48 protein-coding genes, 1 tRNA gene and 1 pseudogene (1 of these 50 running past the window's edge) are annotated in these 57,671 nt (G+C 69.3%); 11 read left to right on the forward strand and 39 right to left on the reverse strand.

Translation table 11 applies throughout. The features are described from left to right. Positions 1–312: pseudogene (locus G531_RS26115) on the forward strand (HNH endonuclease); the annotation flags it as partial. A gap of 12 nt (positions 313–324) precedes the next feature. Here G531_RS26115 and uvrB read toward each other — a convergent pair. From uvrB to rpsA, 7 genes are all read right to left on the reverse strand, one after another. Further along, positions 325–2,424: an excinuclease ABC subunit UvrB gene (gene uvrB / locus G531_RS0111085; protein ID WP_026927310.1), complete on the reverse strand. Its 2,100-nt coding sequence runs from the start codon at positions 2,422–2,424 to the stop codon at positions 325–327. Between the two features lie 41 nt (positions 2,425–2,465). Next, entirely contained in the window at positions 2,466–3,131 is a 666-nt protein-coding gene (locus G531_RS26120; protein WP_026927311.1) for a hypothetical protein, read from the reverse strand. After that, positions 3,128–4,210 carry a PrsW family intramembrane metalloprotease gene (locus G531_RS21970; protein ID WP_051215368.1) on the reverse strand — a complete coding sequence of 361 codons (1,083 nt, stop codon included), beginning with the start codon at positions 4,208–4,210 and terminating at the stop codon, positions 3,128–3,130. Before G531_RS21970 ends, G531_RS26120 begins: the two co-directional genes overlap by 4 nt. Positions 4,211–4,304: 94 nt before the next feature. Next, positions 4,305–4,922 carry a dephospho-CoA kinase gene (coaE, locus tag G531_RS0111100; protein ID WP_026927312.1) on the reverse strand — a complete coding sequence of 206 codons (618 nt, stop codon included), beginning with the start codon at positions 4,920–4,922 and terminating at the stop codon, positions 4,305–4,307. 85 nt (positions 4,923–5,007) lie between these two features. Beyond that, entirely contained in the window at positions 5,008–6,069 is a 1,062-nt protein-coding gene (locus tag G531_RS24625; protein WP_026927313.1) for a hypothetical protein, read from the reverse strand. Then, positions 6,066–7,307, reverse strand: coding sequence for a PrsW family intramembrane metalloprotease (locus G531_RS0111110; protein ID WP_026927314.1), 1,242 nt, complete (start codon positions 7,305–7,307; stop codon positions 6,066–6,068). Before G531_RS0111110 ends, G531_RS24625 begins: the two co-directional genes overlap by 4 nt. A gap of 242 nt (positions 7,308–7,549) precedes the next feature. Further along, on the reverse strand, positions 7,550–9,001 hold the full coding sequence (gene rpsA / locus G531_RS0111115; protein ID WP_026927315.1) for a 30S ribosomal protein S1: 1,452 nt from the start codon (positions 8,999–9,001) through the stop codon (positions 7,550–7,552). 340 nt (positions 9,002–9,341) lie between these two features. Here rpsA and G531_RS0111120 point away from each other — a divergent pair, with 340 nt between their 5' ends. Genes G531_RS0111120 through G531_RS0111130 form a run of 3 tightly spaced genes read left to right on the forward strand, consistent with a single transcriptional unit; the run spans position 9,342 to position 12,892 of the window. Further along, positions 9,342–10,628 (forward strand): acetyl-CoA C-acetyltransferase, encoded by a 1,287-nt coding sequence (locus G531_RS0111120; RefSeq protein ID WP_026927316.1) that lies wholly within the window; start codon positions 9,342–9,344, stop codon positions 10,626–10,628. Then, the gene (locus G531_RS0111125) at positions 10,629–12,020 is read left to right on the forward strand and encodes a 3-oxoacyl-ACP reductase (RefSeq protein ID WP_245630494.1); all 1,392 of its coding nucleotides are present in this window, start codon (positions 10,629–10,631) and stop codon (positions 12,018–12,020) included. After that, a complete protein-coding gene (locus G531_RS0111130; protein WP_026927318.1) occupies positions 12,020–12,892 on the forward strand; it encodes a MaoC family dehydratase in 873 nt (290 codons plus the stop codon). Before G531_RS0111125 ends, G531_RS0111130 begins: the two co-directional genes overlap by 1 nt. Positions 12,893–12,926: 34 nt before the next feature. On the opposite strand, the gene G531_RS0111135 is transcribed toward G531_RS0111130, so the two are convergent. The 3 genes from G531_RS0111135 to polA all read right to left on the reverse strand — a co-directional run bounded on the left by G531_RS0111135 (position 12,927) and on the right by polA (position 17,643). Continuing rightward, complete coding sequence (locus G531_RS0111135) at positions 12,927–13,364, reverse strand: nitroreductase family deazaflavin-dependent oxidoreductase (RefSeq protein WP_026927319.1); 438 nt, start codon at positions 13,362–13,364, stop codon at positions 12,927–12,929. Positions 13,365–13,408: 44 nt separating this feature from the next. Then, positions 13,409–14,794 (reverse strand): trypsin-like peptidase domain-containing protein, encoded by a 1,386-nt coding sequence (locus tag G531_RS21980; RefSeq protein WP_051215369.1) that lies wholly within the window; start codon positions 14,792–14,794, stop codon positions 13,409–13,411. A 119-nt stretch (positions 14,795–14,913) separates the two neighbouring features. Beyond that, positions 14,914–17,643 (reverse strand): DNA polymerase I, encoded by a 2,730-nt coding sequence (gene polA, locus G531_RS0111145; protein WP_026927320.1) that lies wholly within the window; start codon positions 17,641–17,643, stop codon positions 14,914–14,916. Between the two features lie 53 nt (positions 17,644–17,696). On the opposite strand from polA, the gene G531_RS0111150 reads away from it, so the two are divergent. Further along, positions 17,697–18,083 (forward strand): DUF6394 family protein, encoded by a 387-nt coding sequence (locus tag G531_RS0111150; RefSeq protein WP_026927321.1) that lies wholly within the window; start codon positions 17,697–17,699, stop codon positions 18,081–18,083. Between the two features lie 7 nt (positions 18,084–18,090). Beyond that, complete coding sequence (locus G531_RS21985) at positions 18,091–19,863, forward strand: NAD-binding protein (protein WP_051215370.1); 1,773 nt, start codon at positions 18,091–18,093, stop codon at positions 19,861–19,863. 2 nt (positions 19,864–19,865) lie between these two features. Here the strand turns inward: G531_RS21985 and G531_RS0111160 are convergent, their stop codons facing one another. Then, positions 19,866–20,519 (reverse strand): ANTAR domain-containing response regulator, encoded by a 654-nt coding sequence (locus G531_RS0111160; protein ID WP_026927322.1) that lies wholly within the window; start codon positions 20,517–20,519, stop codon positions 19,866–19,868. A 117-nt stretch (positions 20,520–20,636) separates the two neighbouring features. On the opposite strand from G531_RS0111160, the gene G531_RS0111165 reads away from it, so the two are divergent. After that, positions 20,637–20,721 (forward strand) — tRNA-Leu (locus tag G531_RS0111165). Between the two features lie 804 nt (positions 20,722–21,525). Here G531_RS0111165 and G531_RS0111170 read toward each other — a convergent pair. Further along, on the reverse strand, positions 21,526–22,083 hold the full coding sequence (locus tag G531_RS0111170) for a dihydrofolate reductase family protein (RefSeq protein ID WP_026927323.1): 558 nt from the start codon (positions 22,081–22,083) through the stop codon (positions 21,526–21,528). Positions 22,084–22,185: 102 nt separating this feature from the next. Here G531_RS0111170 and G531_RS0111175 point away from each other — a divergent pair, with 102 nt between their 5' ends. After that, positions 22,186–22,821, forward strand: a complete 636-nt coding sequence (locus tag G531_RS0111175; RefSeq protein WP_026927324.1) for a TetR/AcrR family transcriptional regulator — start codon at positions 22,186–22,188, stop codon at positions 22,819–22,821. A 22-nt stretch (positions 22,822–22,843) separates the two neighbouring features. Here the strand turns inward: G531_RS0111175 and pyk are convergent, their stop codons facing one another. The 23 genes from pyk to mraZ all read right to left on the reverse strand — a co-directional run bounded on the left by pyk (position 22,844) and on the right by mraZ (position 47,819). Continuing rightward, positions 22,844–24,265: a pyruvate kinase gene (pyk, locus tag G531_RS0111180; RefSeq protein WP_026927325.1), complete on the reverse strand. Its 1,422-nt coding sequence runs from the start codon at positions 24,263–24,265 to the stop codon at positions 22,844–22,846. 68 nt (positions 24,266–24,333) lie between these two features. Next, positions 24,334–25,248, reverse strand: a complete 915-nt coding sequence (locus G531_RS0111185; RefSeq protein ID WP_026927326.1) for an RluA family pseudouridine synthase — start codon at positions 25,246–25,248, stop codon at positions 24,334–24,336. A 2-nt stretch (positions 25,249–25,250) separates the two neighbouring features. Next, positions 25,251–25,850: a signal peptidase II gene (gene lspA / locus G531_RS21990; RefSeq protein WP_081684047.1), complete on the reverse strand. Its 600-nt coding sequence runs from the start codon at positions 25,848–25,850 to the stop codon at positions 25,251–25,253. A 34-nt stretch (positions 25,851–25,884) separates the two neighbouring features. Continuing rightward, positions 25,885–26,325 carry a TraR/DksA family transcriptional regulator gene (locus G531_RS0111195; RefSeq protein ID WP_051215371.1) on the reverse strand — a complete coding sequence of 147 codons (441 nt, stop codon included), beginning with the start codon at positions 26,323–26,325 and terminating at the stop codon, positions 25,885–25,887. A gap of 129 nt (positions 26,326–26,454) precedes the next feature. Continuing rightward, complete coding sequence (locus tag G531_RS21995) at positions 26,455–27,402, reverse strand: DivIVA domain-containing protein (RefSeq protein WP_081684048.1); 948 nt, start codon at positions 27,400–27,402, stop codon at positions 26,455–26,457. A 184-nt stretch (positions 27,403–27,586) separates the two neighbouring features. Further along, positions 27,587–27,892: a YggT family protein gene (locus G531_RS0111205; protein ID WP_026927328.1), complete on the reverse strand. Its 306-nt coding sequence runs from the start codon at positions 27,890–27,892 to the stop codon at positions 27,587–27,589. Positions 27,893–27,898: 6 nt separating this feature from the next. Further along, positions 27,899–28,426, reverse strand: coding sequence for a cell division protein SepF (locus G531_RS0111210; protein WP_026927329.1), 528 nt, complete (start codon positions 28,424–28,426; stop codon positions 27,899–27,901). Between the two features lie 120 nt (positions 28,427–28,546). Continuing rightward, positions 28,547–29,308, reverse strand: coding sequence for a peptidoglycan editing factor PgeF (gene pgeF / locus G531_RS0111215; protein ID WP_051215377.1), 762 nt, complete (start codon positions 29,306–29,308; stop codon positions 28,547–28,549). A gap of 31 nt (positions 29,309–29,339) precedes the next feature. After that, positions 29,340–30,680 (reverse strand): cell division protein FtsZ, encoded by a 1,341-nt coding sequence (gene ftsZ / locus G531_RS0111220; protein WP_026927331.1) that lies wholly within the window; start codon positions 30,678–30,680, stop codon positions 29,340–29,342. A gap of 209 nt (positions 30,681–30,889) precedes the next feature. Then, positions 30,890–32,086 (reverse strand): glutathionylspermidine synthase family protein, encoded by a 1,197-nt coding sequence (locus G531_RS22000; protein WP_051215373.1) that lies wholly within the window; start codon positions 32,084–32,086, stop codon positions 30,890–30,892. After that, positions 32,086–32,619, reverse strand: coding sequence for a hypothetical protein (locus tag G531_RS24630; protein ID WP_026927332.1), 534 nt, complete (start codon positions 32,617–32,619; stop codon positions 32,086–32,088). The genes G531_RS22000 and G531_RS24630 overlap by 1 nt, the downstream gene beginning before the upstream one ends. Positions 32,620–32,754: 135 nt before the next feature. Further along, on the reverse strand, positions 32,755–33,582 hold the full coding sequence (locus G531_RS0111235) for a cell division protein FtsQ/DivIB (protein ID WP_026927333.1): 828 nt from the start codon (positions 33,580–33,582) through the stop codon (positions 32,755–32,757). Next, positions 33,579–34,967 carry a UDP-N-acetylmuramate--L-alanine ligase gene (gene murC / locus G531_RS0111240; protein ID WP_035758588.1) on the reverse strand — a complete coding sequence of 463 codons (1,389 nt, stop codon included), beginning with the start codon at positions 34,965–34,967 and terminating at the stop codon, positions 33,579–33,581. Before murC ends, G531_RS0111235 begins: the two co-directional genes overlap by 4 nt. Continuing rightward, on the reverse strand, positions 34,964–36,067 hold the full coding sequence (gene murG, locus G531_RS0111245; RefSeq protein WP_026927335.1) for an undecaprenyldiphospho-muramoylpentapeptide beta-N-acetylglucosaminyltransferase: 1,104 nt from the start codon (positions 36,065–36,067) through the stop codon (positions 34,964–34,966). The genes murC and murG overlap by 4 nt, the downstream gene beginning before the upstream one ends. Before the next feature lie 42 nt (positions 36,068–36,109). Next, positions 36,110–37,459, reverse strand: a complete 1,350-nt coding sequence (ftsW, locus tag G531_RS22010; RefSeq protein WP_211221830.1) for a putative lipid II flippase FtsW — start codon at positions 37,457–37,459, stop codon at positions 36,110–36,112. Between the two features lie 30 nt (positions 37,460–37,489). Next, positions 37,490–38,953: a UDP-N-acetylmuramoyl-L-alanine--D-glutamate ligase gene (gene murD, locus G531_RS0111255; protein WP_026927336.1), complete on the reverse strand. Its 1,464-nt coding sequence runs from the start codon at positions 38,951–38,953 to the stop codon at positions 37,490–37,492. Next, entirely contained in the window at positions 38,935–40,062 is a 1,128-nt protein-coding gene (gene mraY, locus G531_RS0111260) for a phospho-N-acetylmuramoyl-pentapeptide-transferase (protein WP_026927337.1), read from the reverse strand. The genes murD and mraY overlap by 19 nt, the downstream gene beginning before the upstream one ends. Further along, the gene (locus G531_RS0111265) at positions 40,059–41,597 is read right to left on the reverse strand and encodes a UDP-N-acetylmuramoyl-tripeptide--D-alanyl-D-alanine ligase (protein WP_026927338.1); all 1,539 of its coding nucleotides are present in this window, start codon (positions 41,595–41,597) and stop codon (positions 40,059–40,061) included. Before G531_RS0111265 ends, mraY begins: the two co-directional genes overlap by 4 nt. Next, the gene (locus G531_RS22015) at positions 41,594–43,165 is read right to left on the reverse strand and encodes a UDP-N-acetylmuramoyl-L-alanyl-D-glutamate--2,6-diaminopimelate ligase (RefSeq protein WP_487042733.1); all 1,572 of its coding nucleotides are present in this window, start codon (positions 43,163–43,165) and stop codon (positions 41,594–41,596) included. Before G531_RS22015 ends, G531_RS0111265 begins: the two co-directional genes overlap by 4 nt. 58 nt (positions 43,166–43,223) lie before the next feature. Further along, positions 43,224–45,455, reverse strand: a complete 2,232-nt coding sequence (locus G531_RS0111275; protein ID WP_051215374.1) for a peptidoglycan D,D-transpeptidase FtsI family protein — start codon at positions 45,453–45,455, stop codon at positions 43,224–43,226. Positions 45,456–45,479: 24 nt separating this feature from the next. Next, positions 45,480–46,130, reverse strand: coding sequence for a cell division protein FtsL (gene ftsL / locus G531_RS24635; RefSeq protein WP_051215375.1), 651 nt, complete (start codon positions 46,128–46,130; stop codon positions 45,480–45,482). Next, entirely contained in the window at positions 46,127–47,197 is a 1,071-nt protein-coding gene (gene rsmH, locus G531_RS0111285) for a 16S rRNA (cytosine(1402)-N(4))-methyltransferase RsmH (protein WP_026927340.1), read from the reverse strand. The genes ftsL and rsmH overlap by 4 nt, the downstream gene beginning before the upstream one ends. A gap of 196 nt (positions 47,198–47,393) precedes the next feature. Next, a complete protein-coding gene (mraZ, locus tag G531_RS0111290) occupies positions 47,394–47,819 on the reverse strand; it encodes a division/cell wall cluster transcriptional repressor MraZ (protein ID WP_026927341.1) in 426 nt (141 codons plus the stop codon). A gap of 532 nt (positions 47,820–48,351) precedes the next feature. Between mraZ and G531_RS0111295 the strand changes: the two genes are divergently transcribed. From G531_RS0111295 to G531_RS0111305, 3 genes are read left to right on the forward strand one after another with little or no spacing between them, the layout of a single operon-like run. Then, the gene (locus G531_RS0111295; protein ID WP_211221832.1) at positions 48,352–49,281 is read left to right on the forward strand and encodes an AAA family ATPase; all 930 of its coding nucleotides are present in this window, start codon (positions 48,352–48,354) and stop codon (positions 49,279–49,281) included. A 3-nt stretch (positions 49,282–49,284) separates the two neighbouring features. Next, positions 49,285–50,550: a DUF58 domain-containing protein gene (locus G531_RS22025; protein WP_051215376.1), complete on the forward strand. Its 1,266-nt coding sequence runs from the start codon at positions 49,285–49,287 to the stop codon at positions 50,548–50,550. Beyond that, positions 50,550–52,748, forward strand: a complete 2,199-nt coding sequence (locus G531_RS0111305) for a transglutaminaseTgpA domain-containing protein (protein ID WP_026927343.1) — start codon at positions 50,550–50,552, stop codon at positions 52,746–52,748. Before G531_RS22025 ends, G531_RS0111305 begins: the two co-directional genes overlap by 1 nt. A gap of 152 nt (positions 52,749–52,900) precedes the next feature. Here the strand turns inward: G531_RS0111305 and G531_RS0111310 are convergent, their stop codons facing one another. The 4 genes from G531_RS0111310 to G531_RS0111325 form a co-directional block, all read right to left on the reverse strand. Next, positions 52,901–53,275, reverse strand: coding sequence for a DUF3040 domain-containing protein (locus G531_RS0111310; protein ID WP_026927344.1), 375 nt, complete (start codon positions 53,273–53,275; stop codon positions 52,901–52,903). Positions 53,276–53,494: 219 nt separating this feature from the next. Continuing rightward, positions 53,495–54,838 (reverse strand): DNA polymerase IV, encoded by a 1,344-nt coding sequence (dinB, locus tag G531_RS22030; RefSeq protein WP_245630496.1) that lies wholly within the window; start codon positions 54,836–54,838, stop codon positions 53,495–53,497. 2 nt (positions 54,839–54,840) lie between these two features. Beyond that, a complete protein-coding gene (locus G531_RS22035; RefSeq protein ID WP_051215381.1) occupies positions 54,841–55,575 on the reverse strand; it encodes a class I SAM-dependent methyltransferase in 735 nt (244 codons plus the stop codon). Positions 55,576–55,714: 139 nt separating this feature from the next. After that, a protein-coding gene (locus G531_RS0111325) for a DNA polymerase III subunit alpha (RefSeq protein WP_026927345.1) crosses the window boundary here: on the reverse strand, positions 55,715–57,671 show its 3' portion. Its footprint extends 1,886 nt past the window's final position; the window shows 1,957 of its 3,843 coding nt (coding positions 1,887–3,843); the start codon falls outside the window, past its right edge; the stop codon is at positions 55,715–55,717.

Here is a 57,671-nt window from a genome sequence, read left to right on the forward strand (position 1 = left end):
CGGATCCAGGAGGCGCGCAACCCGTCCTGTGTGTTCCCGTTCTCGGGGATCTCCAGCCGGTACTGCGACCTGGACCACACGATCCCGTTCGATCACCAGGCCCCGGCCGGGGCCGGGCAAACCAGCCTGGCCAACACCGCACCCCTGAGCCGGAAAGCCCATCGCGCCAAAACCCACGCCGGCTGGCGACTCGACCAACCCGAACCCGGCCTCTACCAATGGACCTCACCGGCCGGCTTCCAATACACCGTCACCCCCCACGGCACCATCGCCCACCCGACCCCCGCCCGGGAGCAACAGGCAGCCGCCTGACCAGCGCCGCCGCTACTTGGTGGCTTCGGTCATCTGGCGCAGTTCCCGTTTCAGTTCGGCGATCTCGTCGCGCAGCCGGGCGGCTACCTCGAACTGCAATTCGGTGGCGGCCTGCCGCATCTGCGCGGTCAGGTCCTCGATCAGGGTGGCCAGTTCGTTGGCCGGCAGGGTGGCCAGGTCTGCGGTGTGCGTCCCGACTTCGGCGCCGGCGTGATGCGGCACCGGTTCGGTGGAGCGCTTGTTGAACCGGGACTTCGCCATCAGCGCCGCGGTGTCGGCCTCCTCGGCGGCCAACATGTCGTTGAGGTCGGAGATCCGCTTGCGCAGGGGTTGCGGGTCGATCCCGTGCTCCTTGTTGTACGCCACCTGGATGTCGCGGCGCCGGTTCGTCTCGTCGATCGCCGCCGCCATCGACGGGGTGATCTTGTCGGCGTACATGTGGACCTGACCGGCCACGTTACGGGCCGCCCGGCCGATCGTCTGGATCAGGGACCGATCCGAACGCAGGAAACCCTCCTTGTCGGCGTCGAGGATCGCCACCAGGGAGACCTCGGGCAGGTCGAGGCCCTCGCGCAGCAGGTTGATGCCGACGAGCACGTCGTACTCCCCCATCCGCAACTCCCGCAGCAGCTCGATCCGCTTGAGGGTGTCCACCTCGGAGTGCAGGTAGCGCGTGCGGACACCGTTCTCCACCAGGTAGTCGGTGAGGTCCTCGGCCATCTTCTTGGTCAGTGTGGTCACCAGAACGCGTTCGTTGCGCTCGACCCGGGTCCGGATCTCGCCGATCAGGTCGTCGATCTGGCCCTTGGTCGGCTTGATCACGATCTCGGGATCGACCAGGCCGGTCGGGCGGATGATCTGCTGCACCACCCCGTTCGTCCGCGCCATCTCGTAGTTGCCCGGGGTCGCGGACAGATAGACCGTCTGCCCGATCCGCTCGGTGAACTCCTCGAACTTCAGCGGCCGGTTGTCCATCGCGCTGGGCAGCCGGAAACCGTGCTCGACCAGGGTCCGTTTGCGGGACATGTCCCCCTCGAACATGCCACCGATCTGCGGCACCGTGACATGCGACTCGTCGACCACGAGCACGAAGTCCTCGGGGAAGTAGTCCAGCAGACAGTTCGGGGGTGAGCCGGCCGCGCGACCGTCGATGTGCCGGGAGTAGTTCTCGATCCCCGAACAGGTGCCGATCTGGCGCATCATCTCCAGGTCGTAGGTGGTCCGCATCCGCAGCCGCTGCGCCTCGAGGAGCTTGTTCTGCCCCTCCAGTTGCCCCAGCCGCTGCTCCAGTTCCTGCTCGATCCCGACCACGGCGTGCTCCATCCGATCGTTGGAGGCCGCGTAGTGGCTGGCCGGGAAGATGAACATCTCCTGATCCTCCGAAACCACTTCCCCGGTCAGCGGTTGCAGCGTCGACAGCGCCTCGATCTCGTCGCCGAAGAACTCCACCCGCCAGGCGAGCTCCTCATACATCGGGAACACCTCCAGGGTGTCCCCGCGGACCCGGAAGGTGCCGCGGTCGGTGGCCAGATCGTTGCGGGCGTACTGGATGTTGACCAGCTGGCGCAGCAGCGCGTCACGGTCGATCTCCTGCCCCACCCGCAGCGGAATCATCTGGTTGACCCACTCGGTCGGCGTACCCAGACCGTAGATCGCCGACACCGTCGCGACCACGATCACGTCCCGCCGGGTCAACAACGAATAGGTCGCCTTGTGCCGCAGCCGCTCGACCTCCTCGTTCAGCGAGGAGTCCTTCTCGATGTAGGTATCGGTCTGCGGGACATACGCCTCGGGCTGGTAATAGTCGTAATAGGAGACGAAATACTCCACCGCGTTGTCGGGGAAGAAGTTGCGCAACTCATTGGCGAACTGGGCGGCCAGGGTCTTGTTGGGCTGCATCACCAGCATCGGTCGCTGCAACCGCTCGGCCAGCCAGGCAACCGTGGCCGTCTTGCCGGTGCCGGTCGCGCCGAGCAGCACCACGTCCTGTTCCCCGGCGTTGATCCGGCGCTCCAATTCGGCGATCGCGGCGGGCTGGTCGCCCGACGGCTCGTAATCGGCATGCACCTTCAGCGGGGCCAGGGTCCGCTGCACTTCCTCAACTGGTCGCATAGCTGCCAGCGTACGCGGGGCTCCTGACAGATTCTGTCCGCTCAGCTCTGCTGGAGGTTGACGTACCCGGTGTTGAGCATCTGGGTGAACTGGCCGTTCACGGATTCCGAGTAGCGCCGGGTCGGGGTGATCAGGACTCCGGAGAAGCCGACGGCGTCGCTGTCGCGCCGCACCACCGCGGCCCGGACGGTGACCCGGCCGGAGCCCCCGCCCCCGGTGACCGATCCCTCCCCGGCCGCGCTGGCCGAGGGAAAACCGTCCCGACCGGTGATCGGTCCGGTGGGTTCGAACCGGACCTGGGAGGCACCCCGAAAGGCTCCCTCGACCAGTTCGACCACCCGGGTCTCGGGCACCACGTCGGTCTCGGCGGCGAAGACGATCAGATTGTTGTCCGCGTCGGTGAGCACCACGGTGCCGGACTGACTCTCCTTGACCTGCCAGCCGGGCGAGAGGTGGATCACCACGCCGCGGGCCAGGCCCACCGGTTCCCCGGAGGGTTTCACCGTGGTCGGGGTCAGCTGGGTCGGCGTTCCCGCGACGGCGCGCTGTCCGGCCAGGGCCAGGCCGAGGACCACCGCCAGCGCGGTGATCAGCGCCAGGCCGCCGACGACCAGACCGATCAGCCGCGCATTCGACGGGGGTCGGCGTACCGTCGTCGCCGCAGCCACCTGGTGCGTACGCTCGGGCGGCGGCCGGAACCCGCTCATCGTTGGCCGTGCCCGAGCCATACCTGCACCGCCGTACCACAGGCGGTACAGAACTCGGCGTCGCTCAGCAGCGGCATCTCGCAGCGGCGGCAGACCTGCAGGTCCCCGGTGGCCCCGACCGGTACCGACGTGCCGACCCCACGGCGCGCGGCATGCTCCAGCGCCGCCTCCATCAGCCCCACATGCAGGACGGTACGCACCCGGATGATCAGGATCGCCAGGATCACCGCGCCGCACACCAACTGCAGCCCGACCCGCAACGCGGGCTGGGTCACGAAGCCGAGCAGGTACATCGCCGCACCGAAGGCGACGTTCGCCCCGATCGCCTCCACCAGGCCCCGCAGATAGCGCAGCGTGAACCCGTCGTAGCCGGTCCCCAGACCGGCGAATTCGGCGCAGGCGATCCCGGTGGCGGTGCCGATCAGCAGCGGTTTCACCAGGCCTTCGAGGAAGATCAACGGGATCCAGGTGAGCGGATCCACCGGCACCACCAGGCCGCCGGTGATCTCCGACCAGTGCCGCACGATCGTGTCCGCCGCGGAGTACGCCACCCCGGAGATGATGCCGAAGGTGAGGCCGTCCATCAGGTCGTCGAACCGGGGTCGACTGGCCAGGATGAGCGGGCCGATCTGCCGCACGATCTCCCCGAGCACGGGCACCAGCAGCGCCGCGGTGAGGAACCCGACCACGCTCGGCCCACCGGCTACCGGCAACTGTTCCAGCGTCGGTTCCGGCCCCCAGGTCCGCACCGCCACCAGCAGCGCCGCGCCGAGCACCCCGGTCAGCAGGAAGGCCAGCGCGCTCACCCAGATCGGTTCGTCCTCCCACAGGTTCACGTCGTAGACGTAGACGATGTAGACCAGCGGCACCCCCAGTGCGGCCAGCAGGACCGCGACCGGCAGCAGCCCGAGGAGCGCGGCCACCAGCGCCGCGCCGACCGCGATCAGCAGCGCCGCCCGATAGGTGCGCGGTCGGGCGATCCCGCGCGGCATCACCGAGGAGATCAGTGCGAAGGAGGCCACCGCCTCATCGGGCTTGACGGCGAACGAGCGCTGCCGGGCCAGGTCGGCGGTACGCATGTCGCGACCGCACCGGTGACAGAAGTGCGCCACCTCGGGCAGGCGCGCCGCACACTGCGGACATTCCACGGCAGACCTCCCCGGGTCGACTCGGTCAGGGCCGGCGGGCCACGGATCGCTCCTGCAGTTCCTGCCACACCCGATCGGCGTCGGCCTGCAGTTGCTCAAGGGTGCCGGAGTTGTCGATCACGTAGTCGGCGACCGCCAGGCGCTGGTCCCGGGTGGCCTGGGCCCGGATCCGCGCCTGCGCCTGCTCCGCGGTGAACCGGTCGCGGCCCATCACCCGCTGCAGTTGGACCTCGGGGGTGACATCCACGACCACGACCACGTCGAACTGGTCGGCCTGGCCCATCTCGACCAACAGGGGGTTGACGAGGATCACGATGGCGCCGGGGTCCCGCTCGGCGGCCGCGCGGGTCAGGTCGGCCACTCGGGCCCGGATCGCCGGATGGGTGATCTCCTCCAGATCGGCGCGAGCAACATCGTCGTGGAAGACGACCTGCCCCAGCGCGGGCCGGTTCAGCGTCCCGTCGGCGCGCAGGATGTCGGCGCCGAAGCGCTCGGCAATCGCCGCCAGCCCCGGCGTACCGGGCTCCACGACCTCCCGGGCAACCAGGTCGGCGTCGATCAGCACCGCGCCACGCCGGGCCCACAGATCCGCCACGGTCGTCTTGCCGGATCCGATACCACCGGTCAGTCCCACTTCGAGCATGGCACTGTTCTAGCACGCGGAACCGACACGAGGCCTCCCCCGTCCCGGGGAAGGCCTCGTCGTTCACCCCACAGGTGACCGGATGTCACTGCAACTGGCGATACACGTAGTTGATCGCTTCGTCGAAGTCACTGCTGAGCTGGTCGTCGAGGTTGTCCGGCGGCGCGATCAGCAGGGCGGTGAGACCATTGTTGTCGGAATCCCGCTTGATCACGATGACCACCACCGCAACCTTTTTACCCGAGGACACCACGGTCCCGATCGACCGCGCGGCGCTGAAACCGGAAGCTACCTGGGGGGAGTCGCTGGGCTGGGTGGCCGCATTGGATCCCTTGGCGAGGATGCCGTCGCGAATATACTCTGCGGCCTCCCGCGGCGAGTCCTTGATGGTCCCACCCCCCATCACCATGCCGTCCCCTCGGCTGTTGAACATGGTCATGGTGGTGCCGCTGGACTGCTTCACCGTCCACCCGGCCGGTGCCTTCCCTTTGAGCCCGTTGCCCAGGGGGACCTCATCACCGGACGACTGAGTCTGCTGCCCGGTGGGCTGGTTGGTGGGCTGATTGGTCGGGGCCGCAGTCGGCCCAGTGCTCCCGGTCGGTGCGGTCGTGGGCTGTCCGGTCGGCCCGGTGGTCTGCGTCGGCGGAGCCGCCGTGGGGGTCGCCGGCGGACCGACGAGCGGGGTCTCCTTCTTGCCCATGTTGACCGCGAGCAGAATCCCGCCGACCGCGATCAGCAGCACCAGGCCACCGATCACGATCAACATCAGCTTCTTCTTCGACTTCGGTGGGGGCGGCTGACCGCCCCCGTACCCCGGTCCCCCGTACGCCGGCCCCCCGTACGCCCCGGGCTGCTGCGGACCCCCGAAACCACCGGCCTGGCCCGGATAACCACCCGGCTGCCCCGGCTGACCCGGCTGCCCCGGCTGCCCGGAGAACCCGCCGGCCCCCGGATACCCACCCGGCTGACCGGCCGGAGCCTGCTGCGGCGGGGGCTGCTGCGGCGGGGGCTGCTGGGGCGGGGGCTGTTGCGGCGGGAAGCCACCCTGGGGATAGCCCCCACCCTGCTGCGGATAGCCACCCTGCGGCCCGTACTCACCCGATCCACCGCCGGGGAAGCCGCCCTGGCCCGGATACTGACCGCTCATCGCCCTTCCTCCTGTTCCCGCGTCGGGTCGACGGTCTCGGTCGCTTCCGCACTCGGCGCTGCCGGTGCCGGCACCGGCACGGCAGCCGATCCGCCCCGGGCGGGCCCGGCAGTGCGGGTGGCTGCCCCACATGAGGTGCAGAACGCCGAGCCCTCGAGCAGCGGCATTTCACAGCGCGCACAGAAGCCGAGGTGGCCGGTGGCGCCGACGCCGGCGGAATCGCCGACCCCCTGGCGGGCCGCCGCCTCCATCGCCGCCTCCATCAGGCCGGCGTGCAGCACATTGCGGATCCGCAGTACGAGGATGCCCACGATGATCAGCGCCAGAACCAGTTGCAGGATCACCTCGAGGGTCGGGTTCCCGATGAACTTGAGCAGATAGATGCCGCCGCCGTAGACGATGTTGGCGAGGATGGCCTCGCCGAGGCCGCGGAAGTAGCGCCCGCTGAAGCCGTCATACCCCTCGCCCAGGCCGGAGAATTCGGCACAGGCCAGCCCGGTCGCGGTGCCCATCAGCACCGGCTTGACGAAGCCCTCCAGGAAGATCAGCGGCGCCCAGACGCCCGGATCCAACTGGCCGACGTTCCCGGCGGTGAGCAGGTCCCAGTAGCGCACGAGCGTGTCGGCACTGGCGAAAGCGACCCCGGAGATGACCCCGAAGGTGAGCCCGTCCATCAGGTCATCGAACTGCGGCCGGCTGGCCAGGATGAGCGGCCCGATCTGCCGGATCACCTCACCCACGACCGGGACCAGCAGCGCCCAGATCAGAATCCCGGTGACCGTGGGGCCGGCGTCGGTCAGCCCGACGAGTGCCTGCTCGGGGAACAATCGCCGGACCAGCAGCAGGAATCCCGCCGCCAGTACGCCGGTGAGCAGGAAGGCGAGGATCGTGACCGGGATCGGTTCGTCCTCCCACTGGTTCACGTCGTAGACGTAGACGATGTAGACCAGCGGCATCGAGAACGCGGCCAGCAGGATGGCAATCGGCAGCGCCCCGAAGATGGCGGCGGCCAGGGTCGCCACCAGGGCGATGGTCAGGGCCAGCCGGTAGGTCTGCGGGCCCTGCCCGACCCCCCGCGGCATGATGGTGGAGACGAGGGCGAACGACGCCACCGGCTCATCGGGCTTGACAGCAAACGACTTCTTGCGGGCCTCGTCCGGGGTCCGCAGATCCTGACCACAGCGGTGGCAGAAGTGCGCGACTTCGGGTAGAGCGGCCCCGCAACGCGGGCATTCCAAGATGCTCTCCTTCGTGACCCGGGGTGACCCGGGATCCGGCCCCCTTGCGGAGGGGGATATTTGCCTCCCGAAAGGCATCTAAGCATCCGTGGCGGCGCGAGGGAACGATGCGCACCACCTCTCAGGGAGCCTTTGGCACACGCACAGATTCGCTCTGCGCCGCCGAGCCGCCACAAAGCGAACGGAGCCCCCGCCGTGCTGGCGGGGGCTCCGTTCAGTGCTTGTTCGCTGTGCGACGCCGGTCAGTTACCACCGGTGAGCTTGTCGCGCAGGGCCTGCAGCGCCTCGTCGGAGGCCAGCGAGCCCTCGGTGGCCGGCGCGGCCTCCGGAGCGGCGGAGTACGAGGTCGCGTCCGCCGGAGCAGCCTGTTCGGCAGCCTCGGCCTCCTCGACCTGCTTCTTGTGCGCCTCCCAGCGGGCGTGCGCCTCGGCGTACTGCTGCTCCCAGGCCAGGCGCTGCTCCTCGTAGCCTTCCTTCCACTCCTGGGTCTCCGGATCGAAGCCCTCGGGGTAGAGGTAGTTGCCCTCGTCGTCGTAGGACGCGGTCATGCCGTACAGCGTCGGATCGAAGTCGTCGGCGGCCACGTCGACACCCTCGTTCGCCTGCTTGAGCGACAGCGAGATCCGGCGGCGCTCCAAGTCGATGTCGATGATCTTGACCATGACCTCGTCGTTGACGGCGACGACCTGCTCGGGGATCTCCACGTGGCGCTCGGCCAGCTCGGAGACGTGCACCAGGCCCTCGATGCCCTCCTCGACGCGGACGAACGCACCGAACGGAACCAGCTTGGTGACCTTGCCCGGGACGATCTGACCGATCTGGTGCAGGCGGGCGAAGGCCTGCCACGGATCTTCCTGGGTCGCCTTCAGCGACAGCGACACGCGCTCGCGCTCCATGTCCACATCGAGCACCTCGACGGTGACCTCGTCGCCGACCTCGACCACCTCGGAGGGGTGATCGATGTGCTTCCAGGACAGCTCGGAGACGTGCACCAGGCCGTCCACGCCGCCCAGATCGACGAAGGCGCCGAAGTTGACGATCGAGGAGACCACACCCTTGCGGATCTGGCCCTTCTGGAGCTGGTTGAGGAAGTTGTGCCGCACCTCGGACTGGGTCTGCTCCAGCCACGCCCGCCGCGACAGGACCACATTGTTGCGGTTCTTGTCGAGCTCGATGATCTTGGCGTCCAGCTCCATGCCGACGTAGGGCTGCAGGTCACGGACGCGACGCATCTCGACCAGGGAGGCGGGCAGGAAGCCACGCAGACCGATGTCCACGATCAGGCCGCCCTTGACCACCTCGATCACCTGACCGGTGACGACGCCGTCCTCTTCCTTGATCTTCTCGATCGTGCCCCAGGCGCGCTCGTACTGAGCCCGCTTCTTGGACAGGATCAGGCGACCCTCTTTGTCTTCCTTCTGCTGAACCAGGGCCTCGATCTCATCGCCGACCTGGACCACGTCGAACGGGTCCACATCGTGCTTGATGGAGAGTTCCTTGGAAGGAATGACACCTTCGGTCTTGTAACCGATGTCGAGCAGGACTTCGTCCCGATCAACCTTGACGACGGTACCGGTGACGATGTCGCCGTCATTGAAATACTTGATGGTCTTGTCGATAGCCTCAAGGAAGGCTTCGGGCGAACCCAGGTCGTCGACTGCAACCTGCGGGGCAGCCTCAAGGGAGGACGTCATGTAGTAGGGCTCCGATGGTGGATGTGAGTGGTGGAACGCATTCGGCCTCGTGATGAGCCGAAACCAGACTTCCGTACCGACCGCCGACAAACCACACGCGCACTTCACTCTGTCCGGAAGTACGCAGACCCAAACGCCCTACCAGCGTACCGAGGGCATCCAAGCAGGGTCAACCCGGGCCCCCGGACCGGGCCGCGCCGCCCGATGGCGGCGCTTGCTGACCATGCCACCAGGCTCTCGCACGGCCCTCAGAACCGAGGGTTACCCAAGGGTACGGTGCCGGTCCGAGCGCGGTAGATTGGGCATCAACCGTGCTCACACCAGCAGCCAGGAGTTCCCGATGACCAACTCCCCCGGACCCCGCGCCGCGATTCTCGGCGGCAATCGGATCCCCTTCGCCCGGGCCCACGGGGCGTACGCCCGGGCGAGCAACCAGGACATGCTGATCGCCGCCCTGGACGGGCTGATCGCCCGCTTCGGGCTGGCCGGTCAGCGCCTCGACGAGGTGGTCGCCGGGGCCGTGGTGAAGCACAGCGCCGACTTCAACCTGACCCGGGAGGCCGTGCTGGGGACCGCGCTGGACCCGCGGACCCCGACCTATGACGTGCAGCAGGCCTGCGCGACCAGCCTGGAGGCCGCGGTGCTGCTGGGGAACAAGATCCGGCTGGGTCAGGCGCAGGTGGGTATCGCCGGGGGTGTCGACTCGACCTCCGACGCCCCGATCGCGGTCAGCGAGGGACTGCGGCAGGTCCTGCTCGGGCTCAACCGGGCCAAGACACCCGGCGAACGGCTCCGGGCCCTCTCGGGTCTGCGCCCCAATCAGGTCGCCCCGCTGCTGCCCTCGGTCAGCGAACCGCGCACCGGCCTGTCGATGGGCGAACACATGGCCCGCACCGTCGAGGACTGGGGCATCACCCGCGCGGAGCAGGACGAGATCGCCGCCGCCAGTCACCAGCACCTGGCCGCGGCGTACGAGCGGGGCTTCTTCGATGACCTGCTCACCCCTTACCTCGGCCTGACCAGGGACAACAATCTGCGGGCCGACTCGACGGTGGAGAAGCTCGCCTCGCTCAAACCGGTCTTCGGCACCGACCTGCCGGACCCGTCGATGACCGCCGGCAACTCCACCCCGCTCACCGACGGCGCGGCCACGGTACTGCTGGCCAGCCCGGAGTGGGCCGCCGAGCACCGGTTCAAGCCGCTGGCCTATCTGGCCGACGCCCAGACCGCCGCGGTCGATTTCGTCTCCGGCGATGAGGGGCTGCTGATGGCCCCGGCGTACGCGACCGCGACGCTGCTGCAGCGCAACGGGTTGACCCTGCAGGACTTCGATCTCTATGAGATCCACGAGGCGTTCGCCGCGACCGTGGTGACGATCCTGAAGGCGTGGGAATCCCCCGAGTTCTGCCGGACCCGCCTCGGGCTGTCCGCGCCGCTGGGATCGATCGACCGGACCAAACTGAACGTCAACGGTTCCTCCCTGGCGACCGGCCATCCCTTCGGCGCCACCGGGGCCCGGATTCTCGCCGGGACGGCCAAGGAACTGCACGCCCGGGGCGGACGTCGCGCCCTGATCACCATCTGCGCTGCCGGCGGGCAGGGCATCGCAGCCATCGTGGAGGCCTGAGTGAGCATCGCACGCATCCCGCGGGGCAGCGTCCCCGCCGATCCCCTGTCGAAGTTCCTGTCCAGTTCGCTGGGCCAGAACCTCACCAAGACGCTCGGTTTGCCGATCCCGACCCCGCTGCGTCGCTATGTCAGTCATGCCCCGCTGTGCGACTCCCCGGTGCCGCTGCTGGGTGGGGCGACCACGCCATACCTGCCGGCGGTCGCCGACCTGCTCACCGAGCGCGGAATCACCCACCACCGCACCCTGGATGAGTCCGCTGACAAACTGGGTGGGCTGATCCTGGACTTCTCCGCCGCCCGGACCCCCCGCGACCTGGCTGCCCTGTACGCCCTGGGCTCGCCCGCGGTGAGGCGCCTGGCGACCAATGCCCGGGTGATCGTCCTGGGCACCGATCCGACGCAGTTGAGCGATCCGCTGGCCGCGGCGACCCAGCAGGGGCTGGACGGGTTCGTCCGCAGCCTGGGCAAGGAACTGCGCTCCGGCGCCACCGCGAACCTGGTGCAGGGCCCGGAGGAACCGAACGCGCCGGCGGTCCGGCACGCGGTGGAGTTCTTCCTGTCCGGGCGTTCGGCGTACGTGGACGGGCAGACGGTCCGGGTGGATGCGACCGCGCCGTCGAAGAACCCGTCGCTGGATCAGCCGTTGCGCGGCAAGGTGGCCGTGGTCACCGGGGCCGCCCGCGGGATCGGCGCGGCGATCGTGCGTACGCTGGCCCGCGACGGCGCGACCGTGATCGGCGTCGACGTGCCGACCGCCCAGGACGCCCTCTCCGAGGTGATGAACGCGGTCCGCGGCACCGCGCTCGCCCTCGATGTCACCGCCCCCGACGCCGGGCAGCGGATCCTCACCCTGGCCCGGGAGCGGCACAACGGCCTCGACATCGTGGTGCACAACGCCGGCATCACCCGGGACAAGCTGTTCGTCAATATGGACAAGAAGCAGTGGGACCAGGTGCTCGCGGTCAATCTCAGCGCGATCGCGCAGATGAACCGGGTCTTCCTCGGCGGGGACGCCGGCGGTCGGCTCGGCCTGAACCACGGTGGCCGGATCATCTGCCTGTCCTCCCAGAGCGGGATCGGCGGTAATCGCGGCCAGACGAACTACGCCCTGTCCAAGGCCGGGCTGATCGCCCTGGTGCGTACGCTGGCCCCCCGGGTCGCCGCCGATCAGATCACCGTCAACGCGGTCGCCCCCGGAATGATCGAGACCGAGATGACCGCGGCGATGCCGGCGGTGAATCGGGAGGTCGCGCGCCGGATGAGTTCGCTGCAGCAGGGCGGTCTGCCGATCGATGTGGCCGAGGTGATCGCCTGGTTGGCCCAGCCGGCCCAAGCCGCGGTGTCCGGGCAGACGCTGCGGGTGTGTGGGCAGAATCTGATGGGGGCCTGATGACCGAACCCACCCCGATCTCGGAGGAGCCGAACCTGACCCGGGAGTTCGCCCGGGCGCTGCGGCCGGTCCGGCGGCCGACGACGCTGATCGAGCGCAGCCTGCTGCGTACCGGGGTCACCGTGGACCGGGCCCACCTGGCCGCGTACCAGCGGCTGTGCGGCTGGCCGGTCTCCGATCTGGTGCCGCCGACCTATCCGCACCTGCTGGCCTTTCCGCTGCAGACCCGGCTGATGGCCGGACCGGACTTCCCGCTCCGGCTGCCGGGCATGCTGCACGTGCGCAACGAGGTCCGGGTGCTGGCTCCCCTGACGGCCGGCCAGGAATGGACGCTGACCGCGGGAACGGCCCGGCTGGCCCCGCATCCGAAGGGCCGGACCGTCGAGGTGTGGGCCCGCTTGGCGATCGGGGACGACACCGTGTGGTCGGAAACCAGCACCTATCTGGCCCGCAGTGAGCACCCGGAACCACCGGCCGCCGGGGTGGAGGCGCCGGAGCGTCCCCCGGCCGGGCCGACCCGGGCCACCGCTCGCTGGGATCTGCCCGCCGATCTCGGCCGCCGTTACGCGGTGCTGTCGGGGGATGTGAACCCGATCCACCTGCATCCGTGGTCGGCGAAGGCGATGGGGTTCCGGCGTACGGTCGCGCACGGCATGTGGACCTCGGCCCGGACGCTGGCGGCACTCGGTCCGCGGGTCCAGGGCGTCGGTACGCACACCGTCTGGTTCCGCAAACCGGTGCTGTTGCCGAGCACAGTCGACCTGTGTCGTGACGACGGGGACGACCGGATCCTGGCCGCCCTGCGCAGCGGCGTTGCCGGGCCCGGGGAGCGGTCGGAACACCTGGTCCTGCGCTGGACCCCGCAGGGCTGATCAGCGGGCCGGAGCAGCCGCCCGACCGAGCCGGTCAGTCCGAAACGGGCTCCAGCAGGAGCACCGGGAACACCCGGTCGGTCTTCGCGGTGTACTCGAGGTAGGGCGGGTAGGCACTCACGCACCGCTCCCACCACACCTCCCGCTCGGGCCCGGAGAGCTCCCGGGCCCGGAAGGAGCCGATCTCGGTTCCGTCCTGCAGGTCCAGATCGGGGTTCGCCACCAGGTTGTCGTACCACTGCGGATGATCGGGGGCGCCGCCCTTGGAGGCAACCACGGCGTACTTCCCGTCATGCTCGACCCGCATCAGCGGCACCTTGCGGACCTTGCCGGATCGGCCGAGCATCGTGAGCAGCACCACCGGCTTGCCGCCGAAGGTGATCCCGTCGGTCGTCCCGGTCTGCTGGATCTGTTCCACCTGTGCGGTCGCCCGCGGATTCGCGCCCGGAACCCAGGTCCCTTGAATAGCCATGGCGTCATGCTAGACCCGCGCGGCACCGGCTGCGGTCTGCCCGCTCAGTTGGTCGCGGCGGCGAGGGTGACCTTCACCTGGCTCTGCTGGCCGTTGCGCACGATGGTCAGGGTGACCTCCTGGCCCACCTTGTAGCTGCGGATCTGGGCCATCAGCGCTTCGGCGGACCCGACCGACTTTCCGTCGATCGCGGTGATGGTGTCCCCGCCGGTCAGCCCGGCCTGCGCCGCCGGCGAATTCCCGGCGACCTGGACCACCTGGGCGCCGGCAGTGGTGCTGTCCCCGGCCTGGGCGGTGGCGTCCCGCGTCGAGACGCCGAGCCAGGTGTGCTGCGGGGTCTTGCCCTGCAGCAGTTGCTGGGTGACCGTGGTCACCTGGTCGGCGGGGATGGCGAAGCCGATCCCGATGTTGCCGGACTCCTGACCGCCGAGGGTCGCGATCGAGGAGGTGATCCCGATCAGTTCGCCGTTCGCGTTCAGCAGGGCGCCGCCGGAGTTGCCGGGGTTGATCGCCGCGTTCGTCTGGATCGCGTCGGTGACCGCCTGCTGCGCGGTGCTGGTCGCCTGCTGCGAGTCGGCCTGGGTGATCACCGGTCGGTTCAGCGCCGAGATGATCCCGGTGGTCGCGGTCTGGGACAGCCCGAGCGGGTTGCCCAGCGCCATCACCGGCTCGCCGACCTTCAACTGCGAGACGTCGGCGAACTTGATCGGCGACAGGTTCGCCGGCGGATTGTCCAGCTTGATCACGGCGAGGTCGGTCGACGGGTCGGTCCCGACGACGGTCGCGGTGCGGACCTGGGCGTCATTCATGGTGACCTGGAGCTGCGCGCCCTGACCGGCTGCGGACACCACGTGATTGTTGGTCACGATGTGGCCCTCGGTGTCCAGGATGACCCCGGAGCCCTCGGCACCGGAGCGGCCATTGCTGACCTGGATCGACACGACCGACGGGGCCGCCGCGGCGGCGGTGACCGACCAGTCGGGGTTGGCCGCGTTGCCCTGGATGACCTTGACGGTGCCACCGGAGCTGTTGGAAGGGGCGGAGCCGAGCGCATCGGTCGCGGCGAGGGTGATCCCGCTGCCGAGGACACCGGCCAGCAGGGCGACCGCAGGGATGGCCAGCCAGCGCTTCGAGCGCCGGGGCCGGGTGGTCGCGACCTGGGTCGAGCCGGCCGGGGCGGGGGCGTACGGGCCCGGCTGTTGGGGGCCGGCATAGCCGGTTCCGAAGGCGCTGGTGGGGTGGGTCCCCGGCGCGGCCTGATAGGAACCCGGCTGCTGCGGGGCGTTCGGGTACGTGCCACCGGCGTTCGGGTACGTGCCGGACTGGTGGGAAGCGGGATGGGCGGCACCCGAGTGCTGGGGGTCGTTCGGTTGCTCGGGGCCGTGGGGAGCCGGATTGGGGTTCCAGGAGTTCGGCTGCTGGGTGGTCATGGTGCTCTCCTTCGACACGATCCAGAAAACCGTGGTCAGCTGTGTGTCTGCTGTGCGGACCCGGTGCGTGGGCTACGAGTCGGTCCGCGGGCGAATCTGCCGGTCGAACTGCCGGCGGGTCAGTGCGCGGCGGCGTGCCAGTTCTCGCCGATGCCGATCGAAACGTCCATCGGGACGGCCAGATCGACGGCGTTCTCCATCTTCTCGTGGACCAGTTCGCCGAGCTGCTCCTCCTCGCCGGGGGCCACCTCGAACAGCAGTTCGTCGTGGATCTGCAGCAACATCCGAGACTTCAGTCCCGAGGCCGCCAGCGCCGATTCCACATCGAGCATCGCGACCTTGATCACGTCGGCCGCCGAGCCCTGGATCGGGGCGTTCAGCGCCATCCGTTCGGCGTTCTCCCGGCGTTGCCGGTTCGAGCTCATCAGGTCGGGCAGGTAGCGGCGCCGGCCCAGGATCGTCTCGGTGTATTCGCTGCGCCGGGCCTGCTTGACGATGTCGGCCAGATATTCCCGGACTCCGCCGAAGCGTTCGAAGTAGCCGTCCATCAGACTCTGCGCCTCCTCCGCGGAGATCCGCAGGTTGTTCCGCAGCCCCCACACGGTCTGCCCGTACGCCAGCCCGTAGTTCATCGCCTTCACCTTGGAACGCATGTCGGAGGTGACCTCGCTCGGGTCGACTCCGAAGACCCGGGACGCGGTCACGGTGTGGAAGTCGGTGCCGGACCGGAACGCCTCGATCAGCCCTTCATCCCCGGACATGTGCGCCATCAGCCGCATCTCGATCTGGGAGTAGTCGGCCGACATCAGCGACTCGAACCGCGGCCCGGGCACGAACGCCTCCCGGATCCGGCGGCCCTCCTCGGTCCGGATCGGGATGTTCTGCAGGTTCGGGTCGGTGCTGGACAGCCGACCGGTCGCCGCGATCGTCTGCAGGTAGGTGGTGTGCACCCGGCCGTCGTCGGCGACCGCCTTGAGCAGCCCCTCGATCGTCTGGCGCAACTTGATGTTGTCCCGGTGGGCGAGCAGGTGGGCGAGGAAGGGGTGCTCGGTGTCGGCGTACAGCTGCTGCAGGGCGGCGGCGTCGGTGGTGTACCCCGACTTGGTCCGGCGGGTCTTCTTCAGACCGAGTTCGTCGAAGAGCACGACCTGCAACTGTTTGGGCGAACCGAGGTTGATCTCCTTGCCGAGCACGGCGTACGCGGCGTCGGCCGCCTCGGTCACCCGCGCATCGAAATGCGATTCCAACTGCTCCAGGTGGTCGGTGTCGATCGCGACCCCCAGGCGTTCCATCCGCGCCAGCGTCTGCTGCAGCGGCAGCTCGATGTCGGTGAGCAGATGTTCCTGGGAGCGGTCGGCCAACTCGGTCTGCATCGCCTCGGCCAGGTCGATCACCGCCCGGGCCCGGATCATCGCCGAGGCATGGGTCGGATCGTGGGCCGGGTCGTCGAACAGCGTCGCGGGCTCGCTGCCGGCGCCGCCGTCCTCCTCCAGCCGCAGTTCCCGCTTCAGGTAACGCACGGTCAGATCCGCCAGATCGTAGGTGCGCTGATCCGGCATCAGGATGTAGGCGGCCAGTTCAGTGTCACTGATCAGCCCGGCCAGTTCCCACCCGCGCTCCCACAGGGCCAGCAGTGGACCCTTCGCGCTGTGCATCGCCTTCGGCCGGCCGGGATCGGCCAGCCAGTCGGCCAGCGCGTCCTCATCGGCCGGTGCCAACTCGGTCACATCGACCCAGCCGGCCGCGCCGTCGGTCGAGGCCAACGCGATCGCGGTCGGATCCCCGGTGCCCGAACCCCAGTGACCGAGCACGTCGACCCCGGTGACCGCTCCGGCCGGGGCATGCTCGGCCAACCAGCCGGCGACCGTGCCGGCCGCCAGCCGCTCCCCGGTCAGTTCGAAACCGCCCTCCGGCTCAGCCTCCTCGGGGGTGAGCTCCAGCAGGCGCTCGCGCAGCACCCGGAACTCCAGGGCATCGAAGAGCTCATGGGTCGCCTGCCGGTCCCACATCTGCCGGGTCAGATCCTGCGGCCCCAGCGGCAGGTCCAGATCGGTCACCAGCGCGTTCAGCCGCCGGTTCATCCGGACCTGCTCGATGTTGTCCCGCAGATTCTGGCCGGCGACCCCCTTGATCTGGTCGGCGTGGTCGAGCAGGTTGTCCAGGCCCTCGTACTCCTTGAGCCACTTGGCCGCCGTCTTCGGGCCGACCTTGGGCACGCCGGGCAGATTGTCGCTGCTCTCCCCCACCAGCGCGGCAAGCTCGGGGTAGACCTCCGGCGGGACCAGATACTTCTCGGCCACCGCATCCGGGGTCATCCGGGCCAGATCGGACACGCCCTTGCGCGGATACAGCACGGTCACCTGCGGATTGACCAGTTGCATCGCATCCCGGTCGCCCGAACAGATCAACACCTCCATGCCCTGGTCGGCCGCCTGCGTGCTGAGCGTGGCAATGATGTCGTCGGCCTCGAAGCCCTCCAGTTCCACCGCGGGGATGTTGAGCGCGGCCAGCACCTCCTTGATCAGCGACACCTGCCCGCGGAACTCATCGGGCGAGGCCGACCGCTGCGCCTTGTACTCCGGGAAGGCCTCGGTGCGGAAGGTCTGCCGGGACACGTCGAAGGCAACCCCGACATGGGTCGGCACCTCGTCGCGCAACACGTTGATCAGCATCGAGGTGAACCCGAACACCGCATTGGTGTGCTGCCCGGTCTGCGTCGCGAAGTTCTCCACCGGCAGCGCGTAGAACGCGCGATAGGCCACCGAGTGCCCGTCCAGCAGCAACAGGCGCGGACGGGTGGTCGCGTCGGAGGTCGAATCATCGGTGGGGCTGGGTTGCGAGGTCGGCACACGCCGAGCCTACCGAGTGCCACCGACAGAACTTGTCCCTTATCGTCGGAGACGTGAACTTCGAGAAGGTCGTCTTCGGGTTTTTCGTGCTGCTGGCGGCAACCCTCAACTTCGGTTTCGTCATCGGCGACCTGACCGATCTGCACCAGCACAACGTCTACGAGTTGTACGCCGCGGTGGCGGTCAACATCATCGCAACAGTCCTGAAGTTCGGGGACAAGACCCAGATCGGCGCGATCCACCTGGCCACCTCGCTGGTCGCCAGCATCCAGCTGATCCTGGCCGCGGTGGTCTTCGTCTGGGCCCAGCACGTCAGTGCCGAGGGGGTCACTCCGGACGCGGTCGCCAGCATGGTCTCGCTGGCCACCGGCGCGTGCCTGGCCAATATCGCCTCGGTCGTGATGCTGATCGCCGAGACGCTGAACTTCCGGCGCCGTTGAGGTCGCCGTGGTCGCCCCCTGGATGTTGCTGACCCAGCGCAAGCGCGACGGGCGCAGCCTGCGTCGGATCCCGGTCGCGATTCCGACCAAGGTGCAGGGCACCGACGCCCTCTTCCTGGTGCTGCGGCGCATGCGCGCACCGCTGATCACGATCGTGGTGATCTTCACCATCGCCACGATGGGCCTGTCGTTGATGCCCGGCCAGGACGCCGCGGGCCAACCGGCGCGGTTGACGCTGTTCGACTCGATCTACGTGATGACGTACACGATGACCACCATCGGGTTCGGCGAGATCCCCTATCCGTTCAGCTACCCGCAGCGGATGTGGATGACCCTGTCGATCTACCTGAGCGTGGTCGGCTGGACGTACGCCATCACCGCACTGTTCGGGCTGCTGCAGAACCAGGGTTTCCGCGATGCCCTCGCGGTGTCCCGGTTCGAGCGTCGGGTCCGCAGCATCTCCGAGCCGTTCCTGATCGTGGCCGGGTACGGGGAGACCGGCCGGTTGGCCTGCCGGAACCTGGACGGTCTGGGTCGGCAGTTCGTGGTGATCGACCACGATGAGTCGCGGCTGGACAAGTTGGCGATCGACCAGTTGCAGGTCGACGCGCCGGCGATCGTCGGGGATGTCGCCGATCCCGGTTTCCTGGGCATGGCCGGGCTGGGCCGCCCCAACTGCGAGGGGGTGCTGGCCCTCACCGAGGATGCGATCAACCTGTCGGTGGTGATGTCGGTGAACCTGCTGCGCCCGGAGATCCCGGTGATCGCGCGGGCGGTCGATCCGGAGATCGCGTCCCGGATGGCCGACTTCGATCCCGGGGCGGTGATCAATCCGTACGAGCGCTATGGCAACTACCTGGTGCTGGCGCTGCAGAAGCCGACGGTGTACCAGCTGGTGAACTGGCTGATCGCGCCGCCGGGAACCCCGATGCACCGGGCCACCGAGGGACTCACCGACGGCACCTGGGTGGTGGCCGGCCGGGGCACGTTCGCCGAGGAGGTCACCCTGGACCTCACCCGATCCGGGCTGAATGTCCGGGTGGTCGATCCGCACGTGATCAATCCGGACATCTCCGACGCGGTCGGCATGGTCGCGGGAGACGACTCCGACGTGATGAACCTCGCGATCGCGGCCAAGGCCCGGCTGACCAAGCCGGAAATCTGGCTCAGCGTACGCCAGACCTCGGCCAAGACCGCGAAGACGCTGCAGGCCTTCGCCGCGGACTCGGTGTTCTCCCCCAGCGAGTTGGTCTCCCGGGAGACGATGGCCCGGATCGTGGCCCCGGCGTTCTGGGACTTCATCGAGTACGCCCTGCACCAGCCGGAGGCCTGGGCGCAGGACCTGCGCGACGACCTGCTCGATGCCGTGGGAGGCGAATCCCCCACCATCTGGACGCTGGAACTGGTGCCGGAGTCAGCCCCGGCGTTGGTCCGGGCCCTGGCCCACCGGCCGATTCGGCTGAGCGACATCCTGCGGGACCCGACCGACCGGGACCGTACGCTCAGCGTCGCCGCACTGGTCCTGCTGCGCACCGAGGACGAGCAGGACGCCTCCACCGTGCTGCCCGACGGCCAGACGCACCTGCGGGTCGGCGACCGGCTGGTTCTGGCCGGGACCGATCGGGCCCTGAACGAGGTCGCGGTGACGCTGCGCTACGACTCCTCGGTGCACTATCTGGCAACGGGGGAGCGGCTGCCGGAGACAGCGGTCGGCCGGGCCCTGCGCCGGCTGTGGCGGATCCGGCGGCTGCGCCGGCGCCATGGCGAGCGCCGGCGCTGACCTCAGCTCTTCGCGCGGGACTTGCGCGCGGGTGACTTCCCGGCTTCGGCGATGATGCCGTCGGCCACCTCGCGCATCGACTTGCGCATGTCCATCGCGGTCTTCTGGATGAACCGGAAGGCCTCCGGCTCGCTCATCCCGAGCCCGGTCTGCAGCAGCGCCTTGGCCTGGTCGACCGCCTTGCGGGAAGCCAGCCGTTCGGCCAGATCCTCCACCTCGGCCTCGACCGCGCGGATCTCGGCGTACCGGGCGATCGCAATCTCGATCGCGGGCACCACGTCGGAGGCGTCGAACGGCTTCACCACGTACGCCATCGCGCCGACCTCGCGGGCCTTCTCGACCAATTCCCGCTGGCTGAACGCGGTGAGCATGACGACCGGAGCGATCCGTTCCTCGGCGATCACCTGGGCGGCGGTCAGGCCGTCCATCTTGGGCATCTTGATGTCCATCACGACCAGATCGGGGTCGAGCTCGCGGGCCAACTCGATCGCGGCCTCCCCATCGGCAGCCTGCCCGACGACCTCGTAGCCCTCCTCTTCGAGCAGTTCGACCAGATCGAGGCGGATCAATGCCTCATCCTCGGCCACCAGAACTCGGCTGGGCTGGTTCTGGTCCGACTCGGACCCTGAATCCGTCTTTGCACTCACGGGGGACATTCTGCCACCAAACCCGCGGGGCACCGCATGCCGGGGAGCACGCCGGACCCTCGGTTCACCGATCCGGCCGTGGTACGTCCCGGCCGCGCGGATCCGCTACACTTGGCAGGCGTTCGAGCCGGGGTGGCGGAACGGTATACGCGGACGGCTCAAACCCGTCTGGCCTTAACTGGCCTTAGGGGTTCGAATCCCCTCCTCGGTACGCAGGTGATCGGCCGGTCGGAGTTCCTCCGGCGGCCGATCCGCGGAAGGCTCTCCGAACCCGTCGGGTTCGGGGAGCCTTCGGCATTTCCGGGTTTCGACGTCTTTGCGATCGTCACCTGGCGTCGCTCACCCGCCACGAGGGCCACGCTCCTTCGCCACGGGGCCTCGCTCACCCGCCACAGGGCCTCGCTCCATCGCCACGAGGCCTCGCTGCCTCGTGCCACCCACCAACCAGCGAAGCCTTACCCCGGCCAGCGAGGCGAGCAGGCCTCGCTCCCCGACACGAGTCTTCGCCGATTGAACCGGGAGGACGCTCCCCCGACGCAGGGCCTCGCTCACCGGCCACAGGGCACCGCTCACCCGCCACAGGGCCTCGCTCCCGGAGCCACCCACCAACCAGCGAAGCCTTGCCCCGGCCAGCGAGCCCAGCAGGCCTCGCTTCCCGACACGAGCCTTCGCCCCTTGCCCCGGGAGGACGCTCCCCCGACACGGAGCCTCGCTCACCCGCTACGATCCTTCGCCTCTTGACCCCGGACATCGCTCACCCGACACAGGGCCACGCTCCCGAAGCCACCCACCAACCAGCGAAGCCCTACCCCGGCCAGCGAGCCGAGCAGGCCTCGCTCCCCGACACGAGTCTTCGCCGATTGAACCGGGAGGACGCTCCCCCGACACGGAGCACCGCTCCCTCGCCACAGGGCACCGCTCACCCGCCACAGGGCCTCGCTCCCCGACACCAGCCTTGATCGAACCCGGGCCGCTCACCCACGACCGAGCATCTGGCTCGGCCCGTCGCCGATCGTCACCGGGTCCGATAGTGCGCGTACCGCATGCCGCTGTCGAAGCACCGCTGGTCGACCAGGTCGAGGGCCAAGCGTACGCCGTCGGGGAAGAACGGCTTGCCGCCGCCGACGACCGTGCTGGTGGTGAACACGTGATAGTCGTCGACGAGACCGGCCCGGATCGCCTGGGCCGCGAGGTTCGGGCCGTCGACGGACAGGTCATCGGGACTGCGGGCCTTCAGCGCACGCACCGCAGCCGGATCGAAGGTCCGCTCGATCCGGGTCCGGGCGCTCGTAACCGACTCCAGAGTGGTGGAGTACACCACTTTGTCCGCGGCCCGCCAGTCCGCGGCGTACTGCGCGATGTACGGCGGCACATCGGGGCCGGCCTGCACGCTCTCCCAGAACACCATCGTCTGGTACATCCGGCGGCCGTACAGGAAGGTCCGCACCGGAGCGAACAGGTCCCCGATGAAACTGTGCACCTGCTCGTCGGCCGGATCCCAGCCCAGATCCCCCTCGGCGGCCTCGACGTACCCGTCGAGGGAGGTGATCATCGAATAGATCAGCTTGGCCATGATGGCTCCTCTGCCAGAGGTGAGTCGTTCAACTCACCTCTCAACGGTAGCTCTCCCGCCAATGGTGAGTCAATGGTCTCACCTCTGTGTCAGACTGGTTCCATGCCCCGTGAACCCTCGCCGTATCACCAACAGGTCGCCGCCCGGAATCGGCAGGCGATCCTCGAGGCCGCCGGAGAACTCTTCCTGGAAACCGGGTACGACCGGACCTCCCTGGCCCGGGTCGCCGAACAGGCCGGCGTGTCCCGCGCCACCTTGTTCAAGCAGTTCCCCACCAAGGCCGAACTCTTCGAGGCCGTCGTGCTGACCGCCGGCAGCGCGAGCACGCCGGAGGTCGCGGTCCCGCCGGTCGGGGACCTGTACGCCGGGCTGGTCATCCTCGGGACGGCATACGTGGAACTGCTGTCCCGGCCCCGGATGGAGAACCTGATCCGAACCCTGATCGCCGCCTCGCTGGAGTTTCCGGAACTGCGCGGGCGCACCTTCGACTTCGGCACCTTCCCGGTGTTCGTGGCGCTGGACCGCTATCTCCGCGCCGAGACCGAGGCCGGGTTCGCCCGGGTGGCGGATCCCGGCACAGCCGCGAGCCAGTTCCTCGGCATGATCTCCACGGTCGTGTTCTGGCCGCGGCTGATCCACGGGGGCTGGTCGCTCGGCCCGGTCCGGACCCGGGAAGTGGTCGAGGAGGCCGCCCGCACCATGGCGGCGCGGTACGCCGGACCGGAGCAGCCCGCGTAGCGGACCCCGCCGACCGGGGTGCTCAGACCACGGTCGGCGGCTTCACCCGATGCACCCGCAGGGCGTTCGTCTTGCCCGGCAGCCCGACCGGCGAACCGGACACGATCACCACCCGCTCGCCCACCTCGAAGGTGCCCATATTGCCCAACGCGACATCGACCTGGTGCACCATCGCATCGGTGGAGGTGACCTCCTCGGCCAGTTGGGCATTCACCCCCCAGACCAGCGTCAACGCCTGCTGGGTCTGGCGCTCCGGGGTGAACACGACCAGCGGCAGCTCCGAGCGGAACCGGGCCAGCCGGCGCGCGGTGTCCCCGGACTTGGTGAAGGCCACGATGCAGCGCGCGGACAGGCGCTCCCCCACCTCGAGGGCCGCCTTGGCGATCACCCCGCTGGTGGTGTGCGGATCCCAGTCGATCTGCCGGATGTGGCCGATCCCGGTCGATTCGGTGTTCTCCACGATCCGGGCCATGGTTTCGACGGTGACGACCGGATACTGCCCGATCGAGGTTTCCCCCGACAGCATGACCGCATCGGCGCCGTCGAGAATGGCGTTGGCAACGTCGGAGGCCTCGGCCCGGGTCGGCCGGGGTGCCGAAATCATCGACTCCAACATCTGGGTGGCCACGATCACCGGCTTGGCCCAGACCCGCGCCTTGGAGATGATCGACTTCTGCACGATCGGCACCTGTTCCAGCGGCAGTTCCACCCCGAGGTCGCCGCGGGCGACCATGATCGCGTCGAAGGCATCGATCACCTCGTCGATCGCCTCGACCGCCTGGGGCTTCTCCACCTTCGCGATGACCGGGACCTTGCGCCCCTCCTCCGCCATGATCCGGCGTACCGGCTCCACATCGGCGGCATCGCGGACGAAGGACAGCGCGACCAGGTCGAAGCCGTTGCGCATCGCCCAGCGCAGATCGTCCTCATCCTTCTGGCTCATCGCGGGTACGCTCACCGCGACGCCGGGGAGGTTGATGCCCTTGTGGTTGCTGACCTTGCCGGCGACCTTGACGGTGCACACCACCTCGGTGTCGGTGACCCGGATCGCTTCCAGCGCGACATTGCCGTCGTCGATCAACAGCGGATCGCCCACCGAGACATCCTGCGGCAGGCCCTTGTAGGTGGTCGAGCTCCGGTTCTGATCACCGACGATGTCCTCGGTGGTGATGGTGAAGGTCTGCCCGTAGGACAGCTTGTACGACTTCTCGGCGAACGTCCCCAGCCGGATCTTCGGCCCCTGCAGATCGGCCAGCAGGCCGACCGGCTGCCCGGTCTCGGCGACCGCGGCGCGCAGGTTCGCCAGGCGGCGGGAGTGGTCGTTGTAATCGCCGTGCGACATGTTGAACCGGGCAACATTCATGCCGGCTCGAATCAGTTCGGTCAGCCGCTCCTGATCAGTGGTGGCCGGGCCCAGGGTGCACACAATCTTCGCTCTTCGCACACCTCGAACCTATCCGACGCCCTTGCGACCCCGACGGACAGGTCGCCTGCTCACCGGGTACGGCCGGCTCAGCCCTGCAACTGCTCCAGCGCCGAGCGCAGATCATCGGGATACGGCGAGGTGAAGGTGACCTCGGCCCCCGACCCCGGATGCACGAAACTCAGCTCGACCGCATGCAGCCACTGCCGGGTCAGCCCGAGCCGTGCCGCCAGCACCGGGTCCCCGCCGTAGGTCGGATCGCCGACACAGGGATGCCGGATCGCCTGCATGTGCACCCGGATCTGGTGCGTCCGCCCGGTCTCCAGGTGAATCTCCAGCAGGGTCGTCCCGACCATCGCCTCGAGGGTCTCGTAGTGGGTGATGCTCGGCCGACCGCCGGCCAGCACAGCCATCTTGTAGTCCGCGCCCGGATGCCGGCCGATCGGCGCGTCGATGGTGCCGCTGAACGGGTCGGGATGGCCCTGGACGACGGTGTGGTAGACCTTGTGCACCGTCCGGTCCCGGAACGCCTGCTTGAGCACGGTGTACGCCCGTTCGCTCTTGGCCACCACCATCAGCCCGGAGGTCCCCACATCCAGGCGCTGGACGATGCCCTGCCGCTCCGGCGCGCCGGAGGTCGAGATCCGGAAGCCGGCCCCGGCCAGATGCTCCACCACCGAGGGACCGTCCCAGCCCAGGCTCGGATGGGCTGCCACCCCGGCGGGCTTGTCGACCACGACGATGTCGGCGTCGTCGTGCACGATGCGTACGCCGGCGACCACCAACGGGGTCACCCGGACCGCCCGGGACTCCTCGGGAATGTCCACCTCGAGCATCGCGCCCCCGCGGACCCGGTCGGACTTGCGCGCCCGGGTCCCGTCCAGGTGGATCCGCCCCTCGTCGGCCAACTCGGCCACCCGGCTGCGGGACAGGCCGGTCATCCGGGCCGCGGCGGCATCGAGCCGGTCCCCCTCCAGCCCCTCGGGAACCAGCAGTACGCGCAGGCTCATCGGTCGTCCCCCTCGGCCGGCCGCGACCGCTCCTGCGTCGACCCGCCGGCGTCGGCGCCCTCGGTGCTGGTGCGGCTCCCGTCCAGGCCTTCCCGGGTGAACAGCGAGATCACCACCAGCAGCACCGCGGCGGTGGTGACGCACATGTCGGCGACGTTGAAGATCGCGAAGTTGGGCAGTTGCAGAAAGTCGACCACGTGCCCGACGAAGGGGCCGGGAGCCCGGAACAGGCGATCGGTCACATTGCCGAGGACCCCGGCGGTGACCAGGCCGAAGCCCAGGGCCCAGTTCACGCTGCCCAGCCGGGGCACGACCAGGACCGCGATGCCGATCAGCACCAGAATCGACAGCACGGTGAAGATCCAGGTGTGCTGGGTGCCGATCGAGAAGGCGGCTCCGGGGTTCCAGATGAGCTGGAGCCGGAGCAGCCCCCCGAACAGGATCGGTGGATCGTTCGGATCGAGGTACGCCTCGGCCAACGCCTTGGTCAGTTGATCCAGCGCGAATCCGAGCACCGCCACCACCGCGAACAGCAGCACCGCCCGTCGGCGGGTGCGCGGATCGATGGTGCGGCGGACGGCCGTGGCGCCGGTCACGAGCGCGGCGTCGCGGTTCCGGGCCGCCGATCGGTCATCGGCGCTCTGCCCGCTGCTTGCACGCCAGGCACATGGTCGCGCGCGGGTAGACCAGCAGACGCCCCTTGCCGATCGGTTCGCCACAGTTCTCGCAGCGACCGTAGGAGCCGATCCGGATCATCCGCAGCGCCAGTTCGGTCTGCTCGAGCATCTCCCGGGCGTTGGCAGCCAGCGACATTTCCTGGTCCCGTTCGAAGTTGGCGGAACCGACGTCGGCCGGATCCCGGCCGGCGCCGTCGCTGCCCTCGTGCAGCAGGCCGCGCAACTCGGCCTCGGACTGCTCGATCGATTCCCGGTGCTTGATGACCTCGGCCTTGAGGTCGGCGACCACCTCCATCAGCTCTTCCTCGGTCCAGGGCTCTTCGCCCTCGCGCACGGGGAGGTTGGCGGCGATCAGCGCCCGGTCAGGTGTGGCATCCACACGAGTCGAATCCACGTCTAAAACTTTCGTCGGCGGTAGTGAGTGAAGGCAGCGTACACGAAAGGGCCCCGAAATCGAGGCCCTTGCGTGAGTTTGTGCAGTTGTTCAGCTGTGCGCGTCCGCCCCGGTAGGCCCGGGGTGGGGTCAGCGGTTGTTGTCGCCGAGCAGCGCGTCCAGGCGCGGAGTGTTTCCGGTCTGGGCGGCCGTCGAGCCACCCTGCGACGTCCCGGTGGGACGCTGCGAACCCTGCGGCTGCTGACGCTTCCCGGCCGACTCCTGAGCCAGTTCCGGCTTGTCGGCCGGCTCGAACACGCCCGCCTCGATCGACTCGATCTGGCTGCGCAGGTGGCTGGTCAGATTCGTCCGGTAGGAGTTCTCGAAGGTCCGCAGCTTGGACACCGAATCCTTCAGCGTGTCCCGCTCGGTCTCCAGCTTGGCGAACAGTTCGGTACGCCGCACGGCGACCTGACGGTCCAGGTCGGCAGCGCGGCCCTGGGCGTCGTTGACCATCTTCTCGGCGTTGACCCGGGCTTCGGACTCGACCCGATCGGCCTTGGTCCGGGCATCGGTGGTGATCTGGTTGGCCTTCTGGTTCGCGTCGTCCAGGGTCTTCTTGGACTCGGCCCTGGCCTCGGTGATCAGGCTCTCGGACTGCTCGGAGGCCATCTGGACCAGCCGGACGACGACCGGGGAGGCCTCGGCGGAGGTGGTCACGACGATCTTCTGGACGCCATCACCGGCGGTGGCGGTCGGCTGCTGCTGGGTCGCGGCGGCCGGGCGCGGGGCGGGGGCCTGCTGCTGCTGCGGGGCGGGGGCCTGCTGCGGCTGCGGCGCGGGAGCCGGCTGCTGGGCCACCTGCTGCGGCTGCGTCTGCTGCCGATCGGTCGCCTCGCGGCGATCCTCTCGCTGGGCATTGGCCTGCGCCTGCTTGAGCGCGTCGACCTGCTGCTTCAGCATCGAGTTCTCTTCGGTCATCTGGGCGAAGGATGCTTCCACGCGGTCGACGAACAGGTCGACTTCGGAGACCTCGTAGCCGGACCGCCGGGCCATGTGGAACTTAGTCTTGCGGACCTCGTCCAGTGTTAGCGTCATCGTTCACCTCAAGTTCCTCGGGCGTTGAACCACCCATTCGTGAAAACTGCAACGTTGGCACATTCGCACCGCGCGTCACGACAGTATCAGTCGCCCGACACTTCGGCCGCAAGCCCCGCGGCGGTAGCACCACTTTACGGTAACGCTCACGTTGAGCGTGAGAGTTCCCGCCGCACCGAACCGCTCAGGCCATCGCCGGCACGATCATCGTCGCCCGGACGACGGTCTGCAGGACCAGGATCAGGATCCACAGGACCATGAAGCCGAGGTCCAGGGCGATGTTACCGATTCGCAGCGGCGGAATCACCTTGCCGAGCAGCCGCAGCGGCGGGTCGGTGATGGTGTAGATGACCTCGCAGATCACCAGCACCGGTCCGCGCGGCTGCCAGCCGCGCACGAGCAGCGGGATCCAGGAGAGCACCATCCGGGCAAACAGGATCGCCAGGTACAACCCCAGCAGGTTGTAGATGATTGTGCCGACCAGTGCCACGAGACCTCAACTCTGATTGTAGAAACCGCCAGCGATGCGTTCCTTGTCCTCAGCGGTCACATGCAGGTTGCGCGGCGAGAGCAGGAACACCTTGCTGGTTACACGCTCAATGGTGCCACGAAGTCCAAAAATCAACCCAGCCGCGAAGTCGACCAGGCGCTTGGCGTCGGCGTCCTCCATCTCCGACAGGTTCATGATCACCGGTACGCCGTCGCGGAAATGTTCCCCGATGGTCCGCGCCTCGTTGTAGGTCCGCGGGTGCACCGTGATGATCCGGGAGATGTCGGCTGCCGCGGGCCGGGGTGCCGGCGCCTCGGGTACCTCGACCGGCTCCACCCCGGGCCGACGGGGAGCGGGCGTACGCGTGCCGCGGTGGGCATCCAATTCATGCACTTCGGCGGAATCCTCATACTCGACGTCGTCAGTGAACTCCACATCGCCGGTCAGTTCATCGTCGTGATCGTCCTGCTCGTAGCGATCGGACACCGGCGCAATTCCCAGCCATTCGGCGGCGCTCCTGAGCTTTCCCATCAAACCAGACCTTCCCCGCAAGTGCGTACGCTCTCGAGGGTACTTGGCCCGGTCGAACCACGATCCGCGACACGCAGACCGCCGCCCGGACTGCTCCCCCACCGAGCCGCCGGGAGCCGCGGGTCAGGCCGATGCGAGCCAGATCAGGCCGGCCTGGCGTCCGGCGCCGGGATCGTTGCGGTGGCTGAAATGCGCGCCGCTGGTCCGGGTGCACGGACCGATTCGGGCGGCCTCGATCCCCAGCTCCGCCAGTTGGGCCTCGGCGCCGGCGGCGAGGTCGAGCGCGGGCGTACCCCAGGAGGTGGTGGCCCAGGTCGCGGGCAGTCGCTCGGCGACCTCGGCGCGCATCTGCTCGGGCACCTCGTAGCACTCGCCGCAGATGGCCGGCCCGATCCAGGCCCGGATCTGCTCGGCGCCCTGCTGGCGCATCGCCTCGACCGTGCCGGGCAGAACCCCGGCGGCCAGCCCGACCCGGCCGGCGTGCGCGGCCCCGATCACTCCCCGCTCCGGATCGGCGAACAGCACCGGCAGACAGTCGGCGACCCGGATGCACAGGGCCACCGAGGCGGCCGTGGTGACCAGCCCGTCCCCCACCCGCAGCGGTACGCCGGTGGTCTCCGGGCCGAGATGATCCTCCGGCCCCCACCCCTGGAGGAAGGCCTCGTCGACGGTGTGCACCTCGGCCCCGTGCACCTGGGCCAGGGCAATGATCCGGTCCGCGCCGATCGCGGTCTGCACCCGGTGGAAGTTCTCCCGGATGTGGTCGGGGCGATCCACATCGGTACGGCCCAGGTTCAGCGCGGCGAACCCGTCGGCGGAAACGCCGCCGGCCCGGTCGGTGAAGGCAACTCCGACCGGGCCCAAGGCTTCACGAAATCCGAACACGGTGGCGCACCGCACTCACTTCAGACCGCACTCACTTCAGAAAGTCGGGCAGCCAGTCGTCGTCGTCGGACTCGGCCATCGGGGGCCGGGGCGCCACCGGGCGGGACGCCGGCTGCGACTGCGGCTGCTGCTGCGGGTACGCCGGGCGCGACTCGCTGCGGGCGGGCTCGGAGCGGGCCGGCTCCTGGCGCACCGGCTCCTGCCGGATCGGTTCGGACTGCCGGGGCTGCCGGCTCGGCTCGGCGTAATCGGGACGAGCCTGGGGACGGGCAACTCCCGGTCGATCGGTCTGCCGGGTCGGCTCGTTCCCGCGGCGGGAGTCACCCCCTGCGAAAGGGGCCTGGCCGCCGTCCACCGCGCGCTGCGGAGCCGGCTGCTGCTCGCGGTGCGCCCGGGTCGGGAGGGCCTGGCGCCGCGGCTGATCGGTGCCGGCGAAACCGGCGGCGATCACGGTGATCCGGACCTCGTCGCCGAGCCCGTCGTCGATGACCGTGCCGAAGATGATGTTGGCGTCCTCGGCGGCCGCCTCCTGAATCAGATCGGCGGCGGTGGAGACCTCGAACAGGCCCAGGTCGGAGCCACCGGAGATCGACAGCAGGACGCCCATCGCCCCGTCGATCGAGGCCTCCAGCAGCGGGCTGGAGATCGCCATCTGGGCCGCGGTCGCCGCCCGGTCCTCGCCGCGGGCCGAGCCGATGCCCATCAGGGCCGAGCCGGCGTTCGACATGACCGACTTCACGTCGGCGAAGTCGAGGTTGATCAGACCCGGGGTGGTGATCAGGTCGGTGATGCCGGAGACACCTTGCATCAGCACCTGGTCGGCCTGCTTGAAGGCGTCCAGGATCGCGACCTGGTGGTCGGTCATCTCCAGCAACTTGTCGTTGGGGATGGTGATCAGGGTGTCGACCTCTTCGCGCAGCGCCTGGATACCGGCCTCGGCCTGGTTCGACCGACGCTTGCCCTCGAAGGTGAACGGGCGGGTCACCACACCGATCGTCAGCGCGCCCAGTGTCCGCGCGATCCGGGCCACCACCGGAGCGCCGCCGGTACCGGTGCCGCCGCCCTCACCGGCGGTCACGAACACCATGTCGGCACCCTTGAGGACGTCCTCGATCTCGTCGGCGTGATCGTCGGCGGCCTTGCGGCCCTTCTCCGGATCGGCGCCGGCGCCCAGCCCTCGGGTTTCCTCGCGGCCGATGTCGAGCTTGACATCGGCATCGCTCATCAGCAGGGCCTGGGCATCGGTGTTCACCGCAATGAACTCCACGCCGCGCAGGCCGGCCTCGATCATCCGATTGACGGCGTTGACACCGCCACCACCCACGCCAACTACTTTGATGACTGCGAGGTAGTTCTGGGATGGATTAACCACGGGACCAGCCTCTTTCTCCTGTGAGGTAACAACGTTCGGACAAGCCTAACCCCGGGGAAGAACAGGCTTCGACTTCGCATTCGTAGGCTATGTGCACCCCGGGGGTTACGGAACCTTCTCCCGGGTGTGCCGCGAGGATTGTCTCGACCCGTACTTGAGGGTCTGCGTAAGGGTCCGGTCGAGGGTTTTCGGCGGCCCGCCGGCGGGTGCTATTTCTCCCGCAGCCAGGCCGCGATCGTCTCCTGATCCGGCGAGCTGGTCCACATGTAGTGGGGCTGGAACTTCGACTGGTTGTCGGTGATCAGGCTGCGGGACTCCCGGATGCCCATCCCGGCGGCGCTGTTGCCGACCACCCAGGCGCCGATCACCGGATGCCAGCCGTCGAAATCGGGGAGTTCGCACAGTTCCTGGTAGACGTACCCCTCGGCCCCGTACTCCCCGCCCGCGGCCCCGGTCAGGGTGCCGCCGCGGTAGATCTCGACGTTCGCCCCCTCGCGTCCCAGCAGGGGTTTGCGGACCCAGTCGGTCATCCGGGTCGGTTCGTCGAGGTAGGCCGGGAGCAGATTCTCGTGCCCGGGGAACATCTCCCACAGGATCGCCAGCAGCGCCTTGTTCGACAGCACCGACTTCCACACCGGCTCGATCCAGCGGGTGCGGCACTGCGGGCTGAGGGCGTACTGGCCGAACTCCTCGTGGAACATCCATTCCCACGGATACAGCTTGAACATCGTCTCGATCGGCCGGTCGTCGGCGTCCAGGAACCCCAACGACGGGTTCCAGCCGATCTGGTCCATGGTCAGGCCGACGATCTGCCAGCCGGCCTCGTGGGCCACATCGGACAGGTAGGCGCAGGTGACCGCGTCCTCGCCCCAGTCGTCGCCGATCCAGCCGACGTGCAGCCACTGATCGGTCTGCGTACGCAGCAGCCGGAACTGCTCCACCAGCCGCTCGTGCAGCGAGTTCCACTGGTCGAACTCGGGCTGGACGGTTTCCTTCCAGTTCCACTGGGAGATCGCCGCCTCCAACAGCGACGTGGGCGTGTCGGCGTTGTACTCCAGCATCCGCGCCGGGGTCAGGCCGTCATAGCGCAGATCGAAGCGGCCGTACAGGCTGGGTTCCTCACTGGCCCAGGAACGCCGGATGGCACTCCAGGCGTACTGCGGGATCTTCAGGTCGGCGAACCGGTTCTCGGTGATCACGTACTCCACCGCCTGCAGGCACATCTGGTGCAGTTCCTCGGTGACCCCCTCCAGGTAGGAGATCTCCGCGGCGTCGAAGGCGTACGCCGCGTCCTCGGCCCAGTACGGGACGACCCGGCCGTCCTCCACTGCGGTGTGGTAGCACAGGCCCTCGGCGAGGACGATCTGATCGAAGTTCGGTCGCGGGGTGCTGGCGTGACGCTCCATCAGGAACCCGATCCTTTCCCAACACTGGTGCCGGATGAACCCTTGCTGTTGCCCTTGCTGCCGAAACCGCCGCGCTTGGTCTCGGACTTCTTGGTGTCGGACTTCTTGGTCTCGGTCTTCTTGGTCTTCGACTTCGAGCCGGTGTTGGTGTCCGAGCCGGAGGACCCGGTCCGGTTCGTGGTCGTCTGGGAGTCGCTGCCGGTACGCGAGACCGTGCCACCGGATCGACCGACGCCGGCCTTGTTGACCGCACCCGTGGTCGGCCTGGTGTAGCGCCCGCCGGCGGGCACCCGTTGTCCGACGCCGACGTAGCGGCCGCCGTTGGTGTAGTACCAGCCGTAGACAGCGGCGCCCGAGCCGGCCCCGGAACTGGTTTCGCACCGATAGTCATCGACGCGCTCCATCGTCTCCCGATTCACGCAACTCTGCGTCGCGGTGGCGCCGGCCGGCGTGGCGTTGTAGGCCACCATCCCCGCCGCGACCAGGCCCACCAGGGTCACCGGGACGATCGCGCTCCGCAAGCGGGTGTCCATGGGCCGCCCCTTCCGTCGTGGCTGTGGGATGGGACGGCACCGGTCTGCCGAACCGTTCCCTCCCCCTGGCGGCCCATCCTGTCAAACCCCGGGGGCAGCGGGCCCTCCGGGCGGAGGGCATGGTCCAGCGAGCGGTTACTTGCGCGTGCTCGGGTACGCCGGGGCGCTCACGTCATACACCTGGGCATCGGGCACCGACTTCAGCAGCGCCAGCGCGACCTGGTTCTTCAGCGGGAGTTCCTTGGCGTTGCCGAAGATCACCTGTTTGCCGCCCTTGTCGGCCGCGGCGCCGGGGTCGGTCACCGTCAGCACGATCGAATCCGTCGACTGGGCGGCCACCCCCGCGGTCTGCCCGCGCAGCGCCGGATCCAGGCCGGCGATCACCTGGGCCACCTCCCCCAGCAGCGCCGGGTCCAGCGGCGCATTCACCGCGAGCACGTCCCCCGGCCGGTCGGCCACCTGCTGGAACGGGATCCCGGCCGCGTCGACCAGCCACCACTGGTTGTCCTTGGCAACCGCGTACAGGGCGGTCCGCTCGGTCACCGCGACCTCGATCCCGTTCGGGGGACGGCGGACCACATGCACCTGCGCCACCTGGGGAAGCGTCGCCACCCGGTCGGCGATCTCGCGCTCCGAGACCCGGGCCAACGGCCGCCCGATCGGAGCGGCCGCCACTTCACGGACCTGGTCCGCCGACAGGCTGTGCACCCCGGTCACGCGTACCTCACGCAGCGCGAAGACCGAGGAGAAACCGACCAGCCACACCGCCGCGCCGATCAGCACCAGGGCGAGAATCAGGATCAGCAGCCGCCGCCCATTGCGTCGGGCCCGGCGCCGCCGACGGTGGGCGATCCGGTCGGTGGCGTCGGTGACCTCGTACTCCTCGGGGTCGGCCCGGTAGTCCTCGGGGTCGACTCCTCGGGTGCGGGCGGCTCGGCTGCGGGTGGTGTTCCGATCAGTCATCCGGCCTGCAGTGCCTTCACGATGTCGGGGGCCAACTCGGTGATGTCCCCGGCCCCCAGGGTCAGCACGACGTCGCCGGGCCGGGCCAGCCCGGCGGCCGTGGCGGCGAGTTCGCCGCGCGGGACCAGGCGTACCGATCCCCCGGCGGCCCGGCAGTGGTCGGCCAGCAGCTCGCTGGTGACGCCGGGGAAGTCGGCCTGGACCTCCCGGGCGGGATAGATGTCGAGCAGGATCACCTCGTCGGCGGCGGCCAGGGCAGTGCCGAACTCGGCGGCGAAGTCCCGGGTCCGGGAGAACAGGTGCGGCTGGAAACAGGCGACCACGCGCCCGCCCCGCTCCTGGACGCCGGTGCGGGCGGCATCCAGCGTCGCGGTGATCTCGGTGGGATGGTGGGCGTAGTCGTCGATCACATCGATCCCATTGACCTGACCGACCCGCATGAAGCGACGATGGGTGCCGCGGAACCCGGCCATCGCGGCCGCCGCGGTGGCCCGGTCGATGCCGACCGCCTCGGCCGCCAGCACCGCGGCCGCGGCGTTCTGCAGATTGTGCCAGCCGGGCACCTGGAGTTTCAGCGGGACGCCGCCGAGCAGCGCCGAGGCACCGAAACCGGTGAGGGTGAGGTGGCTCAGTTCCACATCGGCCCCCGGGCCGGCCCCGAACCCGACGCTCAGCGGAGCCAGTTGGCGGACGTTGGGGTCATCGACATTGCCGATCGTGGTCCGCGCCCGGGCGAGGAACTGGGCGAAGCCGGCGTGGTAGGCGTCGACGGTGCCCCAGTTGTCGAGGTGGTCGGCCTCGATGTTGGTCACCACCGCCACCTCGGCCGGATACTGCAGGAAAGAACCGTCGGACTCGTCGGCCTCCACCACGAACGGGCCGCTGCCCAGGCGCCAGGAGGCCCCGGTGGTGGCCAGCGGCGCCCCGATGACGAAGCCCGGATCGGCACCGACCTCGGTGAGCAGATGGGCCAGCATGCCGGAGGTGGTGGTCTTCCCGTGGGTGCCGCCGATCGCGATGCCGCGCCGGCCGAGCATCAGCGCACCCAGCGCCGCGCTGCGATGCCAGATCCGCAGGCCGCGTTCGCGGGCGGCAGCCAGTTCGACATTGGCTGCGGGGATCGCCGAGGACACCACCACGGTGGTGGCCGCGCCGAGTTGCTCGGCGGCATGCCCGACATAGGTCCGGACGCCGTACTCCGCCAACCCGCGCAGGGTCGCCGAATCGGAACGATCCGAGCCGGAGACGATGACCCCGGACTGGGCGTACGCGGCGGCGATCCCGCTCATCCCGGCCCCGCCGACGGCGATGAAGTGCACGGCCCCGAGTTCGGTGACCGGCACCAGTTCGACCGGCGGGACCAGGGCCCCGAAGACACTGCTCACTCGCCCCGCCACCCGGCCAGGGCGAGCACTCGACGGGCGAGCCGGTCGTCGGCGTCGGCGGGCACGTGGCCGCGGGCGGCCTCCGACATCGCCGCGAGCGCCGGCTTGTCCCCGAGCAGGGTGATCACCCGGTCGGCCAGCCACAGGCCGGTCAGCGCCTGATCGGCCACCAGCTCGGCGGCACCGGCGGTCACCAGCGACTCGCAGTTCTTGGCCTGCTCACCGTTGCCGTGCGGCAGCGGCACGAAGATGCAGGGCAGGCCCACCACGGCGGTCTCCACCACCGTGCCGGCGCCCGAGCGGCACAGCATCAGGTCGGCCACGGCGTACGCCAGCTCCATCCGGTCGACATAGGCGACCGGCTGATAGATTGCCCCGGTGGTCTCGTCGGTGACGGTGGTCATCTCCTCGGTGAAGTTCTTCGGACCGAGCACGTGCAGGACCTGGACCCCGGCCGCCAGCAGCTTGGGATACGCCTCGAGGACGGCCTTGTTGATCGACCGCGCCCCCTGGGAGCCCCCGGAGACCAGCAGGGTGGGGCGGGTCGGATCCAGCCCGAAGGAGGCCGCCGCCTCGCTGCGCAGCGCGGCCCGATCCAGTTGCTGGATCGCCTTGCGCACCGGCAGCCCGATGTAGGTGGCGTGCGGCAGCGGGGTCGACTCGAAGCTGGTGAAGATCTCGGTGGTCAGCTTGGCCGCGACCTTGTTGGCCAGCCCCGGCACCGCGTTCTGCTCGTGCACCACGATCGGCAGCTTGAGCCGGCGCGCGGCGACATAGGCGGGCATCGACACGTAGCCACCGAAGCCCACGAGCACATCGGCCCGGGCCCGGCGCAGGATCTCCGAGGCCGCGGAGACCGCGCCCCAGAGCTTGCCGGGGACCGCGAACAACTGGGGGGAGGGTTTGCGGGGCATCGGGACGGGCGGGATCAGTTCCAGGGTCAGCCCGGCGGCCGGAATGACGCGGGACTCAAGGCCCTTCGGCGTTCCGATGACGGTGCGGGTGACATCCGGGACCAGCTCGGCGATCCGGTCGGCGGTCGCGATCAGGGGCGAGGTGTGACCGGCGGTACCGCCACCGGCGAGAACGACTGAAACCATGGAAAGGAGCCTACTGGTCGAAACTGACAGATTCTTGGACGGTCAGTGGCGCGAGCCGACCACCGCGGTGACCCGGGGTGCCGGTGCTGCCTTGGCCGCCTCCCGCAGCGCCCGGGCCGCGGGTTCCTGTCTGGCACACGAACACAGCACGCCGAGGGCGATCATGTTCGCCAGCAGCGCCGACCCGCCGTAGGACAGCATCGGCAGCGGTACGCCGAGCACCGGCAGCAGGCGCAGCACCACCGCGACGTTGACCAGGGCCTGGAACATGAACCAGGTGGTGATCCCGGCGGCCATCAGCCGGCACATCAGAATGTCCGAGCGCAGCGCGATCCGCAGCCCGGCGTACCCGAGCAGGAGGAACAGGCCCAGCACCAACAGGGAGCCGATGAGCCCCAGTTCCTCCCCGATCACCGCGAAGATGAAGTCGGTGTGCGCCTCGGGCAGGCTCCCCCATTTCTGCCGGGAGGCGCCCAGGCCGACGCCCCACCAGCCGCCGGTGGCCAGCGCCAGGACGCCCACGGTGGCCTGCATGTTGGCCCCCTCGACGTCCGCGGTCGGATTCAGGAAGGCCAGCATGCGCCGCATCCGGTTCGAGGACTGCAGGGTCATCGCCGCCATTCCGACCACCGCGAACACCGCCATGCTGCCCAGGATCCGCAGCGGGGCGCCGACGGCGAACAGCACCGCGACCATGATTCCGCCCATGATCACCGTGGTGCCCATGTCCCCGCGGAAGATCACCAGTGCCAGCACGAGCAGCCACACCGGCAGGAACGGGAACAGCAGATGCCGCGGCTGGTCGAGCACCTTCTGCTTGGTGTCCAGCACGGCCGCCCCCCACACGATCATCGCGACCTTGGCGAACTCCGAGGGTTGGATCCGCAGCAGCGAGGTGCCGAACTCGATCCAGTTGGTGTTCCCGTTGACCTTCACGCCGAGTGGGGTATACGTGAGGATCAGCAGACCGAGGGCCGCGAACATCGCGAACAACGAGACCCGGCGCAGTTGCTCCGGCGTGGCCCGCGCGACCAGGAATGCGGCGATCAGGCCAACCAGGGCGAAGCCGAGCTGGCGCTTGAAGAAGTAGTAGGAGTCGCCCACGTTCGACATGGCGTACACGCTGGAACTGGACAGCACCATGACCACCCCGAGGGTGATCAGCAGCCCGGCGGAGACGATCACCAGGTACAGGCTGGCCTGCGGGTGGCTGAGCCAGCGACCGAGCAGGTTGGTGGTGGAACTGCGGGCCTGCCGAACCCGGGCGAACGCCCCGCCGGCGGCGACCGGTCGGCCCGGATGCGACAGCGGTGCGGCCGAGCCGGTGGCGGTGGGGCCGGCGATTCTGTTGGTGCGAGCGGCAGCGGCTCGGGGGGTAGTCGGCTGGGCCACCTGCTCCCCCTCTCCACTCATCGTGCGCGGTCAGCGCCCGGACAGTTCCTCGACGGCGGCGGCGAATGCCTCCCCACGGGCTCCGTAGGAGGAGTACATGTCGAGGCTGGCGCAACCGGGCGCCAGCAGCACGGTGTCCCCGGGCCGGGCCATGGCTGCGGCGGCCTGGACGACCTCCGTCATTGCTCCAGTGTCGGACCGATCGACCACGATCACCGGGACCTGGGGCGCGTGTTGCGCAAGTGACTGTTGAATCAGGGCACGGTCCACCCCGAGCAGCACCGCGCCCCGCAGGCGGGGGGCCTGCTGGGTGACCAGGTCGTCGAAGTTGGTCCCCTTGGCCTGGCCCCCGGCGACCCACACGATCGACTCGAAGGCGTTCATCGAGGACTCCGCGGCGGCCGGGTTGGTGGCCTTGGAGTCATCGACGTAGGTCACCCCGTCGACCTCGGCGACCCGGGCAATCCGGTGTCCGCCCAGTTCGACCGACTGCAGCCCGGTCCGGACCGCCTGGGCCGGTACGCCGTAGCTGCGCGCCAGCGCGGCGGCGGCCAGGGCGTTGGCCACATTGTGCGGTGCGGCCGGCTGGACATCGGCGACCTTGGCCAGTTCGAGGGCCGAACTCTGCCGCTGCGGAATGAAGGCCCGATCGACCAGCAGGTCGTCGACCACGCCGAGCATCGACATGCCCGGCAGGCCCAGGGTGAAGCCGATCGCCCGCGCCCCCTCAGTGACGTCGGCCTCCTCGACCATCCGTTCGGTGGCCGGATCGGCGACGTTGTAGACACAGGCATGGGTGACCCGCTCGAAGATCCGGGCCTTGTCGGCGCCGTACTCCTCGAAGGAGGCGTGCCATTCCAGGTGGTCCGGGCGCAGGTTCAGCACCGCGGCCGAATGCAGTTGCAGCGTGTGGCAGTAGTGCAGTTGGAAGCTGGACAGTTCCAGGACGAACACGTCGTAGTCGACCTCGACATCGAGCACTGCCTCGCACACCGGCCGGCCGATGTTGCCGACCAGGGCGACCTGCTTGCCGGCCGCGGTGAGCATCGCCTCGAGCATCTGGACCGTGGTGGTCTTGCCGTTGGTGCCGGTCACCCCCAGCCAGGGCTGCCCGCCGTCGGCGCGGGCCGGGGAGCTGATCTGCCAGGCCAGTTCGACGTCGGACCAGATCGGGATTCCGCGTTCGGTCGCCTGGGTGAGCAGTGGGTGGCTCGGGCGCCAGCCGGGCGAGGTCACCACGAGATCGACGTCGGTGGGCAGCCCCGCCGAGGAGCCCTCCCCCAGGTGCACCTCGGCGCCCAGCGCCTCCAGCAGCGTGGCCCTGTCGCGATTGGTGGGCGTGTCGGCGTCGTCGACGATCAGGACCCGGGCGCCGCATTCCAGGGCCAGGTCGGCGGCCGCGAAGCCGGACTTGGCCAGTCCGGCGACCAGCACCCGACGGCCCTGCACCGGCTCGCGATTCAGTTGGTCCAGCTTCACAGCCCGCTCACCCATTCCCCGTAGAAGATGCCCAGGCCGAGGGCGACGAAGATGCCGGAGATGATCCAGAAGCGGACCACGATGGTCGACTCACCCCAGCCGATCATCTCGAAGTGATGCTGCAGCGGCGCCATCTTGAACAGCCGTTTGCCCTTGGGATCGGGGTCGCCCCGGCGTACGGCCAGGCGCTTGGTGGTCTTGAAGTAGGTGACCTGCAGGATCACCGACAAGGTGATGATCACCATCAGCCCGGCCAGGATCACCAGCAGCAACTCGGTGCGGGTGGTGATGGCCAGCCCGGCCAGCGCGCCGCCCAGGGACAGCGAGCCGGAGTCGCCCATGAAGATCTTGGCGGGCTTGGTGTTCCACCACAGGAACCCGAAACAGGCGCCGGCCAGGGCCAGGGAGACCACTGCCAGGTCGTGCGGGTCGCGGACCTCGTAACAGCGTGGCCCGGCGGTCGACAGGTCGCCGCAGGTCTGGTTGTACTGCCACAGGTTCACCAGCGCGTACGCCGCGAACACCATGGTGCAGGCGCCGGTGGCCAGCCCGTCCAGGCCATCGGTCAGATTCACCGCATTCGAGGCGGCGGTGACCAGCAGCACGATCCAGATCAGCGCCAGGATCGTGCCGATCACCACCCCGAAGCGGGCGAAGTCCAGCCACGGAATGTCGCGCAGGAAGGAGATCGCCATCGAGGCCGGGGTGCGCCCGTCCTCGTCGGGGAACTGGAAGGCCATGAAGCCGAAGGAGACCGCGACCAGGGTCTGCCCGATCAGCTTGCCCTTGGAATCCAGGCCCAGCGAACGTTGCTTGGAGATCTTCGTCCAGTCGTCGAGGAAGCCGATCAGGCCACAGCCGACGAACAGGTAGAGCACCAGCAGTCCGGAGACCGAGGGTGGTCGCCAGTTGATCAGGTGGGCCATGAAATACGCCGCCACGGTGGCCAGGATGATCACCAGCCCACCCATGGTGGGGGTGCCGCGCTTGGTCTTGTGCGCGGTCGGCCCGTCCTCACGAATGAACTGCCCGTAGCCGTTCTTGACCAGAATCCCGATCGCCAGCCGCGTCCCGAGCAGTGTGAACACCATCGCCAACGCAGCAGCGATGAGGATTGTTTTCACTGGTTGTCTCCTGTACCGGTGCCCGAAGCCGGGTTGGTCCCCGACTTGATCATCGCATCAGCTACCCGCTCCAGGCGCAAACCGCGGGAGGCCTTCACCAGGATGATGTCGCCGGGTGCGGTTTCGGCCTGCAGGATCGCGATGGCCTCGTCGAGGCTACCCATCACCCGGGCATCTTCGCATCCCGAGTTCCGGGCGGCGGTCACCATGTCGGGCGCATTGTCCCCGATCGCCAGCAGCGTCCCGATCTGCAGCGCGCCCACCGCGCGCCCGATCGCCTCGTGCTCGGGCAGCGAGCGGTTGCCCAGTTCCAGCATCTGGCCCAGCACGGCCCACAGGTGGACCCCCTGCTTGTGCCGGCGCCGGGCCCGACCCATCGCCGCCAGGGTCTCCACCGCGGCCAGCATCGACTCGGGGTTCGCGTTGTAGGCGTCGTTGAGGACCGCCAGCCCGTCGGGGCGTACGGTCAACTCCATCCGCCACCGCGACCGCGAGACCGCCCGGTTGAGGCCCGCGGCGATCACCGCCAGCGGGACCCCGCAGACGTACGCCGCCGCTGCCGCGGCGACCGCGTTGGCCACCTGGTGACGCCCGATCAGCTGCAATTGCACCCGGACCGATTCCTCCCCGTCCGGGGTCTCCACGTGCAGCAGGAAGCTGTACTGATCCAGATCCGAGGGCTGCGGTTCGGTCGCCCAGACCCGCAGTTCGACCCGGTCCCCCGCGCCGCCATCGGCGGGCAGGTCCGGCCGGCCGGCGTCGGCCAACAGGTCGGGGCGGCCCCCGGCGGAGAACAGCGCGATCCGGGCCTGCGTCCGGTCGGCCATGGCGAGGACGCGTCGATCGGTCCCGTTCAGCACGGCCCAGCCATCGCTGGGCAGCGCCTCGACGAGTTCCCCCTTGGCCTGGGCGATCACATCCTGGCTGCCGAACTCGCTCACGTGGGCCTGGCCGACGTTGAGCACGATGCCGACCTGCGGCGGCGTGACCCCGGTGAGATAGGAGATGTGGCCGAGCCCGCGGGCCCCCATCTCGGCGACCAGGTAACGCGTGGTCTCGTCGCAGCGGCACGCGGTCAGCGGGGCGCCGATCTCATTGTTGAAGTTGCCCGCCGGGGCGATGGTGGGCCCCTCCCGCTCCAACACCTGGGCGAGCAGGTCCTTGGTCGAGGTCTTGCCCTGGGAACCGGTCACCCCGATCACGGTCAGGTCGGGCAGGTGGGTCACCACATGGTGCGCCAACCGCCCCAGGGCCTCGGTGGAATCGGCGGTCACCACACAGCGGGCCGCGATCTCGGGGGGCAGCCCGTCGGGGACCCGGTTGCACAGGAAGGCCGCGGCGCCTGCCTGCGCCGCGGTCTCGATGAAGTCATGGCCGTCGACCCGCTCCCCGGGGAAAGCCACGAACAGCGCTCCCGGGGTCAGCTCACGGGAGTCGATACTGACCTGCGGTCCCACCTGGATGTCCGCCACCGACGGGTCGGGAGCGACGGCGCCCACCGCCCGCGCGAGTTCGCTGAGCGCGATCAGCCTCATTGTGATCCCCCTTCGGCCCTTGACCGAACAACTATTGCCCAAACCTCAGTCAAAACAGTGGAGTCGTCGAAGGGTGTCACGCGATCGTTGATCTCCTGCCCTGTCTCATGCCCCTTGCCGAGCACCACCACGATCGATTCTCCCGCGTGAGCGGCGGCTCGGGAAAGGGCCAGGGTGATCGCGGCCCGGCGCTCGCCACCATCGACCACCTCGGCGCCGCCCTCGGCCCGGGCGCCGGCGATCACCTGGGCCCGGATCGACGCCGGGTCCTCGGTCCGCGGGTTGTCGTCGGTGACCACGACCAGGTCGGCGCCGGCCGCCGCGGCCGCCCCCATCGGTTCGCGTTTGGTCCGGTCCCGGTCGCCGCCGCAGCCGACCACGGCGATCACCCGGGTGCCCGCGGCGCGCTCGGGCGCGAAGACCCCCAGCGCGGAGGCGACCGCCTGCGGGGTGTGCGCGAAATCGACGATCGCCAGCGGCCCGCCCGGCAGGTCCACCCGCTGCATCCGGCCGGGGATCTGCACCGTGGCCAGGCCGTCGACGGCCCGGGCCAGGTCGGCGGGCGGGTTGAGCCGGCTCAGCATCGCCAGCGCGGTGACGGCGTTGCGGACGTTGTAGTCCCCGTGCGGGGCCAGGGTGAAGGTGCGCTCCCCATGCGGGGTGGCGACGCGGACCTGGTTCCCCTGATGCGCCAGGACGCGGAAGTCGGCGGGCTCGCGCCACCCGGTGGTGACCAGCTCGACGTCCCCGGCGCTGCGGATCCGATCGGCGAGCGTACGCCCCCAGGGATCATCGACGTTGACCACCGCTCGCCGGGTCCGTTCGGGGGTGAACAGCTGCGCCTTGGCCTCGAAGTACTCCTCCATCGTGTGGTGGAAGTCCAGGTGATCCCGGCCGAGGTTGGTGAACGCGGCCACGTCGAAGCGGATCCCGGCCACGCGCTGCAGCACCAGCGCGTGCGAGGAGACCTCCATCGCCACGGCGTCGGCGCCACGTTCGGCGTACAACCCCAGCAGGCCCTGCAGTTCGGGTGACTCCGGGGTGGTGACGGTGGTCCGGGCCCCGGCGAGATCGGTGTCGTCCAGGCGGAAGCCGATGGTGCCGATGGTGCCGACCCGGTGTCCGGCCGCGCGCAGCATCGCCTGAATCAGGTACGCGGTGGTGGTCTTGCCGTTGGTGCCGGTGATGGCGTACATGGCCATCTGCTCGGCCGGGTGGCGATAGATGTTGGCGGCCACCTCCGCCATGGCGGTCCGCGGGTCGGCCACCTCGACCACCGGTACGCCGCACGCGCCGGCCAGCCCGGCGCCGGCGGCGTCGGTGAGCACCGCGGCCGCTCCGGCAGCCACCGCCGACGGCACGAAGTCGGCCCCGTGGAATCGGGTTCCGGGCAGGGCGACGTAGACATCGTGCGGCTGCACCAGGCGGGAATCCAGTGTGATGCCACTGAGCCGCACCGCGGGGTCGGCGGCGTGGACCGTGCGTACGGACACTCCCGCGAACGCCGTCGACCAGTCCACCGCGGCGGGGGTGGGTCGCAACAGTTCGGGCTGATTCGGCTGGTTCACAGGCTCGACCGTAGCCGCTCCGGCGCGCCCGGGGCAGGGCGACACCTCATTCGGCGGCTCACCACTCCAGTTCATACTTCGGCGACGTGGTTGTCGAGGGCTGCACCGCGAACCGCTTCAGGGCTGCCCGGGTGACATCGCGGTACACCGGCCCGGCACTGTGCGCGCCGTTGGACTTCGTCTTCGGATACATGAACATCACGTAGGTCACGATCTGCGGATCCTCGATCGGGGCCGCCCCGACGAAGGAGGTCAACACACCGTCGTACTTGCCCTTGTCGGCCTGGTAGACCTCCGCGGTGCCGGTCTTGCCGCCGGTGCGGTAGTCCTCCATCCCGAGTTCCTTGGGGCCGCCGGGGCCGATCACGGCCTCCATCATCTGGGCGACCTGCCGGGAGGTCTGCTCGGAGACCACCCGGCGGCTCTCCCGGGCCGGCTGGGCGATGGCGTGACCCTGCGCGTCGGTGGCGCCCCGGATGATCGTCGGCTGGTTGTAGACCCCGCCGTTGAGGATCCCGGCCACCGCGGCGGTCATCTGCACCGCCGACGTCGAGAAGCCCTGCCCGAAGGAGATCTGATCCCGGGCCGCGTCGGACATGTCGGCGCCGGGCAGGTAGCCGGCCCCCTCACCGGGCAACTCGATCCCGGTCGGGCGACCGATCCCGAAGTTGTAGAGGTACTGGCGGTACTTCTCCTTCTCCATCTGCCTGGCCAGCATGATCGTGCCGATGTTGGAGGAGTGCACCATCACCCCGGTCGCGGTGGCATTGGTGTAGCCGTGTTGCCACACGTCGGTGACCTTGCCCCCGCCGGATTCGATCGAGGGCGGCAGCACCAGCCGGGTGTCGGGGGTCATCGTCCCGCCGTCGATCAGCGCGGCCATGGTCAGGATCTTCTGCACCGACCCGGGTTCATAGGTCTGGGTGACCGCACGGTTGCCCAGGTCCTGCGCCTGCGCGGCGGCGGTCCGGTTCGCGTCGAAGGAGGGGGTGTTGACCATCGCCAGGATCTCGCCGGTCTTGACGTTCATCGTGACCAGGGTGCCCGATTCGGCTCCGATGTCCTGCTGCTGCCGCTTCATCAGTTCCTCGGCGGTGGCCTGCAGTTCGGCGTCGATGGTGAGCTGGTAGTTCGTCCCGTTGGTGGCCGGGGTCAGCACGTTGGAGCCGAGCGGGATCCGCAGGCCGGCCGGGGAGGACTCGAAGACCTCGCTGCCCGCCTGGCCGGCGAGTTCCTTCTCATGGGCGTACTCCAGTCCCCCGGCGCCGCGGTTCTCGGAGTTCAGGAAGCCCACCACGCCGGCGGCGGTGTCGCCCTCGGGGTAGTAGCGTAGCGGGTCGGATTCCCGGAACACGCCGTAGATGCCCAGCCGGCTGAGTTCGTCGGCCAGCCGCTGGAACTGGGCGGCCGGGATCTTCTTGGCGACGTAGGCGAACTTCGTGTTGGGCTTGGTCAGCGCCGGCAGGTAGTCATCGCGCTGGCCGCCGATGTAGTTGACCATCAGGTCGGCGATCTGGTCCGCCTTCGGCGTGGTCAGGCTCGGGTCGCAGGTGATCGCCACCGCCGCCTCGCTGATCGCCAGGGCGGTGCCGTTGCGGTCGGTGATCGTGCCCCGCATCGCCGGCAGCGGAACCTTCCGGGTGAGCTGGCGTTCGGCGGCCGCGGCGTAGGAATTGGCATCGAAGCCCTGCAACTGGATCAGCCGGACGCCCGAGGCGGCCACCGCGACCGCGAGTACCACCAGCACGATGCGCAGCCGGAGCGCACCGTTGCCCAGGCCCCAGCGCACCGGTCCGCGGGCCCGGCGGCGGGCCCGGGCGGCAGCGGCCTTCGTGCCGATCGCGCCCAGCAGCGACGGTCGGGGCGCGGGAGCGGCGGGACGACGTCCGCCGGCCGGACGCCGGGTGGTCGGACGTCGGTCGGTGTTGCGGGTCGTGCGGGTATTGCCGGTGGCGCGGGTGGTGCGGGAGCCCGGCGTACGCCCGGAGGCGCCGGCGGAGGACCGGGACGCCGGCCGGGTGCCGGACTGCCGCGAGCGGGCCGGATCCTTCGCCGCCCGGGCACTGCCCGCGCGGGTGCCGGTGGAGCGGGCCGAGGTCGAGGCGGACCGAGCCGTCCCCGACCGCGCCGTGGACCTGGAAGCCGAGGACGAAGCCGAGGACCGGGAAGCCGAGGACCGGTCGGACGCACCGCGGGCACCGGGCCGACTGCCGGAGTCACCGCGTCGCGTGGCGCGGGTCGGATTGGCATCCGAGGAGGGGCGCCCGGGTCGGGGGTCTCTGCTGGTCATCGTTCAGTCCTTGCGGGTCGCGGGTCAGTTGGCCGGCTGCTGCGGATTCTGCTGGTTCTGCGGGCTCGGATTCGGTTGGCTCTGCTGCTGGGCCTGCTGCGCCTCCTGCTGTCGGCGTTTCAGGTCCGCATCACGCTTGCGCTGAATGTCCTGCTGCACGCTGGTGGCCTCACGCTGCGCGGCCTGGCGCCGGGTCTCCGCCTCCCGGACGATGTCGCTGCGACGATTGGCCTCCACCTCCGCCTGCGGCAGTTGTACCGACTGTGGCAGGTAGCGGCCGTCATTCGGCTTCGCCTCGCCGATGATCTGCCCGTCGGGCAGTTTGACGTAGTTGATCTGCCAGTAGGGGCGCATGCCCAGCTTGGCCGCACGCCGGTTCAGCTCATCCACCGAACTCGCGTGGGTGACCTGGCTCTCCAGTTCGCCCTGTTGGTAGGACAGCACGCCGGCCTGCCGCTCCAGCCGGGACGCCTCCACGGCCTGGCCCTGCAGGGTGGTGTTGAGCAGCAGCACCCCCATCATCCCCAGCCCCAGAATGCCGGCGAGGACCAGCACGAACGGGATCCGCGCCAATTGCGTACGCCGGGGCGGCACCGCCTGCAACCGGGCGGCGGGACCCGCGGCGCGCTCGTCGAGACCTTTGCGGACCTCGGGGCTGACCGGCTGCACACTCATCGGGACTCCTCGATCCGTTCGGCGGCGCGCAGCCGGGCCGAGGCCGCGCGGGGGTTGTGGGCGATTTCGTCGGCGCCGGGCTTCTCGGCACCACGGGTGAGCAGTTCGAACTCCGGGCCGTACCCGGCCGGGACCACCGGCAGACCCCGGGGGGCCCGCGACTCCGCGGCCGCGCGCAGGGTCTGCTTGACCAGGCGATCCTCCAGCGAGTGGTACGCCAGCACGGCGATCCGGCCCCCGAGGGTGAGCGCGGCCAGCGCGGCCGGCACCGCCCGTTCGAGCGCCTCCAGTTCCCGGTTCACCTCGATCCGCAGGGCCTGGAAGGTCCGCTTGGCCGGGTGTCCCCCGGTGTGCCGGGCGGCGGCCGGGATGGCGCCGGCGATCACCTCGACCAGGCGCGCGGAGTCGGTGAACGGTTCCTGCTCCCGAGCCGCGACGATGCGCTGGGCGATCCGCTGGGAGAAACGTTCCTCCCCGTAGCGGGACAGGATCCGGGTCAGCTCGGGGGCCGCATAAGTATTGACAATGTCGGCGGCGGTGAGGGCCTGATCGGGATCCATCCGCATGTCCAGCGGCGCGTCGGTGGCGTACGCGAAGCCGCGCTCGGTCCGGTCGATCTGCAAGGAGGACAGGCCCAGGTCCATCAGGACCGCCTGCACCCCGGTCAGTCCGGCGGCCGCGACGATCTCGGGGATCTGGTCGTAGACCGCGCGCACCCCGATGAATCGGGCCCGGGCCGGGTCCGGGGAGGAAAGTGGAGCGGTTCCCGGGGAGGAAAGTGGAGCGTCCGGCGGGGAGGGAAGTGGAGCATCCCCGGCCACGGTGCTCGCCAGCGGCGGGAGCAGGCGTACGCCGAAGGGCCGCAGCCGCTCGGCGGCCAGTCGCAGGGCGTTGGGATCGCGGTCGATGCCGATCACGGTGGCCTCGGGACAGGCCCGCAGGATTGCTTCGGTGTGCCCCCCCAGACCCAGCGTGCAGTCGATGCACACGGCACCGGGTTCGGCCAGCGCCGGGGCCAGCAGTTCGACGATGCGCTCCAGCATCACCGGGGTGTGAATCTCACCCATGAGCCCTCCTGCCCTGCCCGACCCGGGCTCTGCTTGCGGTCGTTGGGATGCGCCGGTCCGTGCGGTGCCCGTCCCGTCAGGTTTCGACCCGAAACACGGTGGGAAGTGCGGCCTGGCACCGGGGAAGGTGCGCCAGGACGCTCGTGTCTCGGGCCGAAACCTCGCGGGACGGACTGTCCCGACGCTCGCCCCCGGCCTACTCGCCGGCGGCGAACTCCTCGTTCATTTCGGCAAACTCCTCTTCCTGCGCAGCGGAGTACTCCTCCCAGGTGGCGGCGTCCCAGACCTCCACGCGGTCGATCGCGCCGACCACGACGATGTCGGTCTCCAGCCCGGCGTACTTGCGCAACGCCGGGTTGATCGTGAGCCTGCCCTGCTTGTCCGGGGTCTCCGCCGAGGCGCCCGCGGCCAGCATGCGCTGGTAGTTGCGAACCGCCCGGTTGGTCGAGGACCCCGAAATCCTGCTGGCCATGGCCACGAAGTCCGCTTCCCGGTAGATCGCCAGACAGTGGTCCTGACCACGACTGATAACCAACCCGTCCGCGAACTCCTCACGGAACTTCGCCGGAAGGAAGAACCGGCCCTTTTCGTCGAGCTTCGGGTGATGGGTCCCCAAAAACATGGTTCAGGGCCACCTCCCTTAGCTCCGAATCGCACCGATCCGCTCCACTGCGCTCCACCCTACTCCACCTCGCTCCACTTCCTCCATCATTTGGGCCGGTGCTGGCGTCCGCGTGTTGCGTTTTGATCACGAATCGGCAGAATCGGTGCGGGATCTCCGAAGGCGGACGGACCGGTCGAGTTTGTTGCGGCGGGCCTTCTGCACCGATCGCGGGAACGCGTAAGGTGGTGTTCCGGGCAGATCGACCAGTCCGGGCATCTGCGCGGAACCGATCATCTGAATCCCTCGCCGCGCGGCATCGGCACGAATCCGATGGCGCCGTTGGAGAACCCATGCTTCGAGCCTTCGGGCGGCGGAGCTGAAGTGGCTGTGAGCGCCCGTCGCTCGGAGTGTTGTTGTTGCTGGATGTTGATGGAGGAAGCACGTGAGCTCCACGTACGGCCAGGGTTACCTGGACGCCAATCCGACAGAGACCACGTTCGGTGGTCGCCGCGGTATGGGACCGATTCCGCGTACCGCGACCGTGGAGGACGTGGCCCGGGTCACCGCTCAGGTCCGCGCGGCCATTGAGCAGGTGATCGAGGGCAAACGCTCGGCGATCGAGATTGCCCTGGTCGTGCTGCTGGCCGAGGGCCACCTGCTGCTGGAGGACAAGCCCGGGGTCGGCAAGACGATGCTGGCCCGCGCGATCGGCCGCTCGATCTCGGCCTCGGTCCGCCGGCTGCAGTTCACCCCCGACCTGATGCCCTCCGACATCACCGGTGTCTCGGTGTACAACCAGGAGCGTCGGGAGTTCGAGTTCAAGCCGGGCGGCATCTTCGCCAACATCGTCGTGGGTGACGAGATCAACCGCGCCTCGCCGAAGACCCAGTCCGCGCTGCTCGAGGCGATGGCCGAGCGCCAGGTGTCGGTCGACGGCACCACCTACGGGCTGGAACTGCCGTTCATGGTGGTCGCCACCCAGAACCCGATCGAGATGGAAGGCACCTATCCGCTGCCCGAGGCGCAGCGCGACCGGTTCATGTGCCGCATCGAGATGGGCTACCCGGCCCGCAGCGCCGAGCTGGACATGCTCGAGCATCACGGGGCCCGCAACCCGCTGGACTCCCTCCAGCCGGTGACCGACGCCGACACCATCATGACCCTGATTGAGGCGGTCAAGGAGGTCTATGTCGCTCCCCCGATCCGGGAGTACCTGGTCGACCTGATCACCTCGACCCGGGAGAACAAGCAGTTGCGGCTGGGTGCCTCACCGCGTGCCTCGCTGCAGTTGCTGCGCGCCTCCCGGGCGTACGCCGCGATGCAGGGTCGCGACTACGTGAATCCCGATGACGTCGCCTTCCTGGCCGGACCGGTGCTGGCCCACCGCGTACTGCCGGTGATGACCAGCACCAACCCCAACGACGTGACCGAAATCATCGACTCCTGCGTCCGTTCGGTCCCGGTTCCGGATCGGAAGTAGCCCTTGAAGCGCAACCCGTGGAATCTGCTCACCGGTCGCGGCAAGCTGTTCCTGATCGTGGGCCTGGCCGTCCTCATCGCCTCGATGCTGCTGGGTCAGCGCGATGTGCTGTGGCTCGGCTGGCTGTTCATCCTGCTGCCGATCATCGCGGTCCTGCTGATCGGGAGCACCCGGCTGCAGCTGACCTGTGAGCGCAGCAGCGATCACGACCGGATCGAGATCGGCGACCAGGTCGAGGAAGTGCTCGTCCTGGACAAGCAGGCCAGCCGGATCCCGACCGGCCTGCTGCTGTTCGAGGACCATCTGCCCCAGGCCCTGGGGGCTCGCCCCCGCTTCACCGTGACCAAGGGTCTGGGCGCCTGGCAGCGCCGGATCTCCTACCCGCTGACCGGACATCAGCGGGGTCGGTTCAGCATCGGCCCCCTGCTGGTCCGCAGCACCGACGCGTTCGGCCTGGTCCAGTTCGACCGCCAGTTCAGTGCCACCTCCGAGCTGTTGGTGACCCCGAAGGTGCACAAGCTCGGGATGATGCGCAATGTCGGCGGCGGCGGCGCCTCCGGCGAGACCCGTCCGCAGCGGCTGGGCGCGGTCGGCCAGGACGATGTGCTGATTCGCGAATACCGCGAGGGTGATGACGTACGCCGGGTGCACTGGCGCTCGACCGCCCGCCGCGGTGAACTGATGGTGCGTCGCGAGGAGCAGGCCTGGGATCCGAGCATGACCCTGGTGCTGGACAACCGCGCGTCCCGGCACGCCGGCTACGGCCCGGAGTCCTCCTTCGAGGAGGCGGTGTCGATCGCCGCCTCGGTGGCGCTGCATTTCCAGGGCGACGGCTACGACGTCGACATCTACGACATCCGTGGTCCGATGATTCCCGGGCTGATCAGCCGGCAGATCACCGCCGACCATCTGCTGCTGGCCTACACCGATGTGGTGGAAGTGCCCGACACCGAGGTGTCCGGCGAACTCAAGGGTGCGCTGAACGGACAGAACGGACAGTTGATCCTGGCCGTGATGGGCCGGATGACGGTGCCGGATGCCGAACTGTTGCTGCGCAGCCGCCGCAACCGGGCGCAGGCGATGCTGGTGGTCCTGGATGTGGACAGCTTCACCGCGCCGGCCGATCGGATCTCGGTCGAGGCCCGCAGTGAACATGACGCCGCGGTGGAGCTGCTGCGCAGCCATCACTGGCGGATCAGCGAGGTCCGCCGGGGGCTGCACGCCCCGGACGTGTGGACGTCGCTGGAACGGATGGGAGAACGAGTCTGATGAGCTTGCGGCTCAGAACCAGTGACCGCCTTTCGTTGGCGGTCATCATTGCGGTGCTGTTGGCCTCGGTGACCCTGCTGCCCCTGACCACCGACCGCAGTTATCTGGTGTTCTCCTCGATCCTGGTGGTTGCCCTCGGGGTGATCTCGCTGATCCTGCGCCGCTTCCGGCTGGATTCGGGACTCGTGCTGCTGATCCAGGCGGTGTTCACCGCGGTGTTCCTGTTCCTGGTCTCCGGCACCTTCGGTGGCGACGGGAACATCTTCAGCAACTTCCTCGGTCACTACACCGAGGCCACCGACTTCCTGCGCAGCCAGGCGGCCCCGCTGCCGCCGAATCCGGGTGTGACGCTGTTGCTGGTGACCGCGGTCGCGGTGGTGATGCTGCTGACCGATGTGATGGTCCAGGCGATCGAACGGCCGGTGTGGGCGATTGCTCCGCTGGTCACCCTGTTCCTGGTCCCGGCCCTCGGCCTGCGCGACGACATCAACTTCTGGTACTTCGCGGCGGTCGCGGTGGGCTACCTGGTCATCCTGATGGCCGAGGGGATCAGCCTGACCGATCTGTGGCCGCGGCGGATCCGGCGGAGCAGCTCGGAGCGCCGCGGTGGCGCGATGATCCGGATCCTGGCCACGACGGTCGGGATCCCCGCGCTGATCTTCACCTTCGTGCTCGGCATGATCACCCCGACGCTCAACTCCGACGGCTGGGGCCTGAGCAAGCCCAAGGGCAACGACGGGCCGCTCCAGCTGACCGACCCGACCCTGGATCTGCGCCGCAACCTGAACCAGCCGGAGAATCGGCTGGTGCTGAGCTACACCACCGATCAGCCCAGTGGCGCGTACCTGCGGATGGCGTCGCTGCCGGTGATCAACCAGAACGGCTGGCAGCTGACCGGGATGCAGCTCAACTCGGGCAACAACCTGCCGCCGGCGGCCGGCTACCAGGCCCGGCCCGGTGATGTGACCCGCAAGACCCAGGTGGAGATCAAGGACTTCCGGTCGGAGTATCTCCCGCTGCCCTACGCGCCGACGTCGTTCAACGCGCCGGGCCAGTGGGCCTGGGACCGGGAGTCGCTGATGGTGCTGTCGACCGCGTCGAACCGCCAGGATGCGACCCGGAACCTGAGCTACAGCGTCGACAGCGTCGACATCCGTCCCGACGGAGCCGGCCTGTCCCAGGCAGCGGCCGGTCACCCGCCGGATGCGCAGTTGACCGCCCCGATGCCGGCCGATATCCCGAACGACATCGTCGACCTGGCGGTGAAGATCACCGCCGATCAGCAGACCCCGGCGCTCAAGGCGGCGGCGATCCAGGAGTACCTGCGCTCCAACACCTTCACCTACTCCACCGAGCCGCTGCCCGGCTCGGGGTATCAGGCGCTGCAGAACTTCCTGTTCACCGACAAGAAGGGCTACTGCGAGCAGTTCGCCGCCTCGATGGCGCTGATGGCGCGGGTGGTCGGAATTCCGTCGCGGGTGGCGGTCGGGTTCCTGCCGGGGGAAGCCTCGGGCAAGACCTGGAACGTGTCGATCCGGGACATGCATGCCTGGCCGGAGCTGTACTTCGAGGGTTATGGCTGGGTGCGGTTCGAGCCGACTCCGGCCTTCGCCGCCCCGGCGTGGAGCGTACGCGGGGAGGCCCCGCCGCAGTCCGGGGCGCCGACCCCGAGCTCGAACCCGTCGGCGCAGGGCGAACCGACCCCGCAGGCCCCGGCGTCGGAGACCCCGGCCCCACCGCCCGCCGGCCCCGAGGTCAGCAACGCGCCGTGGGCGCGGATCCTGGCCACCGCCGCCGGTCTGGCGATCATCCTCGGCCTGCTGGTCACCCCGATGTTCGTCCGGATGGCGCGGCGCAACTCCCGGCTGGAGGCCGTCGGGGATCCCGATGACCGGGTGGAGAACGCCTGGCGGGAGGTACGCGACTCGGTGGTCGACCTGGGTGAGAACTGGCCGGTCGGTTCGCCCCGGGTGGTCGGTGCGCATCTGGCGCACGATCTGAACGGGACGGCCGCGAAGGCGGCGACCACGCTGTCGCTGATGGTCGAGCGGGAGCGTTTCGCCCGCAGCCACACCATCAGTGCCGATCTGGCCGCGATCGTCGGTGAGATTCGACACGGCCTGGCGGCGAACCAGGATCGCAGTCAGCGGATCCTGGCCACGGTGATGCCCCGCTCGCTGTTCGTCCGGGAGTCCTAGCGGGTCCCCCGGCAGGTTCGGCCCGCCCCGTCGATCGGTGATTCGTTTCCCGATCGGCGGGGCGGTTCACGTTCAGGGGTTGCGGGGCCGGAAAACAGAACAACCGTCACCGCAGGGGTGACGGTTGTGGCGGGGCCGAGGAGTGGGTGGGGTCAGTTCTCCTCGCCCTGCCGACGGCGCCAGCGCTCTTCCATCTTGTCCATGAAGCCGGTGTTGGCATTGGCCTTGGTTTTGCCCGTACGCGGGGTCGAGCCCGAATCGGCCCGGCGGAACGAGGTGAGCGCCACGACGGTGGACACCAGCATGATCACGAAGCCGACCACACTGAGCACCCAGTGGATCTGCATCCCGGCGATCAGCGCCACGGCACCGACTACGAACCCCAGACCCGCGAGGGCGGCTCGCTTGCGGTGCAGGACCCGACCCCCCTGGCTACCACGAAGGGTATTGGCGAGTTTGGGGTCTTCGGCCGCGAGGGCGGCCTCCATCTGGTCGAGGAGCTTCTGCTCCTCATTCGAAAGCGCCACGGTCGCACCTCCATTGTCATGTTCAGGCCGCCGAGGATCTGGCGTGCTTGTCCGGGCAGGTTCACCGGGCCGGGACCCGGTGAGCAAAAAGTCTGACCAACTGGAGAACGATTCGGATCCGGGATTTGTTTCCCGAACCGACCGCGAACGGTATTCGGATGCCCTGAGTCTGACAGGTCATCGTGCTACCGCGTCCTCCAGATGAATCGTACCCAAAGTCTACCCGTCGCGGCGTGTCGTGGGGGCATGATCCCGTCCCCCGGTTTCTGCTGATCCGCTCCGGGGCCGGTGCTCGGTGCGGGTCAGCACCGCGCGTTGCACCGCACGGGGACCGAACTTGCGCACCACGGCGTCGATGGCCCGATCCGCCTCCTGCCAGCCCCGGTCCGGCTCGGTCAGTCGGGGTTGCCGGTAGACCCGTTCGGGCTCCAGCAATCCGCTCAGGCGTACCCCGACCTTGCGGATCCGGGGCCGGGACAGGGCCAGCTTCTGCCACAGGTCGCTGACCCGGTCGTACACCTCCTCGGTGATGTCGGTCGGTCCGGCCAGGGTCGCCGAGCGGGTGACCTGGGAGAAGTTCGCGAAGCGGATGATCAGGGTCACCGTCCGGGCGTACAGACCGGCCTCGCGGAGCCGGGAGGTCGTGCGTTCCGACATCCGCAGCAGTTCCCGGCGGACCGCGTCAGGATCGTCGGTATCGCGCCCGAAGGTCTCCTCCGACCCGATGCTGCGCTCGGGCACATGGTTGATCACCGGGCGCGGATCGCGGCCCCAGGCCAGATCGCTGAGCACCTGCCCCTGCCGGGGCCCGAAGACCCGGCGCAGGGTGTCGACCGGGACATGGGCCAGATCGCTGACGGTGTGCAGACCGAGTCGGTGCAGGGCGGTCGCGGTGGACTCCCCCACTCCCCACATCGCCTCGACCGGCAGGGGATGCAGGAAGGCGACGACACCGTCGGGGGCGACCTCGCGCAGCCCGTCGGGTTTCGCGGCGTTGGAGGCCAGCTTGGCCACGAACTTGGTCGGGCCGATCCCGACCGAGCAGGGAATGCCCTGCTCGTCGGCGACCATGGCGCGGATCTGTTCCCCGATCGCGGCCGCACCGCGGTCGCCGAGGGCCCCGGTCAGATCGAGGAAGGCCTCGTCGATGGAGGCCACCTCGACGGTCGGGGTGAAGGTACGCAACAGTTCCACCACGCCCTCGGAGGTTTCGGCGTACGCGTCGTAGTCCGGCGGCAGGATCACCGCTTTCGGGCACAGCCGGCGGGCGCGGGTCATCGGCATCCCACCGCTGATCCCGAAACTCCGGGCGGCGTAGTTGGCCGAGAGCACGACTCCCCGACCGGCTCCGCCGACCAGAAAGGGTTGGTCGCGCAGTTCGGGATGATTCCGCAGCGTCACCGAGGCGTAGAAGGCATCCATGTCGACGTGCAGGATCGTCGGCACCCGTGGGCCCTCCTCGGGCAGGGCGAACCGGGTGCCGTGCGGCACGAAGATCCGGGTGTCCCGGGAAGCGTTGCGCGCCGGTCGGGCGGGCGGACGGGGTTGCGGTGGGCCGGACACGCCTACTTCCAGTGCGCGCACAGGTGCAGCCGCGGCGCGACCGCGGCGTACTCGCTGTATTCCGAGGCCCGGGACTCCAGCGCCAGGAGCTCATCGCTGCGCCCCTCGAGCTCGGCCTGGGGCACCCAGTCGGCCAGCACCCCGATGCCGTGGGTCGCGGCGACCAGGAATCCGGCCTCCTTGACCAGCGGGACGAGGTTGGCACCGTCGAGCAGATCGGTGTTCTCCAGCAGGTCGGTCGCCCCGGCGAAATCGCCGGCCATCGCCGCCTTGAGGACTCGCGGATAGCGCTGTTGGATCAGCAGGCTGAGCATGCCGCCGGGGCTGAGCACCTGGCTGATCACCTCGAGCACGTGGCTGGTCCCGGTGACGGTCTGCAGGACCTGATGGCACAGCACCACATCGACCGAATCGGGTTCGATCAGGTTGGCCAGATTGTCCGAATCGCCCTGGATCGCCCGGACCCGGTCGGACAGCCCGATCTCGGCGGCCCGGCGCTGGGTGTTGGCGAGCGCATCGGGGCTGGGATCGACGACGGTCACCTGGTGCCCGGCCGCGGCCAGGGTGGAGGCCACCCCGCCGGTGCCGCCGCCGAGATCGACGATGACCAGGTCTTCCCCGAGGGCGGTGATCTGCTCGGTGAGCAGGTGGATGAGGTGGCGCTGGGACACCGATCGGCGTGCGTTCCGGCTGGCCACGCTGCCGCGGATCACGCTGCCTCGGACATTGCTCGCCATGGGGTCCTCCTCGCTGCCGGCACTGCCGACACGCCCGGTCGAGAGTGGATCGCCGGGGCTGCCTGATATCTCGATCGTGTTCTTCATGAGCCTACCTTCCTGGGTGTACGGGGACGGAGTGGGTGGTGCGGGTGGTGGATCAGTGGCCGGAACTGCCGGGGCTGGAGTGCCACAGCTTGCGGGGCGCCTCGCCGGCGGTGCCCCCGGCGGGTTTGATGTCGGCGTACGCGGATTGGGTGAACCCGCTGGGGTGGACCAGGACGCGGTGGCCGGGCGGGGCGAAGCCCTCGGGGACCCGGTCGATCTCGGCGTACACCGCGGCCAGCGCCCGGTCGTAGCTGTCGCCGGCCTCGAGTCGGGCCTGCCAGGTGGCGTACAGGGCGGCCAGATCCCAGCAGCCGGTGGCCCGCAGGGAGACGCCGCGGGCGCCGGTGCGGCGCAGGTCGCCGCGGACCAGGAGCAGCCAGGATCCGAACAGGGTCCGGGCGTAGGGGCCCTGGGCGTCCTCGAAGAAGGTCGCATCGACCGGGCCGGTGGTGTCGTCGAGGGTGAGGAAGACGACCCGGCGCCCGGAGCGGACCGGTGGGGTCTGGGTGGCGACCTTGACCCCGGCGACCAGAATCCCGGAGCGCCGGCGGGTCTGCAGCAGGTCGACCGCGCGGGTGATCCGCAGCGCGTCCAGCAGCGGCCGATAGAAGTCGACCACATGGCGGCTGGCATCCAGGCCGAGCACCTCCAGTTCGGCCCGGACCCGTTCGGCATCGGTCATCTCGGGCAGGCCGGAGGCTTCGGGTTCCAGGGTCTGGCCCAGGTCCAGCGGCAACTGCACCGCCGGCTGGGTGACCCGGTGCGGGGACGCGGCGGTGCCGGGGCCGGAGTCGTTCGGGCTGCGGTCATCGGGGCTGCGGTCATCGGGAGTCTCCCAGCGATGGGGACCGGAGCGCTTCAGGCGCAGGCCGCGGGCCCGCATCCCCGCGGCCGGTTCGTGGTGCCGCAGGTCGGCCAGGTGCAGCAGCAGATCGCGCCGGGTGAGCTGACCACGCCGGGGTACCCCGGTGGCCCGCCCGATCCGATGGATCGCGTCGAAGCCGCCGGCCAGGATGATCCGCTCGGTGACCGGTTCGCTGACCCGGGCCCGATTCCAGAAGTCGGGCAGCGATCGGTAGGGCTGACCGGCGACGATGCGGGCCACCTCGGCCTCGTCGATCCCCTTCACTTCGGCGACCGGGATGCGTACTCCCCAGTGTTCCGGCCGGTCCCGGCCGGACTGATCCACCGCGGGGACATCGAGCCGATCCGGCTCGGGGATGCCGGACTGATCCGCCGCGGAGAGGGGGTGGCCCGGCGGTGCCGGCTCGGGGCCGAGGTGGACGATGCGGTACTCGGCGCCGGACTCGTTGACGTCCAGGCCGAGGACCCGGATCCCCATCCGACGTACCTCCTCCAGGATGAGCCGCTTGGGGTACATCCCCGGATCGTGGGTGAGCACCCCGGCCAGGAAGGCGGCGGGATGGTGGGCCTTCAGCCAGGCCGACTGGTAGGTGGGCAGCGCGAAGGCGGCCGCGTGGGCCTTGCAGAAGCCGAAGGAGGCGAAGGATTCGAGCACGAACCAGACTTTGTCGATGACCTCCGCGGAATAGCCGCGGGCCCGGGCGAGGGGGTAGAACCATTCCTTCACTTCCCCCTGCAGGTCGCGTACGCCCAGCGCCCGGCGTACCTCGTCGGCCTGGGCCAGGGTGCAGCCGGTGAACACCGCAATGGTGCGGATCACCTGCTCGTGGAAGACGACCACTCCCCCGGTCTCGGCCAGGTGTGGCTTCAGGTCCGGATGCAGGTACTGCGGGTCGGCCCAGCCGTGTCGGGCGTTCAGGAACGGGACGACCATGTCGGACTTGACCGGACCCGGCCGGAACAGGGAGATGTCGATCACGATGTCGTTGAAGGTCCGCGGCTGCAGCTTGCCGACCAGTTCGCGCTGGCCGGGCGATTCGATCTGGAAGCAGCCGAGGGTGTGGGTGGAGCGGATCAGTTCGTAGGTCGGCGGATCGGTGAACTGGTTCCCGTCCGGGTCGGGGTCGGCCAGGGCGTCCAGGTCG

The sequence above is a fragment of the Granulicoccus phenolivorans DSM 17626 = NBRC 107789 = JCM 15570 genome, from assembly GCF_000423085.1.
Lineage (GTDB): Bacteria > Actinomycetota > Actinomycetes > Propionibacteriales > Propionibacteriaceae > Granulicoccus > Granulicoccus phenolivorans.

Coding starts and splice junctions, on each gene's coding strand:
- uvrB (WP_026927310.1), bottom strand. CDS start 2,424: ATGCGACCAGTTGAGGAAGTGCAGCGGACCCTGGCCCCGCTGAAGGTG.
- G531_RS26120 (WP_026927311.1), bottom strand. CDS start 3,131: ATGAGCGGGTTCCGGCCGCCGCCCGAGCGTACGCACCAGGTGGCTGCG.
- G531_RS21970 (WP_051215368.1), bottom strand. CDS start 4,210: ATGCGTACCGCCGACCTGGCCCGGCAGCGCTCGTTCGCCGTCAAGCCC.
- coaE (WP_026927312.1), bottom strand. CDS start 4,922: ATGCTCGAAGTGGGACTGACCGGTGGTATCGGATCCGGCAAGACGACC.
- G531_RS24625 (WP_026927313.1), bottom strand. CDS start 6,069: ATGAGCGGTCAGTATCCGGGCCAGGGCGGCTTCCCCGGCGGTGGATCG.
- rpsA (WP_026927315.1), bottom strand. CDS start 9,001: ATGACGTCCTCCCTTGAGGCTGCCCCGCAGGTTGCAGTCGACGACCTG.
- G531_RS0111120 (WP_026927316.1), top strand. CDS start 9,342: ATGACCAACTCCCCCGGACCCCGCGCCGCGATTCTCGGCGGCAATCGG.
- G531_RS0111130 (WP_026927318.1), top strand. CDS start 12,020: ATGACCGAACCCACCCCGATCTCGGAGGAGCCGAACCTGACCCGGGAG.
- G531_RS0111135 (WP_026927319.1), bottom strand. CDS start 13,364: ATGGCTATTCAAGGGACCTGGGTTCCGGGCGCGAATCCGCGGGCGACC.
- G531_RS21980 (WP_051215369.1), bottom strand. CDS start 14,794: ATGACCACCCAGCAGCCGAACTCCTGGAACCCCAATCCGGCTCCCCAC.
- G531_RS0111160 (WP_026927322.1), bottom strand. CDS start 20,519: ATGTCCCCCGTGAGTGCAAAGACGGATTCAGGGTCCGAGTCGGACCAG.
- G531_RS0111170 (WP_026927323.1), bottom strand. CDS start 22,083: ATGGCCAAGCTGATCTATTCGATGATCACCTCCCTCGACGGGTACGTC.
- G531_RS0111175 (WP_026927324.1), top strand. CDS start 22,186: ATGCCCCGTGAACCCTCGCCGTATCACCAACAGGTCGCCGCCCGGAAT.
- G531_RS21995 (WP_081684048.1), bottom strand. CDS start 27,402: ATGACGCTAACACTGGACGAGGTCCGCAAGACTAAGTTCCACATGGCC.
- G531_RS22000 (WP_051215373.1), bottom strand. CDS start 32,086: ATGGAGCGTCACGCCAGCACCCCGCGACCGAACTTCGATCAGATCGTC.
- G531_RS24630 (WP_026927332.1), bottom strand. CDS start 32,619: ATGGACACCCGCTTGCGGAGCGCGATCGTCCCGGTGACCCTGGTGGGC.
- G531_RS0111235 (WP_026927333.1), bottom strand. CDS start 33,582: ATGACTGATCGGAACACCACCCGCAGCCGAGCCGCCCGCACCCGAGGA.
- murG (WP_026927335.1), bottom strand. CDS start 36,067: ATGGTTTCAGTCGTTCTCGCCGGTGGCGGTACCGCCGGTCACACCTCG.
- murD (WP_026927336.1), bottom strand. CDS start 38,953: ATGGGTGAGCGGGCTGTGAAGCTGGACCAACTGAATCGCGAGCCGGTG.
- G531_RS0111265 (WP_026927338.1), bottom strand. CDS start 41,597: ATGAGGCTGATCGCGCTCAGCGAACTCGCGCGGGCGGTGGGCGCCGTC.
- G531_RS0111275 (WP_051215374.1), bottom strand. CDS start 45,455: ATGACCAGCAGAGACCCCCGACCCGGGCGCCCCTCCTCGGATGCCAAT.
- ftsL (WP_051215375.1), bottom strand. CDS start 46,130: ATGAGTGTGCAGCCGGTCAGCCCCGAGGTCCGCAAAGGTCTCGACGAG.
- rsmH (WP_026927340.1), bottom strand. CDS start 47,197: ATGGGTGAGATTCACACCCCGGTGATGCTGGAGCGCATCGTCGAACTG.
- mraZ (WP_026927341.1), bottom strand. CDS start 47,819: ATGTTTTTGGGGACCCATCACCCGAAGCTCGACGAAAAGGGCCGGTTC.
- G531_RS0111305 (WP_026927343.1), top strand. CDS start 50,550: ATGAGCTTGCGGCTCAGAACCAGTGACCGCCTTTCGTTGGCGGTCATC.
- G531_RS22035 (WP_051215381.1), bottom strand. CDS start 55,575: ATGGCGAGCAATGTCCGAGGCAGCGTGATCCGCGGCAGCGTGGCCAGC.